This window comes from Halorubrum miltondacostae, from assembly GCF_041379815.1.
In the GTDB taxonomy this organism is placed as follows: domain Archaea; phylum Halobacteriota; class Halobacteria; order Halobacteriales; family Haloferacaceae; genus Halorubrum; species Halorubrum miltondacostae.
The window spans coordinates 673,137-727,192 of the sequence record NZ_JBEDNY010000002.1; the positions used below are offsets into that span (position 1 = coordinate 673,137).

Genomic DNA, 54,056 nt, shown 5'->3' on the forward strand with positions numbered 1-54,056 from the left:
TCGCCGGCAGCGTCGACGCCGAGCCCGGGCGCGCCGACGGCGGCGCGTCCCCGACCCCGATCGGGTACGTGACGTTCGCGGCCCCCGACCCCGACGCCTCGCTGCTCGACGCGATGGCCGGCTTCACGGTCGCGAAGCGCCGGACGAACGTGTTCCCGCTCGTGTATGACACCGCAGCGGAGCGGCTCCACCGACACGAGGTGCCGCGGCTGAAGGGACGCGGCATCTACCGCCGGCAGGCCGAGGACGCCGAGCGCCTCTTCGACGTGTAAGTATCCGACCGCGGATCGGGCGCGAACGACCACAAAACCCCAGCTGTCCCTTCGAATCCCATTCGGTCGCGACCGTACAGCACCTCATACCTCCCCAGCCTCGTCGCTCACTGCTCGCGGTTTCACCGCTCGCGATCGAGGTGCCCGCTTCGCTCGCACCTTGCACCGTTCGCGACTCCAGCGAGAATCGAAGATTCTCTGGCAGTCGGGCGTAGCCCGACGACCTCGCGCGTGCTCCTCGCGAGGCTCGGGGCCGCTCGCTGGCACGCGCCATCGATTATACTCGGCCTCGCGTGACGCGCCGCTGTGGGGATTCCGAAAAAACCGAGAACGTGACTCGCTCGCCGCTCAGACCAGTCGCGCCGCGATCCGCGCCGCGCCGTCCGCGGCCGCGACCGCGGGCTCCTCGGGCGAGACAATCTCGACCTCGCGGTCGAGCTCCTCGCAGAGGCGCTCCTCGAACTCCTCGACGAGCCCGGGGATACACGCCATGCCGCCGGTGGCGGCGATGGGGCGCCCGAGCGCCAGCTGGTAGGGCTTCATGTGGTCGTTCGCGAGCTCGGGGAGGAACTCGTTGGCGACGACGTCGACCGCCTCGTCGATGTACCGGTCGATCGGCTCCTGGACGCCGCGGTCGACGGTGAACTCGTGGCTACCGCCGCCCGGCTGCTGGACCACGTCGGTGAACGGCTCGAAGTCGTACACGTCGCCGTGCTGCTCTTTGTACTCCCGGGCCGTCGTCCGGTCAATGTGGACCCGGCCCTGGGTCTCCTCCTCGACGGCGGCGACGATCCGGCGGTCGACCTCGTTGCCCGTCACTGAGCCGGTCGAGAACGGCGAGAGCTGCTCGCCGCGCCGGTAGGCGCACGCCTCCATCGTCGTCGAGCCGAGGTTCACCGAGACGAACACCTCGTCGATCGCGTCGAGCCCGTCGCCGTAGGCGGGGATCGCCCCGCACAGCGACTCGGGGTAGCTCCGCGTCTCGACCTCGCCGATCGACGAGCCCTCGATCACCGACTTGAGGTTCTCGACGCCCGCCTCGTTGTCGATGGTCGGGACGGCGTAGACGACCGCGCTGTCCTCGGGCACGTCGTGCGCGTCGACGACTGCCTCGAAGAAGCGCTCCGCGTCCGCGACGCTGTCGTCGTCCTCGGGGAGTCCCGAGCGCAGCATGAAGCGCACGCGGTCGGGGTACTCGACCGCAAGCCTCCTCGCCGAACAGCACCTTCTCATCGCCCGTGATGGCGTCCTCGTAGGTTGCCAGGCAGGTCAGCACCGAGTGGCGCTCGCGACCCCCCCGTCCGTCGGGGATGTCGAGCACCGTTCGAGTGCTGCCCAGTTTCACGCCGACCGCTGCCGATTCGTCCGATTCGTTGATGTCCGTGGATTCGTCGTCGCTCATTGGTCACTCGCACACGAAGCGATCCGGACGATGGAGACGAGGCTGATCCGGTGGTCCGCGGGAGTGTACGGCCGGTCGCGCGTCGGGGTGTCGAACCCCTTGAGGCGGCGCGTCAGCGCCGCGATTGCGTCGTCGCCGACCCAGTCGACCTCGCCGTAGTAGGACAGCGCGTCCCGGCTCCGCACGTGGCCGCCGACGTCGACGAGGTAGCCGAGCCACTCGCCGATCTCGCGTTCCGCCGCGGGCGAGGCGGGGATCGCCGTCAGATACGGCCGATCCGTGGGGTCCTCGCCGTTGTGCCGCGCACCACGCTGACGCTGGAGCAGTTCCGTGAACGCGGCCGAGCGCGCCGCCTGCTCGGCCCGGTTCCGGTTCGGCTGCCGGAGCGCCCGCTCCCGAGGCGCTCCGTCCGCACCGTCTCGCGTGGCGTCCGCGATCCGGCGCAGCTCTCGTACGTCGTATCGTCGTGGATTCAGACTCATGGTTCCGTCCGTCGTTCGCGTCCGTGTCCTGACACTCGCGGCGGGGTCATATCATAGTTCGCCCTCAGTTATCACCGGTGAGAAACTACCGGGGCGCTCGCTCCGAGCCGCCGAGACCGTTCAGCCGACGATCCGGTCCGCGACCGCGACGCTGCCCGCGGCCAGCAGGCCGCCGGCGACGACGTCTGTCACCCAGTGGATCCCGAGGAACACGGTCGCGACGACGATGCTCGCCGCGAGGAACGCGGCCACGGGCGTCCACCGCGGGAACTCCTTGTGGGTAAAGACAGCCGCGAGCAGCACCGTCACCGACAGCGCGGTGTGAAGCGAGGGGAAGACGTTCGTCTCGACGTTCACTCGCGCTGTCAGCCGCGTCACGCCGCGGAACCAGTCGAGAAGGAGCGGCTCGACGTTCGCGGCGCTCTGGTCGGCACCGGGCACGTCGTGGTAGCTGCGCGGACCGTACGCAACGACCCCGGCGTAGCAGGCGATCGCGAACGCGTAGTTGACCGCGTACGCCGCGACCAGTCGCTTCAGCGGTCGCAGATTCCGGGCAAATGCGTACGCCACGAGCGGGAACGAGAGCAACACGACGTAGCCGACGACGTATATTGGTCCGAAGTAGTACACCGCGGCCCGCGGGATCGCGTCCTGTATCGCGGCCACGAGGTCGCCCTCCACAGCGTAGATGGCTATCGTCGCGCGGTAGCCGTACTCGAACGAGAACGCTTCCAGCCGTCGAAGCAGGCCCTTGTTGACGGCGAGCACGAGCGCGAGTCCGCCGACGTACGGCGCGATTCTTTGTGCGCGCTCGCGGAGCAGTTCGCGGTCCGCGAGGACGCTCCGGACTCGATCGTGGCCGACACACACCGGTAGCAGCGTGGCGAACGCGGCAACCACGGCGGTGAGGACAACGCCGAGGAGTCGGAGGAACTCAACCGGAAGTTGCTCAATCATCGACTACATTTCACCAGTCATCCGTCAATATAAAGCTAGGACTGGACCGGTATTAGTCCCTCGGTAGCGGTGGGTTGTTCTGCGTCCCCGAAGACCGCCGCGCTCCGCACCGCCCCGTCGACTCAGTCCGACTTGGCCCACGGGAGCGGCTCGGTACACCAGTGGCAGAAGTCGAGGTCGGCGTCGGTCTCCCGGCCACAGCTGGGACAGGTCACATCCGGGCTCTCGCCCGCCTCGCCCACCGCGGCCGCCGGGGCCGGGCCGGTCCCCGGTCCGTCATCGCCGTCTGCGCTCGCGGTCCGCCGCCGCATCGCCTCCGCGGCGGCGTCAACCCGCTCGCGCTCCGCGGCGTCCGCCCGCCCGACGAGGTACGCGTCGACCGCCGACAGCACGGTCAACAGCACGATCGGCAGCGCCACGTCGTTCGGGACCGCGGCCGACACCGCCGCGGGGTCGGCGAGGGGGTCGACCGGCTCGACGTCGTACAGCGCGAACAGCGCGACGCCCCCGCCGACGACGGTGAGGTGCCACAGCAGCGCCCGGCCCCACCGCCGCAGCGTGAGGTGCCCGAGCCCCGGGAAGACCAACGCGAGCACGGCGGCGAGGACGGGGCGCAACTGGTTTCGCATACGGCCCGAGTTCGCCCGGCCGGTACTTATGCCTGCGGTGTCGGCGTCGCCGCGCCGACCGCGGCCGCTCCGGCCCGGATAACAACCGTTAATCGCGGGCCGCTCGTCGGCGGCCACATGAGCAGCCAGCGGGCGACCGCGTTCGTCCCGGGCCACGTCACCGCCCTCTTCAGCGCGCACCCCGACGACGACCCGGCGGTCGCCGGGTCGCGCGGCGCGGGCGTGACGCTCACCGACGGCGTGACCGTCCGGGTGTCGGCGGCGACCGACGGGGAGTCGCTGACGGGCGACGCCGGGACGACCGACGCGGCGACGGGCGCCGGCGCCGGGGAGACGACCATCGACGGCGAGCCCGGGTCGATCGGCGCCGTCGACGACGCGCTCGCCGAACTTGGCGTCGCTGCCGACGTCGCGGTCGAGACCGACCTCCCAATTGGCGCCGGTTTCGGCGTCTCCGGGGCGGCGGCCCTCGGGACCGCGCTCGCCGCGAACGACGCGTTCGACCGCGGGCGCTCCGAGAACGAGCTCGTCCGGATCGCCCACGCCGCGGAGGTCGGTCGCGGGACCGGCCTCGGCGACGTTGTCGCGCAGGCGCGGGGCGGGGTCCCGATCCGGCTCGAACCCGGGGCGCCGGGCGTCGGCGAGCTCGACGGCGTGCCGGCGGCCGCGCGCGTCGAGTACGTGACCTTCGGCGAGCTGTCGACGGAGCGCGTCCTCGGCGGCGACACGGAGACCCTCTCTGCTGCCGGCGAGGACGCCCTCGACCGCCTCCGTGTGGACCCGCGGCTCCCGACGCTGATGGACGTGGCCCGGACGTTCGCCCGCGAGGCGGACCTCCTCGTCCCCGAGGTCGCCGAGGCGGTCTCCGCGGTCGAGTCCGCCGGCGGCGAGGCCGCGATGGCGATGCTGGGCCGCACGGTCTTCGCGCTCGACACCGGCCTCTCCGACGCGGGCTACGACCCGGAGGTCTGCCGGGTGGACGCCGCGGGCGCCCGGCTCGTCGACGACTGAGAGCGACCGCGATCCGGAGTGCCGGGTCTACCTGTCGGCGTCCGACAGAAGCCCCCGTATGTCCGGATGGTCGCGACGGTCGACGGACATGCTGCGACCCTGAGTCGGAGAACCACCGGCAGCGGCTCGGTCTCGAACCGCTTGCCACTCCTCGTGCCGGCAGAGGACGTTCACCGGAATTCGGTCGAGCCCCAGCACCGACGCGATCGCCGCCCGGTGGAACCCCTCGCAGAGCTGGACCTCGCCGTCGCACCCGATCGCGACGACCGGTTCGAGGTTATGGACGTACGCCGTCTCGAACTCGTTCTTGGCCGACGCCGGCTCGTGTTGTGCCTCGGCGTTTGGCCGGTATCCCTCCTCCTCGATCGACCGGATCAGGTCGTCGAGGTACGCGCAGCGGACCCGACGGTACTCGTCGAGGCTCTCGTATCCGCGGACCCGCTCACCTGCCTCGAACCGCTCCTCCGCGCGGCGGTACAGGGGCGTCTCCTCCCACGCGTCGCTGTCCACGTACCGCTGTCGGATCGACCGATACACCGCTGTTTCGCGGAGTGGCTCCCGTCCCTCGACGTCCCAGTCACCGCCCTCGACCCGGCCGATCCCGCGGTCGAGTCGAAGGGTCTGATTGTGGTATGCCAACTCGGTCGGGTCGATCAATATCGATTCCCACGGGTCAGCCGGTGCCCGGTACCGACGGTCGTTCGCAAAGCCGTGCCAGCGCGTGTAGTATCGGAGGCGATCGAGGTCCATCGCTCGCTGCGACGATCCTCGCGGGCTGTGCGTGTAAATCGACCGCCCGTGACTTCGGAGACCGTCCGTCCGAGCCGCGCCCGCCGACGAACAAAGCTTTACCGCGTCGCCCGCCTAGCTCCGGCAAATGGTACTCGACGACCTCGGCACGTCCCTGCGGAGCAGTCTCGACAAGCTCCAGGGGAAGTCCCGACTCTCCGAGAGCGACGTCGAGGAGATCGTCAAGGAGATCCAGCGCTCCCTGCTGTCCGCCGACGTCGACGTCTCCCTCGTGATGGAGCTGTCGGACTCGATCAAGTCCCGCGCCCTCGAAGAGGAGCCGCCGGGCGGCACCACGGCGAAGGACCACGTCCTCAAGATCGTCTACGAGGAGATGGTCGAGCTGGTCGGCGACTCGACCCAGCTCCCCCTCGAGAACCAGACGATCCTCCTCGCCGGCCTCCAGGGGTCGGGGAAGACGACCTCCGCGGCGAAGATGGCGTGGTGGTTCTCGAAGAAGGGGCTCCGCCCCGCGGTCGTCCAGACCGACACCTTCCGCCCCGGCGCGTACGACCAGGCGAAGCAGATGTGCGAGCGCGCCGAGGTCGACTTCTACGGCAACCCCGACAACGACGACCCCGTCGACATCGCGCGCACCGGTCTCGAAGAGACGGCCGACGCCGACGTCCACATCGTGGACACGGCCGGCCGACACGCGCTCGAAGACGACCTCATCGCGGAGATCGAAGAGATCGAAAGCGTCGTCGACCCCGACCGCTCGCTGCTCGTCTTGGACGCGGCGATCGGCCAGGGCGCGAAGGACCAGGCCCGCCAGTTCGAGGAGTCGATCGGCATCGAGGGCGTCGTCATCACCAAGCTCGACGGGACCGCGAAGGGCGGGGGCGCGCTGACCGCGGTCAACGAGACCGACTCCTCTATCGCCTTCCTCGGGACCGGCGAGACGGTCCAGGACATCGAGCGGTTCGAGCCGTCCGGGTTCATCTCCCGGCTGCTCGGGATGGGCGACCTGAAGCAGCTCTCCGAGCGCGTCGAGCGCGCGATGCAGGAGACCCAGGAGGAGGACGAGGACTGGGACCCCGAGGACATGCTCCAGGGCGAGTTCACCCTGAAGGACATGAAACGGCAGATGGACGCGATGAACAAGATGGGGCCGCTCGACCAGGTGATGGATATGATCCCCGGGCTCGGCGGCGGGATGATGGACGAGCTCCCGGACGACGCGATGGACGTCACCCAAGACCGGATGCGCCGCTTCGAGCGCATCATGGACTCGATGACCGAGGAGGAGCTCGAGAACCCGCGCGTCGTCGGCCAGTCGCGCACGCGGCGGATCGCCCGCGGCTCCGGCACCGACGAGGAGACGGTCCAGCAGCTGCTCGAACAGCATTCGATGATGGAGCAGACGATCAGCCAGTTCCAGGGGATGGGCGACGGCGACATGCAGCGCATGATGAAGAAGATGGGCGGTGAGGGCGGCGGCCTCGGCGACATGATGGGCGGCGGTAAGGGCCCGTTCTGAGCGACGCTGCGAAAGGGCTCGGCGAGAGCCCACCTCGCCCGGTCGAGCGACGAGAAAACACTTCTGCCGCGGCCGAGACGACCCCGGGGTGAACGTGTCCGACGCGGTGACCGAGAACCTCGGATACGCCCTCCTCGGCGGCCCGGCGGTCGGCGCTTCAGGCCTTTTATATCGCCGACCGAGCAAGGACGCCCGATGCCTTCCCGTCGAATCGGCGAGTACGACGCCCTGCTCCTCGTCTCGCTCGTCTGGTTCCTCGGGAAGTTCGTGCGGTACCTCTTTCCCCCGCTATTCGAGTCGATCCAGGGCGCGTACGGCGTGAGCAACGCCACCGTCGGGACCGCGTTCACCGGCTTCATGATGGTGTACGCGCTGTTACAGTTCCCGAGCGGCGCGGTCGCCGACCGCGTCGGCCCGGTCCGCGTGATCGTCGCCGGCGCGCTCGTCGCCGGCGCCGGTTCGCTCGCGGTCGTCTTCGACGCCCCCTTCGCCGCGCTGGTCGCCGTCATGGTCGTCATCGGCGCGGGCACCGGGGTCCACAAGACGGTCTCGGTGCGGCTGATCGCCCGCGTCTACCCCGCCCGCACCGGCCGGATGCTCGGCGCGCACGACACGCTCGGGGCGATGGGCGGGGTCGCCGCGCCCGCGGTCGTCGCCGCGGTCCTCTCGGCCCCGCCCGCGCTCGCGACGGTCCTCGCGCTGCTCCCCGGCGCGGACTGGCGGGCGCCGTTCCTGCTCACCGGGGCCCTCGCCGTCGCGCTCGCAGTCGCCACCGCAGCGCGGCTCTCCGGGTCGGCCGCGGCGACCGGCGCGACCGACGAGGACGGGGGACCCGGCGCGGCGGCGTACCTCCGGCTGTTCCGACGGCCGCGGTTCGCGGCGTTCGTGCTGGTGACGGTGGCCTTCTCGTTCGCGTACAACGGGACGGTCGCGTTCCTCCCCCTGTACCTCTCGGAGGCGGCCGCGCTCCCCGCGACGACCGCGAGCCTGCTGTACTCCGCGCTGTTCGCGGTCACGTTCGTCCAACTCGTCTCCGGCGACCTCTCCGACCGGCTCGGCCGCTTCCCGGTGATGGTCGCCGCGCTGGGCCTCGCGACGGCGGCCCTCGCGGGTCTCGTCGCGCTCGCCGGGGCCGGCGCGATTCCCCTCGGCGCCCTCGTCGTCGCGCTGGGCCTCGGTTCGCACGGGTTCCGCCCGGTCCGCGGCGCGTACCTCGTCGAGGCCCTCCCCGACAGGCTCGCCGGCGGCGGGCTCGGCGTCGTCCGGACCCTCCTCATGGGCGGCGGCGCGCTCGCGCCCGCCGCCGTCGGCGTCATCGCCGACGCGGTCGGGTTTCGGCCGGCGTTCGCCCTGCTCGCCGGCTCGATGGGGGTCGCGGCGGTCGGGGCCGCCGGGCTCTGGCTGACCGAGTGAGAGCGCGTCCGTTCGCGCCCCCGCCCGCGGCGCTCAGTCCAGGGGCTCGGGCTCGAACGCCGCCGGGTCGAACTCGTGGTCGCGGAGACGGTCGGCGTCGACGGACCGCAGCACCGACTCGTTCGTGGCCTCGAGGACGACCGGCGGAGCGACGCCCGCCTCCGCGGCCTCCAGCCACCGACCGACGCAGAGGCACCAGCGGTCGCCCGGCGTCAGCCCGGGGAAGTCGAACCGCGGGCGCGGCGTGATCAGGTCGTTGCCGCGGTCGCGGCTGTACCGAAGGAACTCGGCCGTGACGACCGCACAGAGCGTGTGATCGCCGGCGTCCCCGTCGACGTCGCGGCAGCGGCCGTCGCGGAGGTAGCCGGTGGTCGGCTCGTGGCCGCAGGCGGCCAACTCGCCGCCGAGGACGTTTCGCTCGTCGCGGTCGCCGTTCGCGTCGTCCGTCGACATGGCCCTCGGTACGGTCCCCGAGGGAATAAACGGCCGGCAGCCCGCCGCGGTCCTCCGGAGGCGTTCGCCCCGCGGTATAAGTGGGACGCCGCCGAACTGTCCCCGATGAGCCGGAACGACGAGGTCGCGACGCGGTTAGAGGAGTTCGCCGACCTCCTCGAGGCGACGGGCGTCGAGTACAAGCCGACCGCCTACCGACGGGCGGCCGAGAACGTCCGCGACCACCCCGCGCCGATCGAGGGGCTCGCGGCCGAGGGCGAGGACGCGGTCGCCGAAATCGACCGTGTGGGCGACGCCATCGCCGCGAAGATCGTCGAGTACGTCGAGACCGGCGCGATGGGGGAGCTGTCCGAGCTCCGCGAGGAGCTCCCGGTCGACATGGCCGGGCTGACCGCGGTCGAGGGGGTCGGCCCGAAGACGGTCGGCTCGCTGTACGACGCGCTCGGGGTCACCGACTTAGACGAGCTGGAGGCCGCCGCGGAGGCGGGCGAGATCCAGACGGTGTCCGGGTTCGGGGCCAAGACGCAGGAGAACATCTTGGACAACATCCCGTTCGCGCGCGAGTCCCGCGAGCGGACCCGCCTCGGCGACGCCCGCCCGCTCGCGGACGACGCGCTCGCGTACCTCGCCGACCGCGACGCGGTCGAGTCAGTCGAGGTGTGCGGGTCGATCCGCCGGTGGAAGGCGACGATCGGCGACGTCGACCTACTCGTTGCCAGCGAGGCGCGCGAGCCGATCGTCGAGGCGTTCACCGACTGGCCCGCCGCGGACGCGACCATCGAGGCGGGGACCGGGAAGGCGAGCGTGCGCGCCGACGGCACGCGCGTCGACCTCCGGATCGTCGACCCCGACGAGTTCGGCGCCGCGCTCCAGTACTTCACCGGGTCGCGGGCGCACAACGTCGCTGTCCGTAACCGGGCGATCGACCGCGGGCTCAAGCTGAACGAGTACGGGCTCTTCGACGTGAGCGACCTCGACGAGGAGTCCGCCGACGCCGCCGCGGACGGAGAAGCGGCGGACGCCACCCGCGTCGGCGAGCGCGTCGCGGGCGAGAGCGAGGACGCGGTCTACCGCGCGCTCGACATGGCCCCGGTCCCGCCCGAACTGCGCGAGGACCGCGGCGAGGTCGCGGCCGCCGCCGAGGGGGAACTCCCGCCGCTCGTCGACTCGGGCGATCTCCGCGGCGACCTCCACACCCACACCGACTGGTCCGACGGCGGCTTCTCGATCGCCGAGATGGCCGCCGCGGCCGCGGAGCGCGGCTACGACTACCACGTCGTCACCGACCACGCGACCGGACCGGGGATGGTCGGCGGGGTCGGCCTCGACGAGGCGGCCATCGAGGAGCAGGCCGCGGCGATCGCCGAGGCGGCCGACGAAGCGGACATCCCGATCCTCCACGGGATCGAGGCCAACATCGACGCCGACGGCGACCTCTCGACGGACGACGAGACGCTCGCCGCCCTCGATCTGGTCGTCGCGTCCCCGCACGCGGCGCTCGGACAGGACGGCGAGGCGGCGACCGAGCGGCTGGTCCGAGCGGTCGAGCATCCGCACGTCGACGTCCTCGGCCACCCGACCGGTCGCCTCATCAACGAGCGACCGGGGCTCGACCCGGATGTCGAGGCGGTCGCCGAGGCGGCCGCCGCGGCCGGCACGGCGATCGAGGTGAACGCGAACCCAGCGCGGCTCGACGCCGACGGGGAGTTCGTCCGGGCCGCGATCGAGGCGGGCGCGACGATCGCCGTCGACACCGACGCGCACGCGCCCCGCGAGCTCGACAACGCCCGGTACGGGATCCACACCGCGCGCCGCGGCTGGGCGCGGGCCGCCGACGTGCTCAACGCGCGCTCGCTCAATGGGCTCCGCTCGTTCCTCCTGTGACCGGGGACGACGAACGCGACGCCGCGGAGTCGTCGGCCGGCGATCGCCCGCCGGTCCTACTCGACGTGATGTGCGGCAAACTCGCGACCTACCTCCGGATCTGCGGTTACGACGCCGCCTACGCGCTCGACCGCGGTATCGAGGCCGACGACCGGCTCCGCGAGGTCGCGGCCGCCGAGGACCGCGTCCTCCTCACCCGCGACCGCGACCTCGCCGACAGCGCGCCCCGCGGCGACCCCGCGATAGACGCCGTCCTCCTCACCGAGCGCGACGTGGTCGACCAGCTCCGCGAGTTCGCCGCCGCCGGGTATCCAGTCGAACTCGCCGACGAGCCGACGCGCTGCGGCTCGTGTAACGGCCCCGTCGAGCGCAGCGCTTCCCCCGAAGTCGACGCCTCGCCCGCCGACCGGCCGGAGTACGTCCCCGACGACGTCGGGACGGGGCGCCAGGGGTGGCGCTGTACGGAGTGCGGCCAGTGGTTCTGGAAGGGGGGCCACTGGGACGACGTGGCGGCGCGGCTCGACGGGATCTGATCCCCGCGGCGACCCGACCGAGCGTAACCGGTTTGCCCGCCCGCCGCGTACTCGTCGCCAATGGAACGCGAACGGGCCGTCGACCGCCTGGAGTCGCTCGTCGATCGCGTCGCGAGCGAGCCGATGCCGGTGCCCGTCCGCGAGGTGTGGGCGTTCGGCGACGTCGCGCTCGGGCTGGACCCGGTCGACCGGCTCGACGTCTACCTCACGAAGGACGTGATCATGGGCGGCGACGCCGACGCGGCAGCCGACTTCGCGGCCGAGTACGGGATCCAGGGCGTAGGTACGACGGTCGACGCCGAGTGGGCGACAGCGCACCCGGACCGCGTGCGGACGAGCGACAACGGGTACGCGGCCCCGGAGAAGTGCCTCGCCGCCGAACTCGTCGCCGACGACGAGCCGATCCACTTGGAGGTGTGTAACTCGGGCTTCGAGGACAACGTTCGCCAGCGCCTGAAGGGGGCTCTCGCCCGGGAGGCCTACGAGGAAGTGCTCGACCCCCGCGGGGTCTGCCTGTGGGTGGACGGCACCCGCGACGAGGAGGCGTTCGAGCGGCTCCGGGCGGCCGACCTCGCGATGCCGACGCTGCCCGCCGCGCTCGGGATGCTGGGAGCAGACGAGAGCGCTGCGAACGAGGCCGCGGACGTGCTGAAGCGGCGGCGCGCCGAGCAGGAAGGCGCGTCCGTCCGCGGCGACATGGTCTGACGCCGCCCCGTCGCGATCTCGTCGACGTGTCGCTCGGTCGCCTTCGCTTCGATCAGTCGCTCTCTTCTCTGATCAGGAACTCCCCGTCCCGGTAGACCGTCTCCCCGTCGAACGCGATCCGCGCGTCGGCGCTCGCATCGCGGATCAGGTCGGCGTGGACCGCGCTCTCGTTCCCGGTCCGGTCGTCGGGGACGCACTCCGAGAGGGCGTCGCCGAGCGCGACGTGGACCGTGCCCGCCGCCTTCTCGTCGAACAGGACGTTCCCGGTGACGCGGTCGACCCCCTCGTTGGTGCCGATCCCGAGCTCGCCGACGCGGCTGGCTCCCTCGTCCGTCTCGAGCAGGGAGTCGAGCACGTCCGCGCCGCGCTCGGCCGCCCAGTCGACGACCCGGCCCTCCGCGAACGAGAGGCGGATCCCCGCGGCCTCTCGCCCGCCGCGCCGCAGCGGGTGATCGAACCGGACCTCTCCCTCGACGCCGTCGACCGCCGGCACGGTCGCGACCTCGCCGCCCGGCATGTTCTCCCGGCCGGCGTCGTTGTACGCGTCCATCCCCGCCACGTCGAACCGGAGGTCGGTGTCGTCGCCGGCGACGAGCCGGACCTCGTCGGCGGCCGCAAGCCGGTCGGCGACCCGCGCCTGTCGCTCCCGCATCGCGGCCCAGTCGCGGTCGACGGCGTCGTACACGAGCGAGCGCCACGCGGCCGTGCTCAGGTCGGCGCGCTGCGCGTCCGCCGGCGTCGGGTGCTGCGTGATCACCCACCGGGTGTCGAGCCGTTCCCGGAGCAGCGGCTCCTTCGCGCGGCTCGCCGCCCGCCTCGCGTCGGCGTTCACGTCGCTCGTCTCGGCGGCGTTACGCGCGCCCTTTATTAGAATCACGACGTCCGTCTCGACGAGCGCGGCGACGCGGTGCTCTTTCGGGCGGTAGTCGTCTGGGTACATCTCGCGGGCGTACGCCCGGGTCGCGCGCGGATTGCGCCACACGGTCGTCGCGCGCGCACCGCGGCGGCCGAGCGCCTCATACAACGCCACGACGAGGTCCTCGGCGGCGGTCGGCGCGCGGATCTCCACGTCGTCCTCGGGGGCGACGTCGGTACAGTGGTCGACGAGCACGCGGGCGTGGCGGAGGGTCCTGTCGTCCATACCGTCCGATGGGTCACTCGGAAGAAAATCGTGAGCCACGCGCCCGGGACGGAAGTGAAACTGGAACGCCGCCGCGTCAGTCGCCGCGCGCCACCCGTCCCACGGTCACGTCGAAGGGGACGTACTCTACGCGCTCGTACTCGCCCGCGCCGATGGCGTCGACGACGTCCCGACCCATCTCGCGCCAGCGCCCGCGGAGGTCGTCGTACGCGTCCTCTGAGGTCGCGGCCACCAGCTCGTCGCGGTGGTCGGCCAGCCCCGCCCCGGAGGCCTTCCGCGCCGCCGACCGCAGCGCGGCCTCGGCGTACGGCGGCTCGGTGCGCTTCTCGTGGATGTACCGCCGGGTGCGCACGTCGACAAGCCCCGCCGCGTCGAACGCCTCGCGGACCCGGCCGCCGAGCGCCACGTCCGTCTCCACCCCGTCGACGTACGCCTCGCGGGCCTCGCGCTCCAGCCGCTCCTCGGCGGCGACGGTCGAGGCCACCCGCACGTCGGCATTGTCCGGCTCGATCGCGGCGACCAGGTCGTCGGAGACGCGGGCGAGCTCCCGGACCGCGGCGGTCGGCTCGGGGAGGTTGATCAGCAGCGCCTGACAGACGGCGAGGTCGACCGCGTCGGCCGCCACCGGCAGTCGGGTCGCGTCGCCGGCCGCGTAACCGATTCCCGCGTCGCTCTCCTCGCGGGCGACAGTCAGAAGTTCGCGGTCCGCGTCGACGCCGATCACCGACGCGTCCGTCTCCGTCGTTCCGCCGGCACTCCCCGTCGTCCCTGTCTCCGCGGCCAACACGCGGGTCAGCTCCCCGGTGCCGCAGCCGACGTCGAGGACGCGCTCGCGGTTCGGCAGGTTCAGGTCGGCGAGCGCGTCGCGGTCGTCTTCCCACATCCCACGGCGGGTGTGTTCGAGGTACTCGGCGGAGAAGCGTCGCACGCCCTCGATTCGGCGTGGGCGAAAATAAACGTCCGGAGATCGACCGCGGCCCGCCTCTCACTCCTCGTCGGGGCTCCCTTCGTCACCCTCCATCTTGGTTCCGCCACCGCCGAATCCCAGCACGTCGACGGCGAGAACGGCGGTCACGCCGGCGCAGTAGCCGACGAACGCGCTGGTCACGCCGATCGCGGCGAAGCTCATCGCCACGTCGCCGAGCCCCGGGTCGCTGCCGTTGACGCCGGGGACGCCGACGAGCGTCCCGACGAGGACGAATCCACCGAAGACGACCGCCGGCACGGCGCCGACGGTCAGGCAGGCCGGTCCCCCGCAGCGGGCGTACGCCCCGGCGGCGGCCAGCGGCCCGGGCGCGTAGAACACCAGCAGCGGGAGGAGCCGGTCGGTCAGCGCGGTCGCCGCCGTGGCGCCGACCGACTCGGCGACGAACGCGGCGACGAGCGCGAGCGCCACGACGGCGGCGAACGCGACCACCAAGCCGACCGCGCGACCGCGGTGGCGGCCGACGAGCAGCGCTCTCGTGGTGGACATGTCCGCGGATCGCCCGCGGGATTACTTAAAACCGCGTCGGACGGACGTCGCCGGTCCGGACGACGCCTCAGTCGCGGCGGAGCTCGCGCACGCGCTCGATGTTCCACGCGAAGCTCTTCCCGTCCTCGGTCGGCGTCTCCAGCGCCAGCGGGACGTCCGCGAGGTCGGGGTGATTGAGGAACCGCTCCATCCCCGCCTCGCCGATGTGGCCCTCGCCGATGTGGGCGTGCTCGTCCTTGTTGGTGCCGCACTCGTGTTTCGAGTCGTTGAGGTGGACGTACTCCAGGTGTTCGAGGCCGACCACGTCGTCGAACTCGCCGACCGTCTGGTCGACCGCCTCGGGCGTCGAGAGGTCGTACCCCGCCGCGAACGCGTGCGCGGTGTCGACGCAGACGTCGATGTCGGTGTTGGTGCGGTCGATGATCCCCGCGAGGTGCTCGAACTCGCCGCCGAGCTTCGTCCCCGCGCCCGCGTCGCTCTCGATTAGGATCGTGACGCCGTCGGGGACGTCGACGTCGTCGATCACCGACGCGGCGTTGTCGAGGCCGCCCTCGACCCCCGCCCCCGTGTGCGCGCCGAGGTGGACGTTCACGTACGGGATCCCCAGCTTGTCGGCCGCGTCGACCTCCTTTTGCATCGAGTCGAGCGACTTCTCACGGAGCCCCTCCTTCGGTGTACAGAGGTTCACGAGGTAGGAGGTGTGGATCACCCACGGCCCCTCCAAGTCGCGCTCGGTGCCCTCCCGGAACCGCTCGGCCTCCTCGTCGCCGATGCCCGGGTCCTGCCACACCTGCGGCGAGTGGGTGAAGATCTGTCCGCAGTTGCCGCCGACCTCGACTTGGTTCGCCACGGCGTTGTCCACGCCGCCGGCGATGGAGACGTGCGCGCCGACCTTGAGACTCATACCGGTTACACGGGGGCGGTCGGAAAAGCCTCTTCGGAACCGGGTGAACCGCCGACGCCGTCCTCGTCCCTACGCGCCGCCGCTCCCGGGCCGGGTCCGGATCCACTCCTCGTTCCGGTACTTCTCCGCGACGAGCTCCTCGGCCCGCTCCAGCTCCGCGTCGGTCCACGAGCCGTCCGCGTCGACGGTCGCTCCGGGCGTCGCGCCCGCCCAGTCGGCGAGCGCCGCCTCGACGGTCGCCACCGCGTCCGCGCGGTCGACGCCGACGAGGTCGTCCATCCCGACGACGCGCTCGCGGAACTCCTCGGCCGTCACCGGCGTGTCGGCGAAGACCCCGAGATGTCGCGCCGCGTCGACAGAGAACGTCAGCGAGCCGTGCTGGATCACCGCATCGCGCTTGCGGTACTGCGCGTTGCCGGCGATCTTCCGCGGGCCGGTCCGGTCGCCCGGTCCCGGTGCGACCACGTCGTGTGCGGGGTGGAGCTCGCGGAGGTAGCAGGCAGGCCGGTGGAGCTCCGGCATCGGCTCGTCGACGTAGTCCGCGTCGATCCCGAGCCGGTCGAACGCGTCGAGGATTGGCTCGCACAGCAGGTGGTAACAGTCGAGCAGTTCGCCCGGGACCGTCTCCGCAGGGACCGCGATCGAGTAGGCGACATCCCCCTCCCGGTCGTGGTAGATGCCGCCGCCGCCGGTCTGTCGGCGCGACACCTCGACCTCCTCGCGCTCGCAGAACGCCCAGTCGACGCTCGCCGGCTCTTGATGACGGCCGAGCGTGAGACAGCTCGGGTCCCAACGGTAGGTCCGGAGCGTAGCCGGACCCCCGGCCGCGGCGGTCTCGGCGGCGACCTCGTCTAACGCCATCTGCTCCGGTCCGGGGCGGGCCTCCTCGCGGATCAGCCGCCAGTCGACGGCGGGCGCGCTCATGTCCGCCCCATCGCCCGCCGCTCCGAAAGCGGTTGCGTTCGGTCCCCGCGGTCGGCCAAATCGAGATTTGCTATCGCGGCATACGCTATATCGGCGCCGACGCCGAACGCGCGCCCCTTTTAGGAATCGCCGGAGTAGGGGCGTGTATGGTGCGAAACGTCGCCGGCGACATGGCGGAGCTCGACCCCGAGGACTTCTACCTCCTCTCGGGCGTCGAGCAGGGGATGCGCTTCTCGGAGTGGGTCCGCCGCGACAAGCTCCCGGACTACGCCGACCTGACGCGCGAGGAGGTCGACTACCGGATCGACCGCTGCCTCGACCGCGAGCTGATCGAGCGGAAGACGATCCAGTACGAGGGGTACCAGCTCACCTTCGGGGGGTACGACGCCTTGGCGCTCCGGACGTTCTCGGAACGCGAGACGATCGACGGCGTGGGGTCGCCGCTCGGGCTCGGCAAGGAGGGCGACGTGTACGAGGCCCAGTCGTTCCGACCGCTCGCGCTGAAGTACCACCGCGAGGGGTACACCAACTTCCGCGAGGTGAAGCGCGAGCGCGAGTACACCGCCGACCGAGATCACGTCTCGTGGCTGTACACGGCGCGCAAGGCGGCCGAGCGGGAGTACGAGGCGATGGAGGCGATGTACCCGGACGTCTCCGTCCCGCGGCCGGTCGATCACAACCGCCACGCCATCGTGATGGAGAAGTTCGCGGGCGTCGAGCTCTCGCGCGCGAAGCTTGACCCCGAGCAGGCGGTCGGCGTCCTCGACCTGATCCTCCGCGAACTCGCGACCGCCCACGGGCTCGGCTGGATCCACGCCGACGCCTCCGAGCACAACGTCGCGGTCGCCGAGAGCGGCGTCACCATCTTCGACTGGCCGCAGGCGGTGCCCGTTGACCACGAAAACGCCCGAGAGTTCCTTGAGCGCGACGTCGAGAACCTCGTCCGCTACTTCGGCCGCAAGTACCCGCACGAAGTGCCCCGAGACGCCGATATCGAAGGGATCGCCGCCGCTATCGCCAACGACTCGTTCGAGAGCGTTCGGGCGTTCGGCGCCGAATAAATCGCATAGCGCAATACGAAATTCTGATCGCGGGTCGGTTAACCGCCACTCACGTTCTCACCGACCCGCGTGATCTCGTCTCTTCAGGCGTAACCCGGCGTGAGTCGGGTGGCACCGGCGTTGAAGACGTTCCGAGCGCACGCGCCGCGACCGCGAGAAAAGATTAGGTGGGCCTAAGATTCGAAACCGACTTAATCCTTTAGGGTGGCCTAAACCGTATGGACTCAGACGCGGACCGACTCGCCGGCACGCGGCGCGAGACCGTCAAGTACTGCGGGGCCGTCGCCGGCGCGGGACTGCTCGCCGGGTGTAGCGGGCGGGAAGCCTCACCGAGCGAATCCGGCTCGGGAGGGGGAGACGTCGGCGACTCGCCGCCGGAGCGCTCCGGCACCGACTCGTCGACCGACAGCTCGTACACGGCCGCGATGGCTCCGGCGGGCGAGGTCGAGTTCGACACGGTGCCCGAGGACGTCATGGTGTACAGCCTGCTGTACGCCGACCTCGCGGTGGCGCTCGGTCACGGCGACGCGGTCAATTCGCTCGGCTTCGACGCGGAGGCGGGCGGGAACACGCTCGACGCCTACTACGCGGACCTCGACGGCGTCTCCTTCGACCGCGAGGGGCTCACGCAGCTCAACGCCGGCACGGGCGGCGGCATCTCCGTCGACCGCGAGCTCCTCTACGAGCTCGACTCCGACCTCCACCTCGCGGACCCCTCCCTGTTCGCGTCCTTCGACGGCTGGAGCGAGGCCGACGTCGACGAGGTCCGCGACGGGATTGCGCCCTGGTTCGGGAACATCTACAGCCGCCGGCACTCGCAACCGCCCGAGGCGTACCGCGACCGGTACGAGTACTACACCCTCCCGGAGATCGGCGAGCGCGTCGCGGCCGCGTTCCGGGAGCGGGAGCGCTTCGCGGCCCTCGACGCGGTCCGCGAGGACCTGGTCGAGACGATCCGGAGCGACCTCCCGCCGGCCGAGGAGCGACCGACCGTCGCGGCGCTCATCTACATGGACGGAACCTACTACCCCTCGCGGACCGACGTGCCGGGGTTCGCGAACGCGCACGTGCGCCCGTTCGGCGTCCCGGACGCGTTCGCCGCGGAGGCGGTCACCTACGAGACCGCCTACGACCACGAACAGCTGCTGGAGGTCGACCCCGACGTGATCCTCCACCAGTACGGGATCGCCTCCTACTACGACGTCGGCGCGGTCCGAGAGGAGCTGGCGGCGCATCCGGTCGCCGGCGAGCTCTCCGCGATAGCGAACGACCGCCTCTACCCCTCCGGCGACCCGGTCCAGGGGCCGATCATGAACCTGTTCCAGCTGGAGATGACCGCGAAGCAGCTGTTCCCCGAGCGCTTCGGCGAGTGGCCGGGCTACGACCACGGCGACGACTACCCGGATATCCCCGCCGACGAGTGCCTGTTCGACCGCGGCGAGGTCGCCTCGATCGTCGCCGGAGGGGCGGAGTGAGCGACGCCCCCGACCGCGACGTCGCCGTGGTCGGCTGCGGGCCGGCCGGCTGCGCCGCCGCGGTGTTCGCCGCGCGCGACGGGCTCGACGTCGCCGTCTTCGACCGCGGCCGCTCGTCGCTCGCCCGCTGCGCGCACCTGGAGAACTACCCCGGCTTCCCGGCCGGCATCGACGTCGGCACGCTCTCGGACCTCATGCGTGCCCAGGCCGAACGCGCGGGCTGTGCCGTCGTCGACGACCTCGTCGAGTCAGTCGAGCGCGCTGGCGGCGACGACGGCGGACCAGACGGGCGCCCCGAGACCGACGAACCGCTGTTCGTCGTCACCCCGCAGGAGGGCGAGCCGGCCACCGCCCGTCGGGTCGTCGCGGCGACGCGCTACGACGGGGAGTACCTCCGCGGGCTCGACGACGATGAGGCGATGTTCGCGATCCACGATCACGGCGACGAGACGCACGAGCACTTCGACAGGGGGTACGCCGACCGCGACGGGACGACCCCCGTCGATGGCCTGTACGTCGCCTCCCCCTCGGAGGCGGACCGACAGGCGATCACCGCGGCGGGCCGCGGCGCCCGGGTCGGCAAGCGGGTCGTCGCCGACGCCCGGATCGACGACGGGTGGTGGCCCGAAGCCGCGGAGCGCGTCGACTGGGTCCGTCGCGAGGCCGAACTCGACGACGAGTGGGCCGACCGCGACCGATGGGTCGAGTGGTTCGACGCGGCGCACGCGGACGGCCCGGTCGACCCGGACTCGGACCGGTTCGCGCGCGTTCGCGAGGCCGCGGTCGACGACGCCCGCTCGTCGTACGTCGGTGCGGACGACGAGGCGGCTCGCGCCGAAGCCGGTCACCGCGCGCTCGCCGCGCGCCTGAACCCCGACGCGATCGTCGACGCCCACGACCCGGACGCGCTGCTCGACGCGATGGACGACGAGACGATCGCGGCGCACGCGGCCGGCGACGTTTCGACCGTGAACAACAGGTCGAACGCGAGCGGCAGCGACCCGCCGACCGACGGAGGGGATCGATGAGCCGCGGGGGGTCGCGGACCGACGGCGGGTCGGTGACGGGCGACGAGGGTCACGCCGCCGGCGCCGACTCGCCTCCCCGACGGCGATCGGCGAGCGGGCGGCTCGGGTGGCTGTTCGACCCGCGACTGCTGACGGTCGCCGCGGTGAGCCTCGCTGTGGTCGCCGTCGCGGGGCTCGTCCAGGTGAGCTTTGGGGCGTACTCGATGACGGTCGGCCAGGCGTGGCGGGCCGTGCTCGACCCCGCCGTCCTGCTGGACCCGCGGTGGGTCCTCAACTTCCTCCTCGGTGAGGAGCCGATGCGGGCGGTCACGGGGTTCCGGGGGGAGCTGCCGGCGCTCTCGCGCGAGACGCTCGTCGTCTGGAACATCCGTCTGCCGCGAGTGCTCGTCGCCGCCGTGGTCGGAATGAACCTTGCCGTCTCCGGCGCCATCTTCCAGGCGGTGACGCGAAACGAACTCGCGAGCCCGTTCATCCTCGGCGTCTCCTCGGGCGCCGGGCTGACGATCCTCCTCACGCTCGTCGTGTTCGGCGGACTCTCCGCGTTCCTCCCGGTGATCGCGGCGCTCGGCGGGTCCGTCGCGTTCCTGATCGTCTACGCCATCGCGTGGAAGAACGGGACGAGCCCCGTCCGGCTCGTGCTCGCGGGCGTCATCGTCGGGACTGTGTTCAACAGCCTCCAGACGGGGCTGTTCTTCTTCGCCGACGACATCGCCGTCGTCCAGTCGGCGATCCAGTGGACCACGGGGTCGCTGACCGGGACCGACTGGGAGCAGGTCCGGATGGCGCTCCCGTGGACCCTCGTGACAGTGGTCCTGTCGCTCGTCGGCTCGCGACAGCTGAACCTCCTCCTCCTCGGCGAGCAGACGGCGAAGTCGCTGGGGATGTCGATCGAGCGGGTCCGGTTCGCGCTCTCCGGGGTCGCCGTGCTGGCGGCCGCCGCCAGCATCGCGGTGGCGGGGATCGTGAGCTTCGTGGGGCTCATCGTCCCCCACGTGGTCCGGAACCTCGTCGGCAGCGACTACAACCGGGTGATCGTCGGCTGCCTGTTCGTCGGCCCGGCGCTGATGGTCGGCGCCGACGTTGGCGCGCGCCTCGGGATGAGCGTCCTCACCGGCGCTGACGCGCAGATCCCGGTGGGGATCGTCACCGGGCTCGTCGGCGGGCCGTACTTCCTGTACCTGATGCGGCGGCGGCAGAACGTGGGTGAGATTTGAATGGCGATCGAACGCGCGAACGCGACGGAGTCCGGTGAATCGAGCAGTGAGACCGAGACCCGCGGTGCGGCGGACGCGAGCGACCTCGACGCAGAGGACCTCGTATTGGGCTACCCGACGACCCCCGAGCCGGTGATCGACGGCGAGTCGATCGCGGCCGAGCCGGGGGCGGTGACGGCTCTGGTCGGCCCGAACGGCTCCGGGAAGAGCACCCTGCTGAAGGGGCTCGCGAACCAGATGGTGCCCGACGACGGCTCGGTGTTACTCGACGGCCGCGACGTCCACTCGATGGACGCGAAGGCGCTCGCGAAGCGGCTCGGCCTGCTGTCACAGGAGCGCACGTCGCCCGACAGCATCACCGTCGAGGACCTGGTGTACCACGGCCGCTACCCGCACCGCGGGTTCTTCGAGCGGACGACCGACGAGGACGCCCGCGCTGTCGAGCGCGCCATCGATCTGGCGGGCTGCGGCCACTTGCGCGACCGTGAGGTGGGGAGCCTGAGCGGCGGGCAGAAGCAGTTGGCGTGGATCGCGATGGCGCTGGCGCAGGACACCGACGTGCTACTCTTAGACGAGCCGACGACGTTCCTCGATCTCCACCACCAGATGGAGGTGATGGAGATAATCGAGACGCTCCGTTCGGAGAGCGACGTCACCGTCGTCGTCGTCCTCCACGACATCGAGCAGGCCGCCCGGCTCGCCGACCGCGTGGTCGCGCTCAAAGACGGCGAGGTCCGGGCGCGCGGGCCGCCGGAAGAGGTCGTCACCGAAGAGCTGCTCTCCGAGGTGTTCCGCGTCGACGCCGACGTGGTCGACACCGACCGCGGGCCGCGAGTCACGCCGATCCGCGCGCGCCACGAGGAGTGATCGGGACCGGCGCGGTGGAGCGCCACCAAAATATTTTAGGCGAGCCTAAAGATCGGAACGATTAAATTGTTTTAGGCTGGCCTAAAAGTATGCGAGACGAGACATCCCAAGGACGGACTCGGAGAGCGTTCGCGAAGTACGGCGGCACGGTCGCCCTCGGCGGGCTGCTCGCCGGCTGTGCCGGCGGCGGTGCGGAGACCGACTCGTCGGGGTCCAACGGTTCTGACGCCGGCGACGATGGCTCGGACGGCTCCTCGACCGCGGCGAGCGACGCCGACGGGGGCTACACCGCGTCCATCTCGCCGACCGGCGAGGTGACGTTCGAGTCGCCCCCCGAGACGGTGTTCACGCGGCTCACCCACCACGCGGGCATGGCGTTCGCCCTCGGACGGAGCGACGGGCTCACCGCGATGCACGCGCCGGACTACTACGACGGGCTCTGGAACCAGTTCGTCGAGCGGCTCCCCGGCGTCTCGCTCGACTGGTCGGGGCTCTACTCCTCGTGGCAGCCGGACAAGGAGAAGCTGTACGAGCTCGACAGCGACGTCCACCTCGCCGACCCGGCGTGGATCACCCGGCAGGACGCGTGGAGCCGCGAGGACGTCGACGAGATCGCCGAGCGCGTCGCCCCGTGGTTCGGCAACTCGCTCTCGGACCGCCATCAGGAGCCGACGGGCGAGTGGGCCGACGGCTACCAGTACTACGGCCTCTGGGAGCAGTTCGAGATCGTCGCCGAAGCGTTCCGGGAGCGCGAGCGCTACGAGGCGCTCGCCGCGGTCCGCGAGGACCTCCTCGCTACGATCGATGACGGGCTGCCGCCGGAGTCGGAGCGCCCGACCGCGATCATGGTCGCGGCCGCCGACATCGAGGAGATCTACGCGTACACGCTGAGTAACCCCGGGTTTCTCACGTCGCACACGCGTCCGCTCGGGCCGCGCGACGCCTTCGGGGGGAGCGTCGAGTCCGGGACGGTCGTCGACTTCGAGACGATACTCGAGGCCGACCCCGACGTGATCCTCTACCTCGGCGGCTTCGAGCCCGGCACCGACATGGCCGGGCGGCGGGCCGCCTTCGAGGACGATCCCGTCGGGTCGCAGGTCACGGCGGTCGAGAACGACCGCGTCCATCCGCAGGGCGCACGGTATCAGGGACCGATCCTGAACCTCTTCCAGCTGGAGATGACGGCGAAGCAGCTCTACCCCGAGGCGTTCGGCGAGTGGCCCCGCTACGAGGAAGGGCCGTACCCGGAGATCCCCGAAGAAGAACGGTTGTTCGACCGGCAGCGCGTCGCGGACGTCGTCAACGGGAACCTGTAGCTGCGCGCCCGCGAGTCGGCGGGCGCGACCCGCGACCGAAGCCGGTATCTCGCCTCGGCCACACCGACGAGTATGGACCCGAACCGTGACGTGGTCGTCGTCGGCGGCGGGGTCGCCGGGCTCTCGGCGGCCGTCTACACCGCCCGGCAGGGACTCGACACGCTCGTCGTCGACCCCGGCGGCTCGATCCTCCGGCGGAACGCCCGCCTCGAGAACTTCCCCGGCTTCCCGCTCGGCGTCGACGCGCGTCGACTGCTCGACCTGCTCGGCGAGCAGGCCGAGGCCGCCGGCGCGGACCGCCTCGACGCTCGCGTCACGCGGGTCTCGCTCGTCGACCCGGACGGGCGTGAAGGTGGGAATGACGGCTCGGACGACGACGCCCGCTTCGCCGTCGCGACCGACGGCGACGACCGGATCCGGGCGCGACACGTCGTCGCCGCGACGAAGAACGAGGTAGGCTACTTGGAGGCGCTCGACGGGGTCGAACTCGTCGACCGCGGGAAGACGTACGTCGACGCCGACGAGCGCGGGCGGACCGGCGTCGACGGGCTGTACGCCGCGGGGCGACTCGCTCGCAAACCGCATCAGGCCGCGGTGTGTGCCGGCCACGGCGCCGAGGTCGCCGTGACGCTCCTCGAAGACGCGGACGTCCCGTTCTACCACGACTGGGTCGCGCCCGAGGGCTATTTCACCGATCGCGACCGCGAGGTGCCGCCCGGCTGCGAGGAAATCGACGCCGCGGAGCGCCGCGAGCGCGAGGCGGCCGCGCTCGACGCGACCCGCGAGCGGTTCGCCGAGCCGCATCCGGACCCGCAGGAGACGCACCCGAGCCTGGAGGAGTGACGGCCGCCGCACTGGACGCCACCTCTCTCGGCCGTTTGGGATCCGGGCCTACTCCGCGTCGGGCTCAATCCGGACGAGGTCGGCCTCGACGTCCTCGACGAACGCGCCCTGTCCCCCGACGGTGACCTCGCCGTCGTCGGTCTCGACGACGAGCGAGTGCTCGACCGGGAACTCGTTGTTCCTCGGCTCCACCATCCCCTGTTTCGTCTCGACGACGCGCCCGACGATCTCCGCCGCCTCGTCGCGGTCGGTCCACCGCCCGCCGACTGTCACCCGCGGTGGGTCGCCCGCGCGCAGCCGCAGAGTCGCTTGGAGGACGGTGTGTCTGAAGTCGGTGTACTCGGCGGGGAGCGGCGCCGGGTCGGCGACGGCGAGCTCGGTCGCGGCGGGCCAGTAGTTCCCGAGGAAGGAGCCGACGATCACGGGCGCGAGCTGCTCTTGCGCGAACGCGATGGCCTGTCGGTCCGTCGTCGACCGGCGGAGGAGCTCCGGCGGGGAGACGACGCCGGCCGCGGAGTCGACGGTGAGCAGCGTCGGCATCGCCTCGCTCCAGGTCCGCACGACGTTCGCGACGCCCGCCAGCGCGGGGTCGTCCGCGCCGAGGTCCGCGGCCGCGTCGGAGACGACGAGCAGGACGAGCACGCCGCGGTCGACCGCGTCGGCGAGCGCCTCGCGCACCTCGGGGAGCTGTTTGGCGGTGATCGAGAGCGTCACCTCGCTTTCGGCGTCCGCCAGCAGCGACCGGACCCGTTTGATGACGGTGACCCGCGACTTGATCACCTCGAACTGCTCGGCCTGGCGTTCCACGCGGGAGTACCGCTCCGCAAGCCCGGGTCGCATCGCGTCCACGTCGGACCGGAGCCGGTCTATCACCTCCTCGGGCGGGTTCGCGCGGATCGTCGTCGGCACGACGTGGTCGTTCACCTCAACGAAGCCGCGCTCCGCCAGCGACTCGCTCACGCTGTAGACGTACCGCTTCGAGACGCCCGCCGCGTCGGCGACGGTGCTCGCCTTCGCCTCGCCGTGTTCGAGCAGACTGAGATAGGTGTCGACCTCCTTGTCGGAGAGTCCGAAGCGACGGAGGAGATCGGTCAGCGTCCGGTCGTCCATACGCACGCCTCTTCCGAGCGACACTTATAAGAGTCGGTACCGGGCGGCTCCGCGCCCCCGCGACCCACCGGCGACGGCCGACCGGTCACCGGAGCACGGCGACCGAGTCGACCGCGACTCGCCTCCCGCCCTCGCCGCCGCGTTCCACCGCGCTCCCGTCACCGAACAGGTCCGTCTCGACCCCGTCGGGGACGGCGACCGTCGCCGGCTCCGCCGCGAAGTTGACGACGACGAGCAGGGAGGCGGCCTCGCTCCCGTCTCCCTCCGCCGGCGCCCGCTCGTACGCGGTCACCCGGTCAGCGTCGCCCTCGACGACGCGCACGTCGGCCGCGCGCCCGTCGAACGTCACGTCGCCGTCGCGGAGGAGCGGTTCGGCCCCGCGCAGCGCGACCAGCCGCCGGTGGAAGTCGGTGAGGTCGTTGTCCCCGTCGTGCCACCGGATCGGCCCGCGGTACGTCTCGTTGCCGCGCTCCTGCCCGGCGTAGATCATCGGCGCGCCCGGCAGCGTGAACGTCACCGCGGCGGCCGCGCGGAGCGCGTCTCGACCGTACTCCGCGAGGTAGCGGTCCTCGTCGTGGTTCTCGACGTACCGCATCTGTGAGCGGCCGTCGTCGAAGCCGAGCCACTCGCCGCGCGCGAGGGCGGCTTCGACCGCGTCGGCCGACTCCTCGCCCGCGCCGACCGCGCGGAGCGTCTCGTACAGCGAGGTGTCGTAGTGGCGGTGGAACTCCCCCTCGCCATAGAACGGGTCGTGCGGCAGCGTCTCGTCGAGGAGGAGGGTGTCGTCCGGCACGCGGTCGGCCACCTCCTTCCAGAAGCCGTGGGGGACGCCCCACGCCACGTCGGCGCGGAAGCCGTCGACGACGCCCGCCCACTCGTCGACGACGTCGAGGAGCCACTCGCGGACCGCCGGGCTGTCGAAGTTGAGGTTCGGGATGCGGCCCCACTCGAAGTAATAGTCGGGCGCGTCGCCGTCGCCGATTTCGGCCCAGTCGATCCCGGTCACGTCGGCCGCCGCGTCGGTCCGGCGGTAGTGGTCCGCGTACGCGTCGACGCCAGCCGAGTGGAGCTGGAACGCCGGGTGGTCGCGGGAGGTGTGGTTGATCACCAGATCGAAGACGACCCGGATGCCGGCGTCGTGGCACGCCGCGACGAGCGACTCGAACGACTCAGGCGAGCCGAGGTCCGCGGCGGTGTCGTAGTAATCGGTGACGTGGTAGCCGTGAGCCGTCGGCGAGGCGAGGACGGGCGTGAGCCAGAGCGCGTCGACGCCGAGGTGCTCGAGGTACGGAACCCGGCGCTCAATCTCCGCGAACGTCGTCGGCAGCGTGTCGCCGGCGAACGACCGGACGAAGGCCTCGTAGATCGTCGGCGACTCGGCCCACTCGGGCGTCGGGTTCGGGTCGGCGAGCGCGACCGACGCGGCCGCCGCCTGCTCTTCGTCCCCGCCGTTCGCGGGGGCGTCCACCCGCACCGTTTCCGCGGCCCCGTACCGCTCTCCGTGCGGGACCGCGTGGATCCTGACCGAGTCCGGGAGCGCGTCGAGCGGGACCGAGAGCGTCTGGCCCGCCGCCCGGGACTCGATCGCCGCCACAGTCTCCGGGTCGGCGTCGCGGTCGTCGACGAGGAACGTCGCGTCGAGCGCGTCCGGGTCGCCCGCGCGCTCGACATCGTCGACGGCAGGCGCGGGCTCGACCGCGGCCGTCAACCGGAGCCGGTCCGCCTCCGCCTGGGCGTCGGTCTCGACGACTGTCGCGTCCAGCGAGACGCGCGGCCGCCCGGGACCGGGGACCTCGCAGTCGCCGTGGTGCGCCGCCGAGCGGTCGCCGTCGGGGACGAAGCCGAAGCCGTGACGCCCGGGGGGGACCCGCACCGTCGCGACCCACTCGTCGCCGTCGCGCTCGGCCCGATCGAGCGCGAGCCGGTTCTCGTTGTGAGGCCACAACAGGGAGACCCCGTCGGGGTCGCCGTCGCCGTCCGTCGCGACGTCGGCGGCCGGGACGCGGATCTCCGTCTCCCGCCGCTCGTCCGGGAAGGCCCGGACGCGCTGTCGGTGCGTCCCGTCGGGGGCGTCGAGCGCGAGGACGTAGGTCCCGGGGGCGTCGGGCGCGAGGTGGACGACCGGGTCGTCGTCGCGACCGGTCTCGCCGGCCCGTAGCACCGGGCCGTCGGCGGGGTCGAGCGCGGCGTCGCCGCCGGTCGCGGTCGCCGAGCTCGGTGGCCCGGTCGCGTGGGGGTCCGGGCTATCTCTGGCGGCGAGGTCGCTGTCGGCGGGTGCGTCGCGGACGCGCCAGCGGTACGTTCCGTCGGCGTCCGGGGACCGCGCCGCCAGCTCGACTGACTCGCCGACGCTGGTCGTCCGCGGGGGGCCGGGTTCGTACACGCCCCGGCTGTCGGCGCGCTGCGGTTTGAGGGTTTCCGTTCGCTAAACGAATGAACAATAATTACACCAAAGCTTCATACCGACCGGCGGCGTGTATTCTCGTAATGCAGCTTCGCGACGCGCTCGACGACTACAAGCGCCACGCCGGCGGCGGGACGCGCTTCCCCGGTGAGCGGCGCACCGTCTCCGGCCGCTTCTCCGGCGGCGACGGTCGGCTCGTCCACGTCGGCGACGACGGCGAACTCCGCGACTTCGGCTACCCGCTCACCGGCCGGACCGGCCTCGTCCGGTCGCGGATCGGGCTCGCCGTCGGCGACGAGGTCACGTGGCTCGACGAGGCCGACACGACGCAGCGGTACGTCGGCGACACCGCGCTGGTCGAGACGGTCCACGAGACGCCGCGCGCGACGGTCACCCGCCACGACGTGACGCTCGGCGACGCGCACCTCACGCGGGCCTCGGTAGAGTTCGCCGACGCGGACGACGGGGACACGGACGCGACCCCGGTCGACCCCGCGGACGCCTCGCTCGTCGTCTACGCGCGCTTCGCGCCCGACGGCCGCGACGACCGCGTGGGGCAGCTCCGGTTCGACGACGCCGTCGAGGTGTATCACGCCGACGAGCACGACTTCCTCGCGAGCGCGACCGGCTTCGCCGACCTCCGCGGCCAGCTCCCGACCACGTTCCCCGAGCTGCTCGCCGACGACCCCACGGACCTCCCGCGCGACCGCGACGGCGACCGGTACGAGGAGGAGCGCCTCTCCGGCGAAGTGATCGCCGACGTGCCGTTCGACGACGGGGTGGCGACGGTCGCCACGCTCCTGACGGACGGAGCGGAGACCGACCGCGAGGCCGCCCGCGAGCGCCTCGACGACCTGTTCACCGACCACGACAACGTCGACGCGCTCGCGGACGCGGCCGCCGACGCGCTCCCCGCCGTCCCCGAGTCGGCCCCCGCCCGCGAGTCGGTCGCCGCGGACCTCCGGGTCCTCTCGCTGCTCTCCGCCCCGTCCGGGCTCCGGATCGCGGGGCCCGACTTCGACCCGTACTACGAGCACTCCGGCGGCTACGGCTACACGTGGTTCCGCGACGACGCGGAGATATCCGGGTTCCTGCTCGGGGCCGCCAACGCGCTCGATCTCCACCTCGACGACTGGCACGCCCGGTCCGCCGAGATGTACGTCGCCACGCAGCGCCCCGACGGCTCGTGGCCCCACCGAGTGTGGCCCCGCGACGGCGCGCTCGCCCCCGGGTGGGCGAACGCCCGCATCGAGGACGGGCCGGACGTCGACTATCAGGCCGACCAGACGGGCAGCGTCGTCGCGTACCTCGCGCGGGCCCGGGCGGCGGGCGTCGACGTCGAGGGCCTCGACGCCACCCTCGTCGCCGCGCTCGCGGGCCTCGACCGCACGCTCGAACCGGACGGTCGCCCCGTCGTCTGCCAGAACGCGTGGGAGGACTCCGCCGGCCGGTTCGCCCACACCGCCGCGACGTTCCTCGAGGCGTACAGCGAGCTCGGCCGCCACGGTGAGGGGGTCACGGTCGACGCGCTCGCCGACCCCGATGCCGTCCCCGGCGCGGCGTCGCTCCCGGACGACCTCGCCGCGCACGCCCGCGACCGGGCCCGCGAGGTGTACGACGCGCTCGACGACCTGTGGGTCCCCGAGCGCGGCTGCTACGCTGTCCGCGAGACGCTCGACGGCGGGATCGACGACCGGCTCGACTCGGCCACGCTCGGGCTCGCGGCCGCCCACCGTTCCTTCGACGCGCTCGGCGCGGCCGACGGCGAGGGCGGCGCGGTCGACGACGAGCGCCTTGACCGACTGGTCTCCCACGTCGAGACGGTCGTCGACGGCCTTTCCCACGAGACCGACGACATCGCCGGCCTGATCCGGTACGAGGGCGACGGCTGGCGGCGGGCCGACCAGCTCTCGGAGAAGGTGTGGACCGTCTCGACGGCGTGGGGAGCGAACGCCTGCGCGGAGCTCGCCGCGCTGCTCGCCGCGCACGACGACCCGCGCGCCGCCGAGATGGCGGCCCGGGCCCGCGACCTGCTCGCGCACGTCTCGCCCGGCGGAACGCTGTGCGAGCCGACGACGTACCTCCCCGAGCAGTACTTCGACGACGGGACGGCCGACAGCGCGACGCCGCTCGGCTGGCCGCACGCGATCCGGCTGGCGACGGTCGCGCTGCTCGACGACGAACTGCCGCAGTTCACCGACGCCCCGACCGCGGACGACTGACCGGCTCTCGACAATCGTTTACTACTGAAATCGGTGCCGCGGCGCGCGCCTCCGAGCGGCCGCCACCGGCGGCCGCGAGGTGCGCGTGCGAGGGAGTCAGTCGCCGGAGCGAAGCGGAGGCGACTGACGAGGCTGGGGAGGCGTGAGGTGCGGTTGCGGTGCTGTGCGGGGTGGGACTCAAAGGGGCAGTCGCGGGGCGGGCGCAGGCGACCTAAGTACCGCAGGGAGCGAACGGAGTGAGCGACCGAGGAACGCAGCGAGCGTGCGCCCGCCCCGCGGCTGGGGCTTTGGAGGTATTCTCGATCGCTCCGCTAGCAACCATCGACAAATAAACGCCGAAGCCACGGCCGAACCGATCCTATCGCCACTCGTCGCGGGGAACGCAGTCGGACTCGCGGACCGTGATCCACCGGGTGGTCCGCTCGTCCGGGTCGATGTCCCGCTCGAAGAACGTCACCTCGCCGCCGCCGCCGTCGCCGTCGGTCCGTTTACAGACGAGCTCCGGCGACTCGTCGCGAACACGCGCGGATGACGTGGACATGGACATACGTCACGATTGATTCCCGGTCGGATAATAACTGTTGGTTTCAGTCGGTGAACAATAGAAACTACAAAAGTAGTTAGCGTCGCACCGGGACGCGCTCAGCGTCGCACCGGGACGTCGCGCTCGTCGAGGTACGCCTTCGTCTCCTCGATCGAGTAGTCGCCGAAGTGGAAGATGGAGGCCGCGAGGCCGGCGTCGGCGTCCGCCTCGGTGAACACGTCGTACATGTCCTCGGGGCTGCCGCAGCCGGAGGAGGCGATCAGCGGGGTCGAGACGGCCTCGCCGACCGCCTTCATCAGGGGGACGTCGTAGCCGTCCTTCGTGCCGTCCTTGTCGATGGAGTTGACGAACAGCTCGCCCGCGCCGCGCTCCTCGGCCTCCTTCGCCCACGAGACGGCGTCGATCCCGGTGCCCTCGCGGCCGCCCTTCTTCGTACACTCGAACCACACCGTCTCGCCGTCCTCGTCCTCGTAGAAGTGGTCGCCCGCGTCGTCGTACCGCCGCCGCGCGTCGACGGAGATGACGATACACTGGCTGCCGAACGCGGCCGCGCCCTCGTCGATGAGCTCCGGGCGCTCCAAGGCGCCGGTCGTGATCGAGACCTTGTCCGCGCCCGCCCGGAGGGTCTCCTTGATGTCTCCCTTCGTGCGGATGCCGCCGCCGACCGTCAGCGGGATGAAACACTCGTCGGCGACCCGGTTCACCACGTCGAGCATCGTTTCGCGACCGTCGGCGCTGGCGGTGATGTCGAGGAAGACGAACTCGTCGGCCCCCGCGGCGTTGTACTTCTTCGCCAGTTCGACGGGGTCGCCGGTGTACTCTAGATTCTCGAAGTTGACGCCGGTGTACACGGCGGCGTCGCCCTCGTCGTCGAGGTCGACGTCGATACAGGGGATGATACGCTTCGTGAGTCCCATTCGTTGTCGGGGCGTTGACCGCGCCGGCTGTTAAAATGCGCGGGGCTCACTCGACGTCGGTGGCGGCCTCGCTCCGCCCGTCGCGCTCCCGCTCCGCGCGCCGGTCGTACTTCGCGACGGCGCGGTCGGCGCGCGTCGAGATGCCGTTCGGGTTCCGGACGGGGCTCCGGTCCCGGCGGCGCGCGACCAGCCCGTCGGAGGTTCCGCCGGTGAGGCCGAGGAGTACGTCGCGGCCGGTCGCGGCCCACCGCGTGGGGGTCGACTCGCCGCGGACCACGTCCTTCGCCGCGTCGACCGCGTCGGCGAGCGCGTGCGACCCGGTCCGGAGGAGGACCGTGGGGCGGACACCGTAGTTCTTCAGCAGCCGGTAGGCGAGCCCGCGGTACTTCCAGCCCCACTCGCTCGCGCTGCGCCCGCCGTCCGCCGCCGTCGGGGTCGGGAGCTCCTTCCGCGCGGCCAGCCCGGACCGCCACGCGACGTCGCGGTCCATCCGGGCGAGCCGATGCGCGGCGTCGCGCGCGCCGCCGACCCGGAGGTACTCGTCGAAGCCGTCGAGGTCGCGGAGGGCGTCCCGTCGGAACGCGACGTTCCCGCTCTCGAAGTAGGTGACGTCCCGCCTGGCGATCCGGTTGCGCTCCGGCTCGCTCGGGTCGACCGCGTCCGCGTCGTCCGGCGCCGCCGAACCGGTCCCGGCGGCGTCGGCCTCAACGTCCGACCTCGCGGTGTCGGCCTCGACGCCTGGCTCCGCGGCCTCCGCTCCGACGCCCGCCTCCCCGGCGCTCGCCCCGTCCGGCGGTATCGGCGTCACCGGGCCGGAGGCCACGGGCGCGGCGTCGAGTCCGTCGGCGACCGCGTCGCGCCACCCCGGCTCGACGCGGTTGTCGTAGTCGACCAACGCGACCGCGTCGCCCGTCGCCACCTCGATGCCGGCGTTGCGGGCGACGTTCACCGTGCGGTCGGAGATCTCGACCAACACGTCGACGTCGCCGCGGTCGCGAACCATGCCGGTCGTGCCGTCGGCCGAGGGTCCGTTGACGACGATCACCTCGGCGTCGGGGGCGTCGGCCGCCAGCGCGTCGAGGCAGGCGGCCAACCGGTCCCGACCGTTGAGCGTCGGGACGACGACCGAGAGATCCATACGTGCGCTTATCGGGGCGAGGAGGTAAAAAGGACTGCGTGTGTGTTCGGCCGACCCGAGTCGGTTTCGAACCGACTACGAGCCGTGAAAAGCGGTGTGCGCCGCGCTCAGACGGTCAGGTAGTACACCTGTTTGCGCGCGTCCTTGAAGCTGTACCGCGAGTCGACGAGGCCCTCCTCTTCGAGGCGGTTGAGCGCGTAGCGGACGGTGCGGTCGGGCAGGAGCGACTCGTCGGCGAGGCCGCCCTGCGAGAGGGGGGCGTCCCCTTCCAGTACCTTCGCGACGAGCTTCGCGCTGGGGGGAAGCTCGCGCAGGCGGTCGCGGTACTCGGACTCCGACAGGCGGTCTTGGTCAGCGGTCTCCGCGGGACTGGTACTCATGTCTCACACGAATTCCACGAGTAGTGGTAAAGGTTGGCTACATATAGGGGAATCTGCCTGTGATAATATAATGTGTTAATATCACTTCTCATCTGGCTATCATAGACGATCGATCAGGCGTATTTTCCGGGGGCGGCCCGTATTCCGCTGCGTGATTCCCGAGTCCCACGTCGACATCTTCGAGGCCGAGTCGTACGCGCACTTCGCGACCGTTGGACCGGACGGACTCCCCCACGTCACGCCGGTGTGGGTCGACCACGAGGACCGCGAGTACGTCCTCGTGAACACCGCCCGCGGGCGGCGCAAGGAGCGGAACGTCCGCGAGAACCCGAAGGTCGGCGTCAGCGTGCTCGACCCCGACGACCCGTACCGGTACGTCTCCGTCCGCGGGGAGGCCGAACTGACCGAAGAGGGGGCGCGCGAACACATCGACGAGCTCGCCCGCCGGTACTTCGGCGTCGACGAGTACCCCCACCACGACGAGGAGGAGGGCGCGCGCGTCATCGTCCGGATCCCCGCCGAGAACGTCGCCACGAGCGGCTAATCAACCGGACCTCCGGAGCGTTCGGGCCGCTCGTCGTGGCCGTATCCGCGTCGAAGCCGACCGACCGCAGCGGGGTGCGCGCCGGACCGCATCCAGTACGGTTTTGTCGGTCCGGCGTTCATCACGGACAACGTGAAGGGACAGGACTGGTACCAGGCCGACGAGGTCGCCGAGGAGTACGACGACCTCCGGTTCTCCGGAGGGGGACAGCTCATCGATCGCCGCGAGAAAGCGGCCGTTCTCGCCGCGCTGGGCCCCATCGACTCGGGCCACCGCGTGCTGGAGGTCGCCTGCGGCACCGGTCGGTTCACCACGATGCTCGCCGACCAGGGGGCGGACGTCGTCGGGCTCGACGTCTCGCGCGAGATGCTCGAACAGGCCCGCGAGAAGGTGGCGGCCGCCGGCCACGCCGACGCCGTCGAGTTCCTCCGCGGCGACGCCTCGCGGCTCCCGTTCCCCGACGACCACTTCGACACGGTGGTCGCGATGCGCTTCTTTCACCTGATGGACGACCCCACCCCGTTCGCGAAGGAGCTCCGCCGGGTGAGCCGCGATCAGGTGTTCTTCGACACGTTCAACAGCCGCAGCCTCCGGACGCTGTACACCTGGCTCCTCCCCATGGGCTCGCGACTCTACTCCGAGCGACAGGTCGCCGCCATGCTCGGCGAGGCGGGGCTCACGCTCGCGAACGAGGAGCACGACTTCGTGTTGCCGTACGGCTTCTACCGCGAGCTCCCGGGCCCGGTGGCGAAGCCGTTCCGGGCGATAGACGAGCTCGCGGGGGAGACGATCCCGGGCGACTACGTCGCCTCGGTGTCGTACTGGGACGCTCGGGTCGCAGACGAGGAGTGAGCCCGGCGCGACGCGCCGGATCCGGCCTGTCCCGCCGACGCGGATCGATTTCCCGGCTCTTTCTCTTCGTGTCGGTCGACGCCGACGCTCCGACGGCCTCGCCGCCGGTCAGCCGGCCTCTTCGACGACTTCGCCGACGGCGAAGTTGGACTTCACTTCGGTCACTTCGATCTTCACGCGCTCGCCGACCTCGGTGTCGGGGACGATGATCACGTACCCCCGCTCGACGCGGGCGATCCCGTCGCCCTGCTTGCCGAGGTCTTCGATCTCGACGTAGCGCATCTCGCCCGGCTCGACCGGGGGCTGCGGCCCGTCGTCGTTCCGCGTCGAGGTGGCGTCGGCGTCGTCCGCCGAGGCGGTGCCCCCGTCGTGAGCGACGAGGGCGACGCGGTACGTCTCGCCCGGTTCGAGCGAGCCGGTGTCGATCTCGCGGCTGGGCACGTCGACGACGTACTCGCCGCCGTCGGTCTCGCGAACTTCCGCGCTGAACAGACAGAGGAGCTTCTCGGAGATTTCCATAGTAGACTCCATCGAAGGCTCGTTGCGGGCCAGTATAGTTGTACCGCCGACACTGTCAGGCGTCCCGGGGATCCGCGCGGCGACCGGCCCCCGAACGTCCGTCGTCGGCCGTCGCGTTCAGGTATCTCGTCGACCGACTGGCGCGCGCCGCCTCGTCCTCATGACGCCTACCCGCTTCGCCCGAGGAACGCGTCGACCAGCGCCGCCTCGGCCTTGCGGAGGTGCGCGCCCGCGGTCGACGGCGAGCAGTCGATCGCCGCCGCGACGTCGTCCACCGACCCGGTCCGCGGGACCTCGTAGTAGCCGACGTGGTTCGCGGCCCGCAGCGCCTCGCGTTGGCGTTCCGTGAGCCCCACCCCGGCCAGCCGCCGACCGCCTCCGTACGATCCGATGCGATCGATCTCGACGGTTATCGGGTCGGGGATCGCCGCGAGCGCGTCGCGAAGCTGGTCCGGCGGACCGATCAGTCCGAACGAGAGCCGGCCCGCCGGCCGGAACACGACGGGCGGGACCGAGAGGAACTCGGTGTCGACGAACGCGTCGATGAACGTCTCCGTCGGCCCGCCCAACCGCTCGTACGCCTTGAGGAAGAACGAGTCCGCTCCCGGGGCCGTCTCGAACCGCTCGATCGCGTCGATAGCCCGTAGCCGCTCGAGGTACGCCTCCCGCGGGGCCGTGACCCGAAACAGCGCGGCGAGCGTCTCGTCCGGCAGTCGCCGCCACGTCACCAACTCGCTTCGGCGGTCGTCACCGCCGTCGAGAAAGTCGTGCATCGGGTGCCTGACTCCCGGGGGAAACTCGAACTCGACGTGGACGTAGCGCATCGGTCTCTCATGCGATGCCGCGCACTTTCTATTAAAACGCACGTACAGATGCGTGCCAAGGCTCAGTCCGCCGCGGGGCCGACCGATCAATATGTGCGAGCCACAGACTCGAGCCGCCGACGATCCCGACCGGCCGCCGAAACGGACTCCACCCGACCCCGATCCCTCGGGGCCGCCGAATCCCGGCGGACTCCCCCTGCTCGGGAATGTTCACGAGCTGGCGAGCGACGCGCTCGACTTCTACGAGCGCCGCGCCGCGACACACGGGGGCGTCGTCCGGTACGACGTGTTCGACACGGAGAGCTACCTCGTCTCCGATCCCGCGGCCATTCGCCGAGTTCTCGTCGACGATCACGACCGGTACGAGAAGGGCGAGATGCCCCGGTCTCGACTCGGCGGGCTCCTCGGCGGCGGGCTGTTCCTCGCCGAGGGGGACGACTGGCGCGAGCAGCGGACGGCGATGCGCTCCGCGTTCTTCCGGGAACGGGTAGCCGAGTACGGCGGCCCGATGGTCGACCACGCGCGCCGCACCGCGGCGTCGTGGGACGACGGCGACGTCGTCGACGCCTGCGACGCGGCGACCGACTACGCGTTCGCCGTCCTCGCCGAGAGCCTGCTCGGGAGCGACGTCGAACGGGAGCGCGAGACCGTCCGGGCGGCGGCCGAGAGCGTCACCGAGCGGTTCGACACCCGGCGGGTGACCTCCTTCCTTCCGGAGTGGGTGCCGACCCCGGCGAACCGGCGGTACCGGCGGCGGGTGGCCGCCCTCAGGTCGACGATCCGAACCCTCGTCGCCGAGCGCCGCGCGGCCGGTCCACCGGCCAATCCCGCCGCCGCGAGCGACCTCTTAGGAACCCTCGTTGCGGCCGCCGAGGTGGGGGCGATGGACGACGACCGCCTCGTCGACAACGCGGTGACGTTCCTGTTCGCCGGCCACGAGACGAGTGCGCTCGGGCTCACGTACACCCTCTACTGTCTCGCTCACAGCCCGGCGTTTCAGGAGCGGGTCCGGAACGAAGTCGCGGCGCTGGGCGCCGACCCCGAGCCCACCGACCTCCGGGAGTGTCCGGCGCTCACCGCGGCAGTCGACGAAGCGCTCCGGCTGTACCCGCCGGTCCACTCCTTCTTCCGAGAGCCAACCGAGCCGGTGACGCTCGGCGGTTACCGCGTCCCCGCCGGCGTCGTCGTGACGCTCTCTCCGTGGACGGTCCACCGCGACGAGCGGTGGTGGGACGACCCGACGGCGTACCGCCCCGAGCGCTGGCTCAGCGACGGGGCGACGGGACCCGTCCACGGCGACGAGACTCCCGGACCGGCGGTCGGCGAGCGTCCCGAGTACGCGTACTTCCCGTTCGGGGGCGGGCCGCGCCACTGTATCGGGATGCGCTTCGCGCGACAGGAGCTCCGGCTCGCGACCGCGACGCTGCTCCGGCGGCTGCGGCTGGAGCCGGTGACGACCGACCTGTCGGTGCGGGCGAGCGCGAACACGCGGCCGGCCGGGCCGGTCCGCGTACGCGTCCACACGCTGGACGAATCGCCCGGCGCGACCGAGTCGCCTGACACCAGTTGACAAACAAACATATGAACCCCGACAGAGACAACTCGCGTATGGTCCTCTCAGACGGCAGCACGCGTCGCCGGATCGCCCTCCTGCTCGCAGTGGTGGCGCTCCTCTCCCCGCTCGCGACGGGGGTCGCGGCGGCACAGTCGGTACAGAGCCCCTCCGGATCCGTCGTCATCGCCCAGGGCGAGACGGTCGACAGCGTCGAGACCGTGGCCGCGACGATCGTCGTGCGCGGCACCGTCGAGGGCGACGTCTCCGGCGCGGCCGGGTCGATCCGAATCGCCGAGACGGGCCGCGTCGGCGGGAACCTCCAGGCCGCCGCCGGGACCGTCGCCATCGACGGGACGGTCGCCGGCGACGCCGAGGTCGGTGCCGGTTCCTTCGAACTGACGGAGACCGGCCGGGTCGACGGCGCGCTCGACGTCGGCGCGGGGTCGATACGGGTCGACGGCGGGGTCGGCGGGGACGTCCGCGCGGCCGCCGACTCGGTCGTCATCGGCCCGAACGCGGCCGTCGACGGCGAGTTCCGGTACGACGCAGAGACGTTCACGCAGAGCCCCGACGCGTCGGTCGTCGGCGACGTCGTGGAGGACCCGAGCCTCGGCGACGGTGGGTCGGGGACCGGCGTCGGCGGCGGGGGAGACCTCCTACCCTCGTGGGCCGGCACCGCGTACGGCGTCGCCGCCAACCTCGCGCTGGGCGCGGTCCTCCTGTTCGCGTTCCCCCGGTTCTCTCGGACGGTCGGAGACCGCGTCGGCACCGACCCGCTCGTCAGCGGCGGAACCGGCATCCTCGGACTGGTCGTCGCCCCGCTCGCTCTCCTCCTCCTCGCGATCACGGTCGTCGGCCTCCCGCTGGCGGTCGTCGGGTTCGCGGGCTACGGCGTCGCGATCTGGGTCGGGGCCGTCTACGGGCAGTACGCACTCGGCGCGGTGGTCCTCGACCGTCTCGGCAGCCCGAACCGGTGGCTCGCGCTCCTCCTCGGCGTCGTCGGGGTCGCCCTGATCGGGCTCCTCCCGTGGGTCGGCGGGGTCGTGGAACTGCTCGTCCTGCTGCTCGGCCTCGGCTCGCTCGCGCTCGGCCTCTCCGACGCGTACCGCGGTCGCGACCGCGGAACCGCCGGCGGAGCGGAGACTGCCACCGCCGATTGACGACGCGGCTTCGGGGCCGCGCTCGCGAACGGCGGCCCCTCGGGGCACCAACGCCTTTGTCGCCGCTGCGCGAAGGATCGCCCATGCCGATCCTCGACCTCCCGGACGTCGCCGTCTCGCCCCCGATCGTCACGCCCTTCGACGCCGACGGCGACGTCGACGCCGACGCGCTCGCGAGCCACGTCGACGCGCTCGTCGAGGCCGGCCTCGACGGGATGGTCCCCTGCGGAACGACCGGTGAGTTCGCTAGCCTCGCCGACGACGAGCGACGGACCGCGGTCGAGACCGTCGTCGACGCGACCGACGGCCGGGTCCCGGTGATTGCCGGCGCGGCCGACGCCGCGGTCTCGCGGGTCCGCGACCACCTGTCGGCCGCCGCGGCGGCCGGGGCCGACGCGGGGCTCGTCACCCTCCCGTACTATCACGCGTCGACCGACCCGGCGGGGCAGCGGACGTTCCTCGACGCCGTCGTCGACGACCCGCCGCTCCCGGTGCTCCTGTACGACATCCCGGCGACGGTCGGCGAGTCGATCGACGTCGACGTTCTCGCCGACGCGGCGGATCAGGCGTCGGTCGTCGGGATGAAGGACACGACCGGCGACCTCACGGACCTCGAGGCGAAGATCGGCGCGACGCCGGACTCCTTCGCCGTCTTCCAGGGCGTCGACGCGCAGCTCTACCCGAGCGCGAGCCTCGGCGTCGACGGCGGGATCCACGCCCTCTCGCAGGCGATCCCGGAGGTGTTCGTCGCCCTCGCCGACGCGATCCGCGACGGCGACGACGACCGCGCGCTGGCGCTCCACCGCCGCGCGGTCGCGCCGCTGTTCGCCCGCTGCGCCGACCACGGCTTCGCGCCCGCGACGAAGGTCGCGGCCGCACATCGCGGGTTCGTCCCCGACCCGCGCGTCCGCCCGCCGCTCACGCTCCCGGACGAGGCCGAGCGCGAGCAGATTCGCGCGGACGTGGACGCGGCGCTGGACGTCGTCTGAACGGCCGCCCGCGGGACGCTCGCCGCCGGTCTTTCCCTACTCGCCGCCGATCGGCGTTCCGTCGGCCGCCTTCGGGCCCTCTGAGTCGAAGACGACGACGTCACTGTCGGTCCGCTCGCCGGCGGTCGGGTCGTAGCCGTCGCGGACGCCGATCGCCTCCTCCAGTTCGCGCACCGCGCGCTCCTTCAGCGCGGCGGCCAGCTCCTCGGCGTCCTCCTGAGAGATGTCGCGGCCGAGCCCCTCGCACTCGTGGGCGCGGACGACGCCCGCCTCGTCGACCGCCTCGCCCATCGGCTGGCTCGTCCCGTCGAGGGCGACGCTGAACGGGTAGGTCCGACAGATCAGCGGTCGGGCGTCGTGGACCGTACACGCTCCCTCCCCGTCCGACTCCTCGTAGAAGGTACAGTCGCCGCAGCTGTCGGTCGCGAGCGCCCACTCGAACGTCTCGCCGCTCGGCTCCCCGTCGGCGTCCGACTCCAGCCCGAACGGCATCGGCCGGGCCACGTCGCGCCAGTCGTACGCCTCGTCGAACTCGGCTTCGGCGGCGTCGGCGACCCGGCGGACCTCGTCCGGAAAGACGGTCGCGGTGTGGGGTTCGCGCTCGGCGTCGCCGCCGTCGTGGCAGCCGGAATCGGTCTCACCGTGGTCGCGATTCGACTCGGTCTCGTCGACTCCCGCTCCTGCGGGCGCGCCGGCGGGTTCGTCGGGGGCGTAGCCGGTACAGCAGCCGCCACAGCGCGTACACTCGAACCCGATCGACTCGATGGCGTCCGCGAGGTCGGCGACGTCGAGGTCGCGGGCCGCGGCGAGTTCGGCTTCGAGCGACTCCATGCCCGCTTGTTACGTCGCGCCGGGGTTAACGTCGTCCCTTCCGATCACGGGAGCAGGTCGGCGGCGGCCGCGCTCCGGGCGAAGGAGCGAAGTGCGGTCGCCGCCTACCGGGCGGGCGTGAAGGAGTTCGAGCGGAAACAGCTCTTAGAACGGGTCAACCGAGAGTCCTCAACGGTCGGCGTGGACATCCCGGAGTCGATCGAGATCCAGGGCGAGGAGATCGACCTGCGGTCGTTCGTCTTCGAGATCAAGCGCCGCGACTCGGTCCCGCCCGGCGAGCGCGACCGCGTCGACCGCGCGAAGCGGAATCTGCGGCGCGAGCGGCTCGACCGGCTCGAACCGATCGAGGAGAACGAGGTGAGCTACGAGGAGGGCGAGGAGTTAGCGTCGTCGATCATCGGGATCGACCGCGCGCTGGAGGCGCTGGAGGGGCTCGACGCGCCCGACCCCGAGACGGAGGCGAAGCGGCAGGAGGCCGCCGACCGGAAGCGCTGGATGAGCTTCCTGAAGAAGGCGCTCGGCCGCGACGACGGCGGCGGGGGCGGCGGTCGGACGCGCTTCTGACCGGGCCGCAGCGTCGACGGGCCTCGCCGGCCGGGGGGCTCAGTTCCCCGTGAAGTCGATCCGCGAGCCGCTGCCGTCGCCCTTCCCGGCGGAGGGGCCGAGCCGGACGAACTCGTAGGCGTCGTCGTCGAGGTACACGGCCCCGTCCGCCACCGCGACGCCGACCGACTCGAGGACGGCCCCCTCGCAGGGCCCGAAGTTACAGTAGCCGCCGTCGGCCTCGAAGGTAGCCCCGTGCTTCTGGCAGAACACCTCGCCGTTGCGCACGAACGCCCCGTCGTCCTTGTCGAGGCGCACGTCCGTCCAGTGCTGGCAGTAGTTCCGGAACGCGCGCACCTCGCCCGCGGCCCGGGTGACGACCGCCTCGACCTCCGGCGACCCGTCCTCGCCCTCACCGAGGTCGCCTTCGCCCTCGTCGACCGTCTCGGCGTCGACCGGGCGCAGCGTCGCGAGCAGCGTGCTCTCCTCCGGGACCTCCTCGACGCCGGCGATCCGGTGGCTCTCGTCCATGTCCATGGGAGGCCGGCGACCGGCTTGAACGTTGCGCGTTCCCCGGCCGCCGTCCGTCACAGCCGCTCGCCGTCGTAGTACCGCTCCTCAACGCGCCGGTCGAACAGCCGCGAGAGGAGCGTCGTGAGCGGCCCGGCGACCCCCTCGCCGTCGCCGTCGACCGCGATGCCGTCGACGGTCGCCACGGGGCGGACCTCCCACGTGGAATTCGTGAGGAACACCTCGTCGGCCTCGCGGACCGCGTCCGGCGCGTACGTCCCCTCCTCGACCGGGATCCCTTCCGACTCCGCGACGTCGATCACGGTCGCGCGGGTGACGCCGGGCAGGATCGGGCCGTCGAGCGACGGGGTCCGGAGCGCGGCCCCGTCGGCGAAAAAGAGGTTCGCGGTCGCGCCTTCGGCGACGTTGCCGTCCGGGTCGAGCATGAGCGCCTCGTCCGCGCCGGTGACCCGGAGTTCGAGCCGCGCCAAGATTCCGTTGAGGTAGTTGTGCGTCTTCGCCGCGGCCGGCAGCGCGCGGCTCGTAGGCTTGCGGGTCTTGGTCGTCTGGAGCGTGGCGGGCCCGTCGTGGACCGGGTCGCTCCCGACGCCGCCGCGGGGGAGCGGCTTCGCGATCACGACGACGGTCGGGTCGACCTCGGGCCGCGGGTCGAGCGTGCCGGGTTGGACCCCCCGGGTGACGGAGAGTTTCACGTACGCGTCCGCGAACTCGTTCGCGGCGAGCGTCTCGTCGACCCGCCGCTTCAGCTCCGCGTCGGGGATCCCGTGATCCAGGCCGAGCGTCTCGCAGGTGTCCGCGAGCCGGTCCGCGTGCGCCCCCCAGCGAAAGATCTCGCCGCCGTACGCGCGCATCGTCTCGAAGGCGGCGTCGCCGTAGGCGAACCCGCGGTCCTCCACCGAGACGGTCGCCTCCGCGGCGGGGACCAGCTCCCCGTCGACGTGGTACACCCGCTCGTCGCCGCCAGTCATCGCGGCCCCGTCGTCCGCGCCGCTCATCGCTCGCACACCTCCACAAAGTTCCGAACCATGCGCTTCCCGCGCGGCGTGAGGATGCTCTCCGGATGGAACTGGACGCCGACGTGCGGCTTCTCCCGGTGGCGCACGCCCATCACGACCTCGCGCTCGTCCTCGGTGCGGGCGGTCTCGACCAGCTCGTCGGGGAGGTCCTCGCGCTCGACGCACAGCGAGTGGTACCGCCCGACCCGGAGCCGGTCGGGGAGGCCGGCGAAGACGCCCTCGCCGTCGTGGGTGATCGTCGAGGGCTTCCCGTGGACCACGTCGGGCGCGTGGCCGACCCGGCTGCCGCGGCTCGCGCAGAGCGCCTGGTGCCCGAGACAGACGCCGAACACGGGGCGGTCCAGCCCGAAGAGCGCGGTCGAGATCCCGGCCTCGGTGGGGGTCCCCGGCCCCGGGGAGACGACGACGCCGTCCGGGTCGAGCGCACGCACGGCGGCGAGGTCGACCGCGTCGTTCCGCCGGACCGTCACCGCGCCGGCGACCTCGCCGACGTACTGGACGAGGTTGTACGCGAACGAGTCGTAGTTGTCGACGACGAGGACCCGCGCGTCGGCGTCGCCCGCGCCCGGCCGCCAGCCCCCGTCGGCCGGTCCGGCGGTGGGCGCCGAGTCGGCCCCGTCGGCCGTCATCGCTCGACCGCCCCCTCGACCGGCTCGTCGACCGCCATGCCGCCGGCGGCGAGCGCCTCGTCGACCGCGCTCACCAACGCCCGCGCCTTCGCGAGCGTCTCCTCGTACTCCGCGTCCGGGTCGGAGTCGTGGACGATCCCGGCCCCGACCCGGAGGTGGTACTCCGCGGCGTGGCGAACGAGCGTCCGGATGACGATGTTCAGCGTCGCGCGGCCGTCGAACCCGGCCGCGAACATCGACCCGGTGTACGGCCCCCGGCGCGTGGGCTCTAGCTCGTCGATGATCTCCATCGTACGGGGCTTCGGCGCGCCCGTGATCGTCCCGCCGGGGAAGCAGGCCGCGACGGCGTCGGCGAGCCCCACGTCCGACCGCGCCTCCCCCTCGACCAGGCTCACGAGGTGCATCACCTCGCTGTACCGGTCGACGCGGCGGTACTCGCTCACGTCGACCGTCCCGAACCGTGACACCTTGCCGAGGTCGTTGCGCTCCAAGTCGACCAGCATCGCGTGTTCCGCGCGCTCCTTCTCGTTCCCGGTCAGTTCGGTCTCCAAGTCCGCGTCCGCCGCCTCCGTCTCCCCGCGGGGGCGCGTCCCCGCGATGGGCTCCGTGACGAGGCGCGCGCCGCGCTCGGGGTCGGCGGTCGGCTCGCGCTCCAAGAGGAGCTCCGGGCTCGCGCTCACGAGATCGACGCCGGTCGGGCGGTCGCCGAGCTCGATCAGCCCGGAGTACGGGGCCGGGTTCACCGCCCGGAGGGCGTCGTACGCCTCGACCGGGTGGACCGCGGCCGGCGCCGTCAGCCGCTGGGAGACGTTCGCCTGGAACGTGTCGCCCTCGCGGACGTACTCTTTGACCCGCCGGACGGCGTCGGCGTACCCCTCGCGGCCCACGTCGCTCTCGAAGGTCGCGTGTTCCGCGGTCGGATCGGGGGCCGTCGTCGACCCCGGTTCGCCGGCTTCGATCCGGTCGATCAGGTCCGCCGCCCGGTCCCGCCCCTCGTCGAACAGCGCGTCGAGCGCCTCCCGGTCGCCCGCCGGGTCGTCGAGCCCGGCCGGCACCCGGGGACAGGCGGTGATGCGGAGCGTGACGGACGCAGATCCTCCGTCGGCGTCGACGGGGCACTCCCAGGCCGCGATCCGGTCGAACAGCGCGGCCTGAAGACGCGGCAGTCCGCGGTCATCGACCGCACCGGGGCCGTCGGGGGTGGCGGGCGGGAACTCCTCCAACTCGCGGGCGGCGTCGTAGGAGAGCCAGCCGAACGCGCCGCACGGGTACGGCACCTCGCAGTCGCCGCGGGCCAGCGCCTCGCCGTCGAGGACGCCCTCCAGCGCCGACAGCGACGGCGACGGGCGTCGGTAGTCGCCCCCGGGCTCCGCGCCGTTCTCCGCCTCCGATCTCCCGCCCTCACCGCCCCCGTCGGCGACGACCGCCTCGCCGGAGACCGTCACCCGCTCGATCGGGTCGACGCCGAAGTACCCCCAGCCCGACTGGCCGCCAGTCGTCTCGTAGAAGATTCCGCCCGGGCCGTCCCGCGCGCGGCGGTAGGCAGCGAAGGGGTCGTCGACGGCGACTCGAAGTTCGACCGGGACGCGCGCCCCGTCCGCCGCCGCGGCCGCGACCGCGCGGAACCGGTCCCGATCGGTGTGTACCGCTCGCCTCATGTAACGTGCTTCGCCGGAGGCGAGGAAACAGTTGCGGTCGCCCGAACGCGGCCCGCCTCAGAACTCGTTCGCGCGGTCGATCCACGTCGCGGCGCGCTTCTCGCCGACGCTCGCCCCCTCGGCCACCGCGGCGGCGTCCGCGCCGGCGAGGTCGCCGACGGTTTCGATGTCGATCCCGGCGAGGCGCTCGGCGTACGCCGGGCCGATCCCCTTGATCTCCTCGACGCTCGGCCCGCGGTCGCCGTTGTCGACCGCGACGTCGTCGCCGCCCGCCGCGGCCTCCGCCGGCTCGGCCGCGTCGTCCGCCGCCTCGTCGTCGCCCTCGTCGGGTTCGGCCGCTCCCGCCTCGGCCTCGTCGATCACCGCCGCCGGATCCGCCGCCTCGTCGTCCGGCGTCGAGCTCTCCGCCGACTCGCCGGTCGCGGACGGGCTCTCCGCCGCCTCGTCGTCGCTCGCGGCCGGCTCGGCCGCCGGTTCCGACTCGCGCTCGACGGTCACTTCGGTCTCGCCGGACTCGCGCCCGCTCGAACCGCTCCCGAATCCGAGCTTCTCTTTGAGCTTCTGGAGTAGGGCCATTACTGACAGCTACACGTGGGAGATATTTAAAAACCGTCTCCGGGGGGCTCCGCCGTCACCACGTCTCGCTGGTTTATTTGTGTTCCCGGGGCCTCTCCCGGGTATGGACGTTATCAACCCTGTCATGTGGTCGGTCCACGTCGGCTTCGCCGTCCTCTGGGTCGGCAGCGTGCTGTTCGTCACTCTCGCGGTCCTCCCGCCCGCGCTCCGCGGCGACATCGGGACCGCGGCGCTCGGCTCGGTCGTCGGCCGCCTGCGCTGGATCACGCGGATCGGCGCGCTCGCGTTCGTCCTCTCCGGCGGGCACATGGCGGGCACGCTGTACACGTTCGAGGCGCTGACGGGCACGCCCCGCGGCCACCTCGTGTTGACGATGCTCGGGCTGTGGTTCGTCGGCACCGGGCTCGTCGAGGTCGCCGGCTCGAAGCTGGCCGACGGGCTCGACGCCGACAAGCTCCGCGAGCCCGCCCGCGACGCCAAGCCGTTCCTCTACGGGGCGTCGGCCGTCTCCGTCGGGCTCATCCTCACCGCCGGACTGCTCGCCAGCCCGGGGCTGGTGTAGTTCCCCGACGCTCCGCCGCGTTACTCCAGCTCCGCGCGCAGCGCCGCGTTCATCGCGTCGACCGGCGCGGTCTCGCCGGTCCAGATCTCGAACGCCTCGACCCCCTGGAACAGCAGCATCCACGCGCCGTCGACGGTCGTCGCGCCGGCGGCGGCGGCCTCGCGAAGCAGGCGCGTCTCGATCGGCGCGTACACCGCGTCCAGGACCGCGAGGTCGCCGTGGAGGTGGTCCGCGGGGACCGGCGTCTCCTCGGGCGCCTCCATCCCCACGCTCGTCGCGTTGACGAGCAGGTCGGCGGCCGCGACGCGCTCGCCGAGGTCGTTGAGGCCGCCGCCGCTCGCGCCCGGCACCGCCTCGGCTAGGTCGACCGCCCGCTCCGCGGTTCGGTTCGCGACGTGGACCACCGCGCCGGCGTCGGCCAGCGCGAACGCGGCCGCCCGCCCCGCGCCGCCCGCGCCCACAACGAGCGCGTCGCGGCCGTCGATCGCCACGTCGTGGTGCGCGAGCGCTCGCGTCACCCCGGCAGCGTCGGTGTTGTGGCCGCGCGGTCGGTCGGCCTCGCCGGCCCGGACGGGACCGTAGTCGACCGTGTTGACCGCGCCGATCCGCTCGGCGAGCGGGGCGGCGTCGACCGCATCGAGCGCGTCCCGCTTGAACGGCACCGTGACGTTGAGCCCCGCGACGCCGAGGTCCGCGGCCCCGGCCACCGCCGCGGCCGCCGCGTCCGCGTCCGGCTCGAAGGTCACGTACCGCGCGTCGAGGCCGAGCGCCTCGTAGCCCGCCTCGTGCATCGGCGGCGACAGCGAGTGGCCGACCGGGTTCCCGATCAGTCCGTAGACGTCCATGCCCGCTCCCCGGCCGCGATCGACAAAAGGGGGTCGGTCGGGGCGCGCTTGCGGTTGAACGGGGCCGCCCGCTCGGCCACCTACTCACGCTGGCCCTCGGCGTCCCGCTCCGCGTCGATGACGTCCTCGAGGGTCTCGGTGCCGACGTCGCTGGCGACCTTGACGCCGACGAGCGACACGACGATGCCGCCGACGATGAACGCCGCGAGCTGTTGAACGGGGGTTATGGTCATCCCGTACGCCGACAGCGGCTCGTGGATCGCCTCCTGCGCGAGGAAGTAGCCCGCGAAGCCGCGGACGACCAGCGCGACCGCGGCGATGACGAAGGGGAGGTTCAGGTACGGGGTCCGGATCCCCTCGTCGCGGATCAGCTCGTCTAGCAGTCGGCCGACCGCCGCCGTCACGCCCCCGACCGCGAACCACGGCACCGCCGAGTAGGTGAACTCCACGACTTCGACGAGCCGGGGGGAGCCGGGGCCCAGTTCCGAGGCCGCGAGGAAGCCGAAGAACCCGCCGACGAGGGCGAGCCCGCCGGCGACGACGTACGTCACGACCGACACCTGGCCGGCGTACAGCGCCTCGCGGACGCGCTCGGGGACGCCGGCCACGAGCCGGTCGATCGCGAGCCCCTTGTACAGCAGCGCGGCCCCAAGGAGGCCGGCGACGCCGGCGACCGCCTCGCCGGCGGAGAACCGGTAGAACAGCACGGGCAAGAGCAGCAGCGCGACGCCGATGGGGACCAGCACCGTCGACCGCAGCTGTTCGTCGGCGAGGAACTGCTTGAGCAGGTAGTAGGTGGACTCGATGTCGCGGGCCTGCCGGACGACGACGCGGTCGACGGAGTCGACGGGGATCCGCGACTCGACGACCGGGAGGACGCGCTCGTCCTCGGCGGAGTCGACGACGACGATCGCGGCCCGCGGGTCGTACCGCTCCACGAGGTCGTCGAGCTGGGCCGCAATCGACCGGTCCGCGCCGACGGCGGTGTCGCTCTCGGCGGAGACGACCGCCACCACCGACTCCTCGCGCTCATCCCGGAGGTCGCGCGCGACGCGCAGCGACTCCAGCAGGCAGTTTACGCTGGCGTCCTCGGGGTCGTCCAGCCCGGCGTCGGTGACCAGCGACCGGACGGCCTCCCAGCCGGCGACCGGCATCGGGACGTTGGTGGCGCGACCGATCGCCCCCGAGCGGTCGACGCAGATGACCAGCGTCGTCACGTGTCGAATCACACCGCCGCCGAACAAAAATCCTCCCCGTCGGCGGTCGGCGATCGGCTCGCCCGCCTCGGCCCCGCGCCGTCCGCTATCGCAGTTCCACGTCGATGTCGCCGCCGTCGTCGGCGAACACGCCCGCGACGCCGCTCCCCGCGGCGAACGCGACGCGCTCGGCGCCGATGCCGAGCCGCTCGGCCAGCCCGCGCTCGGGGGTGAACTCTCGGACCTCGGGCTCCGTACCGATGAGCTCCGCGAGCCGGTCCTCGACGTCGGTCTCGGTCCCCAACTCGTCGACGAGCCCCATCTCGGCGGCGTCGTCGCCGAGGTACACCCGCGCCTCGGTCTCGCGGACCGCGTCGGGGTCCATGTCGCGGCCCTCGCTCACGGTCTCGACGAACTGCTCGTAGTAGCCGTCGATGATCCCCTGGAGGTACTCCCGCTCGTCCTCCTCGATCTCCTTCAGCGGGACGCCGGCGTCCTTGTACTCGCCCGCGGTGAACTGCTCGTAGGAGATCCCCAGCTTGTCGGCGAGCCCCTTCGCGTTCGGGCGGGACCCCACGACGCCGATGGAGCCGACGAGGCTCGCTTCGCGGGCCCACAGCTCGTCGCAGCCGCTCGCGATCCAGTAGCCGCCGGAGGCGCAGGTGTCGGTCGCGTACGCCACCGTCGGGCCGTCGAAGTCGGCGGCGGCCCGCCGGATGTCGTCGCTCGGGACGACCTCGCCGCCCGGCGTGTTGAGCTCGACGAGCAGCGCCTCGACGCCCTCGTCCTCGTCGGCCGCCTCGATCTGCTCGACCACGTCGTCGGCGGTCGCCCCGCCCGGGCCCGACAGCGGCGAGGGTCGCCCCTGACTCCGTCGGATCGGCCCCGACACGGTCACCTTCCCGACGTTGTACTCGTCGGCGTCACCGAACCGGCCGCCGGTGAGCCGCGAGAGCACCGCGCGGCCCGCGATCGTCGTCGCCGCGCCCACCGCGGCCGCCGCGAGCAGTCCCTTCCGTCCGTTCGCCGGCGCGTCGTCCATACCATCGGTTGGGCGCGGGCCCGTTTATATATACTGTCGCGGGGCGACGCGCGTGCCGAGGCGACCGCGTCACGGCACTCGTCGTCGAGCGATCGGCCCTGTGGTCCTCCCGTCACTCGGTCGGAGCGTCGGTCCGGAACCGGTCCGGAACCCCGGGCCGCGGTCGCCGCCCCGCGACCGTCGAAGGTCGGACTTTAGTGCCCCTGCGTCGATGAACGCACAGGAATGGGCGGGAACGAGGACGAAGACGGGTTCGTTCAGTACGGTATCGACGACAGACCGCCGCTCGGGAGGTCGCTCCTGCTCGGCGCGCAACACTACCTCACCATGGTGGGGGCGAACATCGCCGTCCCTCTCATCCTCGCCGGCGCGATGGGCATGCCGGAGTCAGTCATTCCGCGCTTCGTCGGCACGTTCTTCGTCGTGTCGGGGATCGCGACGCTCGCGCAGACGACGTTCGGCAACCGCTACCCGATCGTCCAGGGCGCGCCGTTCTCGATGCTCGCGCCGGCGCTCGCGGTCGTCGGCGTCGTGACGGCGAACCCGCCGGCCGGCATCGAGGCGTGGCGGGCGGCGCTGCTCCAGCTCCAGGGCGCGATCATCGTCGCCGCGCTCGCTGAGGTCGCGATCGGCTACCTCGGCCTCATCGGCCGCCTGCGGAAGGCGCTCTCGCCGGTCGTCATCGTGCCGGTCATCGTCCTCATTGGGCTCTCGCTGTTCAACGCCCCCGAGATCACCGCGACCAGTCAGAACTGGTGGCTGGTGGGGCTGACGCTGGTCGCCATCGTCCTGTTCTCGCAGTACCTCGGGACGCGGTCCAAGCTCTTCCAGCTGTTCCCCGTCCTCCTCGGCATCGTCGTCGCGTGGGTGCTCGCCGCGTCGCTCTCTGTCCTCGGGATCTTCGAAGCGGGCACGCCGGGGTACGTCGACCTGGCGAGCGTCGCCGCGACCGACCCCGTCCACCTCATCTACCCGCTCCAGTGGGGCGTGCCGAGCATCACGCCCGCGTTCGTCATCGGCATGCTCGCCGGCGTCGCCGCCTCGATCGTCGAGTCCATCGGCGACTACCACGCCGTTGCCCGGCTCTCCGGCATGGGCGCCCCCAGCAGCGAGCGGATGACGCACGGGATCGGCATGGAGGGGCTGATGAACGTCTTCTCCGGGGTGATGGGGACCGGCGGGTCGACCTCCTACTCCGAGAACGTCGGCGCCATCGGCCTCACCGGGGTGGCCTCGCGCTACGTCGTCCAGATCGGCGCCGCGCTCATGATACTCGTCGGGTTCGTCGGCTACTTCGGCCAGCTCGTCGCCACCATCCCGAGCCCGATCATCGGCGGGCTCTACATCGCCATGTTCGCCCAGATCGTCGGCGTCGGGCTCTCGAATCTCAAGTACGTCGACCTCGACTCCTCGCGCAACATCTTCGTCGTCGGCATCGCGCTGTTCACCGGCCTGGCCGTCCCGGAGTACATGCGGAGCGTCGGGGGCGCGGACGCCCTCCAGCAGGGGCTTTCCGAGGCGTTCCTGCTCGGCCCGTTCCTCGGGGCCGACGTCGTCGCCAACACCATCTTCGTCATCGGCTCGACGGGGATGGCGGTCGGCGGGCTCGTGGGGTTCCTCCTCGACAACTCGATCCCGGGCACGGCCGCGGAGCGCGGCCTCACCGCGTGGGAAGACGCGACCGAGGCGGACGCGGAGTTCAGCTCCGCGTACGACCGCTTCGTCGCCGAAGACGAACCGACCAGTACCGACTGACCGGCCGCGAGCCGGGCCGCTCACCCGAGGTCATCCGTTCGCGGTCGAACCCCGGCGATCAGGGCGCGACGGGAAACGGAGCCGTCGCTCGGCGCGTCGGAAAAGAACCGCAGAAACGTCGCTTCGACCGGTTTACAGGAGGCCGGTCTTCTGGAGCTTCATCAGGTCCTCGGTGTCGAGCGTCTCGCCCTCCTTGAACTTCTGATAGATCTCCTCGGCCTCTTCCTTCTCCTCCTCGCGCTTCTCGGCGCGCTCGTCCTTGCGCTCTTCCTCCTCCTTCTTGTCGAGCTCGCGCAGGCGCTTCTGGACGCGGACGAAGTCCTCGTGGTGGCGGTCGGCCGCCTCCTGGGCCTCGACGAACAGCTCGTGCATCTCGTCGGCCTCGTCGCGGATGTCGTCGGCCTCGCGGTAGGCCTCGATCATCTGGTTGTGGTGTTCCTGGGCCTTGTCCGCGAGCTCCGTCACCTTCTGGTGGTGCTGAGACGCCTCGGACCGGACCTCCTCGGCCTCCTCGACGAGGTCGTCGAGCTCGCTCGTGTCGTCGACCTTCTCCTTCTTCTCCGCGAGCTTCTCGCGCTTGTCGTCGATCTTCTCGATGAGCTCGCGCTCGTCCTCCGCGTCGAGCACTTCGGTCTGCTGGCGGAACTCGAGGTCCTCGATCTCCTCTTCGAGCTCCTCGATGGACTTCCCGGAGCCGAGCTCCATGTCCTGTTTGAGCTCCTCGACCTCGTCGAACAGCTCGTTGGCCTCGGCGTTGAGTTCGTTGCGCTTGTCCTTGTGTTCCTGGACCTGCTCGTTGAGCTCGTCGCGCTGCTCGCGGTGTTCCTGGGCCTCGTCGACCTTCTCGCGCGTCTTCGCGTTGAGGTCGTCGCGCTTGGAGGCGCGCTCGGACGCCATCTGGTTCAGCTCGTTGCGTCGGTCTCGCAGCTGTCCGGCGCGTTTGATGAGCTGGCCCTTGGACCCGTTGTCCAAGTCGTCCTCAGAAAGGTCCACGTTGTCCGCCTCGTCCATCGGTTCCACGTCGTACTGCTCGATGACTTCTTTTTTCGTTACCATTTGTTATCTCTCCATCACCGCTCCGGCGATAGCAGACGCTCGCTGTGGTGCGTCGGGCCGTCGGCAAGAACTCCCGTTCATTTCAGCGTGCGATTCCACCAGCGCCAGAGGCGTTCTGGTACCCGCAACTACCTGCGGACAGCATATAAATACTTCGGTGATTTTCGTGCGTACCGGTCTCACGGCGCGTGTACCGCGGGATTTCGTGGTTACCGTTCACACGCCTTGTCGCTTCACGACGGACCGAGGACCTCCGATCCGAGCGGCGCCTGCGCACCGATACGAGCGTATCCGGCCCGTGACCTCCGTCCGCAGGTCGGTCACCCCGCGGACGACCCGACCGTCTCTGGCAGTTCGTCTCGGACCGTCTCCAGCGTCTCGATGGCCCGATCTAACGACTCCAGCGCACGCTCCTCGTCGTAGAAGTGCGCCAGCGAGTACGCGCGGTTCGCGATCGCCTCGCAGCAGGCGTCGATTTCGCCGTACCAATCGTGGCCGTTCTGTTTCATGAGGTAGTGGATCAGCGCCCAGTCGCCGATCGGCTTCGGGTTCGCGTCGGTCGGCTCGCCGACGGCGGGGAGGTCAGTTTTAAACTCCCGCAGTAGGTCGGCTGTCGTCCGCGAAATTATCGGCCGGAGCCGGAAAGCGAGGTCGCCGCCCCGCTCGCCGAAGCCGTCGACCATCTTCTCGCGGGCGCTGTCGTACGGGCCCTCATCCGCCCACGGCAGCACGTCGATCGCCTCGACCAACCCCCGCTCTCGACACTCCTCCCAGTGCGGGCGCTCGGCGTCGATCGCGGCCGCCGCGTCCGGGTCGCCGGTCACCACGAGGTGGGCGCCGCCGTCGTCGACCACGGTCCCGCCCGCGAGTTCGACCGGCGGCTCGTGCGTGGCGGTGTCGCCGAACCGCCAGAAGTACGCCGACACCACGTCGTCGCGGGCGTCGAGCCGATCCAGCGCGTCCGGCATGTACGCCCGCAGGAACCGTCGCTCCGCGTCCAGTGGCATCCGAAATGTGACCTGTGTGGTCCGCATATCCACCCGTTGCCCCCGCCGCAAGATAAGTCATTTTAGAAACATATTTCGTAAAACGAACTGACACGTCCGGGCGAATGGGCGTCAGCGATCGGCGGCGAGGTGGACGTGGACGAGCCGGTCGCAGTCCTCCTCGCCGCAGACGGGACAGGACGACGGCTCCGCGGCCGTCTGCGACTCGTCGACCGATACGCCGGACGCGCCGGCGACGACGAGCCCCTCGCCGCGGTAGGTCAGCGCGTACCCACCGTCGCGCTCAGCGACGAAGTGGTCGCGCAGCTCGCGCAGGTGGTAGTTGAACCGCCCGGGGTCCGCGACGTCGACGCGGGACTTCAGTTCGGTGAACGACAGCGCGTCGTCGGCGTCCGCCAGCGCCCGGAGGATCTGTACGCGGGTCTCGTGCGTGAGCGCGGAGAGCGCCCCGGTGAACTCTTCGCTTACCATGGCCGGTGGCGAGGGGGCGAGCGTGGTATAGTTTGTGGGGCCGGTCGGACCGGCTCTCCTCACGCCCCGTCGCCGCCGACCTCGTACGAGAGGACGACTCCGTCGTCGAACCGCTCCGTCTCGGTGAGCGTGAGCTCGGGGAACTCCTCGGTGAAACCCGGCCCGTCCGCCAGCGTGGGCGCGTCGCGGCCGCCGATCACGAACGAGCCGACGTAGACGTGGAGCTCGTCGACCAGCCCGGCCTCGAAACACGAGAAGATCACCTCCCCGCCCCCCTCGACCATCAGGCGCTCGACGCCGCGGTCCGCGAGCTTCTCGACCCCCTCGGCGACGTCGACGCGCTCCTCGCCGGCGACGATCACTTCCGCGCCGGCGTCGGCGAGTTCGGTCCGCCGGTCCCGGTCGGTCGCGGCCGAGACGAGGAGGTACGTCGTCGCCGCGTCGTCTAAGATTCGGGCGTCGGTCGGCGTCCGCCCGGTCGAATCGACCACGACCCGCGCGGGGTCGCCCGACCGCCCGCTCTGGAGCCGCCCGACGCGGCGGTCCTCCTCGTCGAGCGTGAGGTGCGGGTCGTCCGCGAGGACGGTGCCGACGCCCACGAGCACCGCGTCCGCGGCCGCCCTGACCCGGTCGACCCGGTCGAAGTCTTCCGGACCGGAGATCCGGAGCTGTTCCCGGCGGCGGGTGGCGAGCTTCCCGTCGACGCTCTGGGCCGCGTTGACGACCACGTGCATACCGGAGGGTCGGCCGGACGGGAAATGATCGTTTCGGTCCCGGAGAGGCGGTCCGTCCGAAGATATACCGGCCGCGACGTCGAAACAACGCTGATGCGGACTTCGACGCTCCTGATCTTGGTCGGCGCGCTCCTGTTCGTGCTCCCGCTCCCGGGGACGTTCGTCCTCGGCGCGCTGGTCGTCCTCGCC

55 protein-coding genes and 1 pseudogene (2 of these 56 cut by a window edge) are annotated in these 54,056 nt (G+C 71.6%); 24 read left to right on the forward strand and 32 right to left on the reverse strand.

Features of this window, described 5'->3' with window-relative positions; genetic code table 11:
* Window positions 1–272 carry the 3' portion of a hypothetical protein gene (locus ABNG04_RS08735; protein WP_371161815.1) on the forward strand. 217 nt of this gene lie to the left of the window's left edge, so 272 of the gene's 489 nt are visible here — the last part of the coding sequence; its start codon lies beyond the left edge, outside the window; the stop codon is at window positions 270–272.
* A 348-nt stretch (window positions 273–620) separates the two neighbouring features.
* Here ABNG04_RS08735 and ABNG04_RS08740 read toward each other — a convergent pair.
* From ABNG04_RS08740 to ABNG04_RS08755, 4 genes and pseudogenes are all read right to left on the reverse strand, one after another.
* A pseudogene (locus tag ABNG04_RS08740) lies at window positions 621–1,674 on the reverse strand (actin-like salactin).
* A complete protein-coding gene (locus tag ABNG04_RS08745; protein ID WP_371161817.1) occupies window positions 1,671–2,156 on the reverse strand; it encodes a FlaD/FlaE family flagellar protein in 486 nt (161 codons plus the stop codon). Before ABNG04_RS08745 ends, ABNG04_RS08740 begins: the two are co-directional and overlap by 4 nt.
* 120 nt (window positions 2,157–2,276) lie before the next feature.
* Complete coding sequence (locus tag ABNG04_RS08750) at window positions 2,277–3,113, reverse strand: phosphatase PAP2 family protein (protein ID WP_371161819.1); 837 nt, start codon at window positions 3,111–3,113, stop codon at window positions 2,277–2,279.
* 122 nt (window positions 3,114–3,235) lie between these two features.
* Window positions 3,236–3,742 (reverse strand): DUF7575 domain-containing protein, encoded by a 507-nt coding sequence (locus ABNG04_RS08755; RefSeq protein ID WP_371161820.1) that lies wholly within the window; start codon window positions 3,740–3,742, stop codon window positions 3,236–3,238.
* Between the two features lie 117 nt (window positions 3,743–3,859).
* Here ABNG04_RS08755 and ABNG04_RS08760 point away from each other — a divergent pair, with 117 nt between their 5' ends.
* The gene (locus ABNG04_RS08760; RefSeq protein ID WP_371161822.1) at window positions 3,860–4,753 is read left to right on the forward strand and encodes a pantoate kinase; all 894 of its coding nucleotides are present in this window, start codon (window positions 3,860–3,862) and stop codon (window positions 4,751–4,753) included.
* A 27-nt stretch (window positions 4,754–4,780) separates the two neighbouring features.
* On the opposite strand, the gene ABNG04_RS08765 is transcribed toward ABNG04_RS08760, so the two are convergent.
* Window positions 4,781–5,503 (reverse strand): hypothetical protein, encoded by a 723-nt coding sequence (locus tag ABNG04_RS08765; RefSeq protein ID WP_371161824.1) that lies wholly within the window; start codon window positions 5,501–5,503, stop codon window positions 4,781–4,783.
* A 127-nt stretch (window positions 5,504–5,630) separates the two neighbouring features.
* Between ABNG04_RS08765 and ABNG04_RS08770 the strand changes: the two genes are divergently transcribed.
* On the forward strand, window positions 5,631–7,022 hold the full coding sequence (locus ABNG04_RS08770; protein ID WP_371161826.1) for a signal recognition particle protein Srp54: 1,392 nt from the start codon (window positions 5,631–5,633) through the stop codon (window positions 7,020–7,022).
* Window positions 7,023–7,217: 195 nt separating this feature from the next.
* A complete protein-coding gene (locus ABNG04_RS08775) occupies window positions 7,218–8,435 on the forward strand; it encodes an MFS transporter (protein WP_371161828.1) in 1,218 nt (405 codons plus the stop codon).
* A gap of 33 nt (window positions 8,436–8,468) precedes the next feature.
* On the opposite strand, the gene ABNG04_RS08780 is transcribed toward ABNG04_RS08775, so the two are convergent.
* Window positions 8,469–8,888: a DUF2237 family protein gene (locus tag ABNG04_RS08780; RefSeq protein ID WP_371161829.1), complete on the reverse strand. Its 420-nt coding sequence runs from the start codon at window positions 8,886–8,888 to the stop codon at window positions 8,469–8,471.
* A gap of 105 nt (window positions 8,889–8,993) precedes the next feature.
* Here ABNG04_RS08780 and polX point away from each other — a divergent pair, with 105 nt between their 5' ends.
* Genes polX through ABNG04_RS08795 form a run of 3 tightly spaced genes read left to right on the forward strand, consistent with a single transcriptional unit; the run spans window position 8,994 to window position 12,010 of the window.
* Window positions 8,994–10,772, forward strand: a complete 1,779-nt coding sequence (gene polX / locus ABNG04_RS08785; RefSeq protein WP_371161831.1) for a DNA polymerase/3'-5' exonuclease PolX — start codon at window positions 8,994–8,996, stop codon at window positions 10,770–10,772.
* Entirely contained in the window at window positions 10,769–11,305 is a 537-nt protein-coding gene (locus ABNG04_RS08790) for a Mut7-C RNAse domain-containing protein (RefSeq protein WP_371161832.1), read from the forward strand. The genes polX and ABNG04_RS08790 overlap by 4 nt, the downstream gene beginning before the upstream one ends.
* A gap of 60 nt (window positions 11,306–11,365) precedes the next feature.
* A complete protein-coding gene (locus ABNG04_RS08795) occupies window positions 11,366–12,010 on the forward strand; it encodes a DUF7095 family protein (protein WP_371161834.1) in 645 nt (214 codons plus the stop codon).
* A 52-nt stretch (window positions 12,011–12,062) separates the two neighbouring features.
* Here the strand turns inward: ABNG04_RS08795 and ABNG04_RS08800 are convergent, their stop codons facing one another.
* The 5 genes from ABNG04_RS08800 to ABNG04_RS08820 form a co-directional block, all read right to left on the reverse strand.
* On the reverse strand, window positions 12,063–13,151 hold the full coding sequence (locus ABNG04_RS08800) for an aminopeptidase (RefSeq protein ID WP_371161836.1): 1,089 nt from the start codon (window positions 13,149–13,151) through the stop codon (window positions 12,063–12,065).
* A 76-nt stretch (window positions 13,152–13,227) separates the two neighbouring features.
* A complete protein-coding gene (locus ABNG04_RS08805; protein WP_371161838.1) occupies window positions 13,228–14,079 on the reverse strand; it encodes a class I SAM-dependent methyltransferase in 852 nt (283 codons plus the stop codon).
* A 57-nt stretch (window positions 14,080–14,136) separates the two neighbouring features.
* Window positions 14,137–14,625 (reverse strand): hypothetical protein, encoded by a 489-nt coding sequence (locus ABNG04_RS08810; protein WP_371161840.1) that lies wholly within the window; start codon window positions 14,623–14,625, stop codon window positions 14,137–14,139.
* 67 nt (window positions 14,626–14,692) lie between these two features.
* Window positions 14,693–15,529, reverse strand: coding sequence for a deoxyribonuclease IV (locus tag ABNG04_RS08815; protein ID WP_371161842.1), 837 nt, complete (start codon window positions 15,527–15,529; stop codon window positions 14,693–14,695).
* 69 nt (window positions 15,530–15,598) lie between these two features.
* Window positions 15,599–16,453, reverse strand: coding sequence for a lipoate--protein ligase family protein (locus ABNG04_RS08820; RefSeq protein ID WP_371161844.1), 855 nt, complete (start codon window positions 16,451–16,453; stop codon window positions 15,599–15,601).
* 146 nt (window positions 16,454–16,599) lie between these two features.
* On the opposite strand from ABNG04_RS08820, the gene ABNG04_RS08825 reads away from it, so the two are divergent.
* The 7 genes from ABNG04_RS08825 to ABNG04_RS08855 all read left to right on the forward strand — a co-directional run bounded on the left by ABNG04_RS08825 (window position 16,600) and on the right by ABNG04_RS08855 (window position 24,257).
* Window positions 16,600–17,514 (forward strand): RIO1 family regulatory kinase/ATPase domain-containing protein, encoded by a 915-nt coding sequence (locus tag ABNG04_RS08825; RefSeq protein ID WP_371161846.1) that lies wholly within the window; start codon window positions 16,600–16,602, stop codon window positions 17,512–17,514.
* Window positions 17,515–17,732: 218 nt separating this feature from the next.
* Window positions 17,733–18,989 carry an ABC transporter substrate-binding protein gene (locus ABNG04_RS08830; protein ID WP_371161848.1) on the forward strand — a complete coding sequence of 419 codons (1,257 nt, stop codon included), beginning with the start codon at window positions 17,733–17,735 and terminating at the stop codon, window positions 18,987–18,989.
* Window positions 18,986–20,017 (forward strand): FAD-dependent oxidoreductase, encoded by a 1,032-nt coding sequence (locus ABNG04_RS08835; protein ID WP_371161850.1) that lies wholly within the window; start codon window positions 18,986–18,988, stop codon window positions 20,015–20,017. Before ABNG04_RS08830 ends, ABNG04_RS08835 begins: the two co-directional genes overlap by 4 nt.
* Window positions 20,014–21,231, forward strand: a complete 1,218-nt coding sequence (locus tag ABNG04_RS08840; RefSeq protein ID WP_371161852.1) for a FecCD family ABC transporter permease — start codon at window positions 20,014–20,016, stop codon at window positions 21,229–21,231. Before ABNG04_RS08835 ends, ABNG04_RS08840 begins: the two co-directional genes overlap by 4 nt.
* Window positions 21,232–22,098, forward strand: coding sequence for an ABC transporter ATP-binding protein (locus ABNG04_RS08845; RefSeq protein WP_371161854.1), 867 nt, complete (start codon window positions 21,232–21,234; stop codon window positions 22,096–22,098).
* A gap of 89 nt (window positions 22,099–22,187) precedes the next feature.
* A complete protein-coding gene (locus tag ABNG04_RS08850; RefSeq protein WP_371161856.1) occupies window positions 22,188–23,414 on the forward strand; it encodes an ABC transporter substrate-binding protein in 1,227 nt (408 codons plus the stop codon).
* Between the two features lie 72 nt (window positions 23,415–23,486).
* Window positions 23,487–24,257, forward strand: coding sequence for an NAD(P)/FAD-dependent oxidoreductase (locus ABNG04_RS08855; protein ID WP_371161858.1), 771 nt, complete (start codon window positions 23,487–23,489; stop codon window positions 24,255–24,257).
* Window positions 24,258–24,305: 48 nt separating this feature from the next.
* Here the strand turns inward: ABNG04_RS08855 and ABNG04_RS08860 are convergent, their stop codons facing one another.
* Together ABNG04_RS08860 and ABNG04_RS08865 are read right to left on the reverse strand one after the other, a co-directional pair.
* Complete coding sequence (locus ABNG04_RS08860) at window positions 24,306–25,367, reverse strand: TrmB family transcriptional regulator (RefSeq protein ID WP_371161860.1); 1,062 nt, start codon at window positions 25,365–25,367, stop codon at window positions 24,306–24,308.
* Between the two features lie 85 nt (window positions 25,368–25,452).
* Entirely contained in the window at window positions 25,453–27,750 is a 2,298-nt protein-coding gene (locus ABNG04_RS08865) for an alpha-amylase family glycosyl hydrolase (RefSeq protein WP_371161862.1), read from the reverse strand.
* A 104-nt stretch (window positions 27,751–27,854) separates the two neighbouring features.
* On the opposite strand from ABNG04_RS08865, the gene ABNG04_RS08870 reads away from it, so the two are divergent.
* Window positions 27,855–29,993: a DUF7997 domain-containing protein gene (locus tag ABNG04_RS08870; RefSeq protein WP_371161864.1), complete on the forward strand. Its 2,139-nt coding sequence runs from the start codon at window positions 27,855–27,857 to the stop codon at window positions 29,991–29,993.
* 358 nt (window positions 29,994–30,351) lie between these two features.
* Here the strand turns inward: ABNG04_RS08870 and ABNG04_RS08875 are convergent, their stop codons facing one another.
* From ABNG04_RS08875 to ABNG04_RS08890, 4 genes are all read right to left on the reverse strand, one after another.
* The gene (locus ABNG04_RS08875) at window positions 30,352–30,540 is read right to left on the reverse strand and encodes a DUF7511 domain-containing protein (RefSeq protein WP_371161866.1); all 189 of its coding nucleotides are present in this window, start codon (window positions 30,538–30,540) and stop codon (window positions 30,352–30,354) included.
* A gap of 95 nt (window positions 30,541–30,635) precedes the next feature.
* Window positions 30,636–31,454, reverse strand: a complete 819-nt coding sequence (hisF, locus tag ABNG04_RS08880; protein ID WP_371161868.1) for an imidazole glycerol phosphate synthase subunit HisF — start codon at window positions 31,452–31,454, stop codon at window positions 30,636–30,638.
* Between the two features lie 46 nt (window positions 31,455–31,500).
* Window positions 31,501–32,592: a glycosyltransferase family 2 protein gene (locus tag ABNG04_RS08885; protein ID WP_371161870.1), complete on the reverse strand. Its 1,092-nt coding sequence runs from the start codon at window positions 32,590–32,592 to the stop codon at window positions 31,501–31,503.
* A 107-nt stretch (window positions 32,593–32,699) separates the two neighbouring features.
* Window positions 32,700–32,972, reverse strand: coding sequence for a MarR family transcriptional regulator (locus ABNG04_RS08890; RefSeq protein WP_008004753.1), 273 nt, complete (start codon window positions 32,970–32,972; stop codon window positions 32,700–32,702).
* Between the two features lie 151 nt (window positions 32,973–33,123).
* Here ABNG04_RS08890 and ABNG04_RS08895 point away from each other — a divergent pair, with 151 nt between their 5' ends.
* Both ABNG04_RS08895 and ABNG04_RS08900 read left to right on the forward strand, forming a co-directional pair.
* Window positions 33,124–33,516, forward strand: coding sequence for a PPOX class F420-dependent oxidoreductase (locus ABNG04_RS08895; RefSeq protein ID WP_371161873.1), 393 nt, complete (start codon window positions 33,124–33,126; stop codon window positions 33,514–33,516).
* A gap of 132 nt (window positions 33,517–33,648) precedes the next feature.
* Window positions 33,649–34,368, forward strand: coding sequence for a class I SAM-dependent methyltransferase (locus ABNG04_RS08900; protein WP_297888673.1), 720 nt, complete (start codon window positions 33,649–33,651; stop codon window positions 34,366–34,368).
* Window positions 34,369–34,476: 108 nt separating this feature from the next.
* Here the strand turns inward: ABNG04_RS08900 and ABNG04_RS08905 are convergent, their stop codons facing one another.
* Both ABNG04_RS08905 and ABNG04_RS08910 read right to left on the reverse strand, forming a co-directional pair.
* Window positions 34,477–34,887, reverse strand: a complete 411-nt coding sequence (locus ABNG04_RS08905; RefSeq protein WP_371161875.1) for a TRAM domain-containing protein — start codon at window positions 34,885–34,887, stop codon at window positions 34,477–34,479.
* Between the two features lie 167 nt (window positions 34,888–35,054).
* Window positions 35,055–35,660 carry a helix-turn-helix domain-containing protein gene (locus tag ABNG04_RS08910; RefSeq protein ID WP_371161876.1) on the reverse strand — a complete coding sequence of 202 codons (606 nt, stop codon included), beginning with the start codon at window positions 35,658–35,660 and terminating at the stop codon, window positions 35,055–35,057.
* Between the two features lie 142 nt (window positions 35,661–35,802).
* Between ABNG04_RS08910 and ABNG04_RS08915 the strand changes: the two genes are divergently transcribed.
* The 3 genes from ABNG04_RS08915 to ABNG04_RS08925 all read left to right on the forward strand — a co-directional run bounded on the left by ABNG04_RS08915 (window position 35,803) and on the right by ABNG04_RS08925 (window position 39,415).
* Window positions 35,803–37,281 (forward strand): cytochrome P450, encoded by a 1,479-nt coding sequence (locus ABNG04_RS08915; RefSeq protein WP_371161878.1) that lies wholly within the window; start codon window positions 35,803–35,805, stop codon window positions 37,279–37,281.
* A gap of 38 nt (window positions 37,282–37,319) precedes the next feature.
* Entirely contained in the window at window positions 37,320–38,426 is a 1,107-nt protein-coding gene (locus tag ABNG04_RS08920; RefSeq protein WP_371161879.1) for a bactofilin family protein, read from the forward strand.
* Window positions 38,427–38,509: 83 nt separating this feature from the next.
* Window positions 38,510–39,415, forward strand: a complete 906-nt coding sequence (locus ABNG04_RS08925) for a dihydrodipicolinate synthase family protein (protein WP_371161881.1) — start codon at window positions 38,510–38,512, stop codon at window positions 39,413–39,415.
* 36 nt (window positions 39,416–39,451) lie between these two features.
* Here ABNG04_RS08925 and ABNG04_RS08930 read toward each other — a convergent pair whose 3' ends face one another.
* Complete coding sequence (locus tag ABNG04_RS08930; RefSeq protein WP_371161883.1) at window positions 39,452–40,246, reverse strand: YkgJ family cysteine cluster protein; 795 nt, start codon at window positions 40,244–40,246, stop codon at window positions 39,452–39,454.
* A 117-nt stretch (window positions 40,247–40,363) separates the two neighbouring features.
* Here ABNG04_RS08930 and ABNG04_RS08935 point away from each other — a divergent pair, with 117 nt between their 5' ends.
* Window positions 40,364–40,810 (forward strand): DUF5788 family protein, encoded by a 447-nt coding sequence (locus ABNG04_RS08935; RefSeq protein ID WP_371161967.1) that lies wholly within the window; start codon window positions 40,364–40,366, stop codon window positions 40,808–40,810.
* Window positions 40,811–40,849: 39 nt separating this feature from the next.
* Here the strand turns inward: ABNG04_RS08935 and ABNG04_RS08940 are convergent, their stop codons facing one another.
* Genes ABNG04_RS08940 through ABNG04_RS08960 form a run of 5 tightly spaced genes read right to left on the reverse strand, consistent with a single transcriptional unit; the run spans window position 40,850 to window position 45,199 of the window.
* Entirely contained in the window at window positions 40,850–41,320 is a 471-nt protein-coding gene (locus ABNG04_RS08940) for a Rieske (2Fe-2S) protein (RefSeq protein ID WP_371161884.1), read from the reverse strand.
* Between the two features lie 56 nt (window positions 41,321–41,376).
* The gene (locus ABNG04_RS08945) at window positions 41,377–42,315 is read right to left on the reverse strand and encodes an aminotransferase class IV (RefSeq protein ID WP_371161886.1); all 939 of its coding nucleotides are present in this window, start codon (window positions 42,313–42,315) and stop codon (window positions 41,377–41,379) included.
* Window positions 42,312–42,965 (reverse strand): anthranilate synthase component II, encoded by a 654-nt coding sequence (locus ABNG04_RS08950; protein WP_371161888.1) that lies wholly within the window; start codon window positions 42,963–42,965, stop codon window positions 42,312–42,314. Before ABNG04_RS08950 ends, ABNG04_RS08945 begins: the two co-directional genes overlap by 4 nt.
* Window positions 42,962–44,623, reverse strand: a complete 1,662-nt coding sequence (locus tag ABNG04_RS08955) for an anthranilate synthase component I family protein (RefSeq protein ID WP_371161889.1) — start codon at window positions 44,621–44,623, stop codon at window positions 42,962–42,964. The genes ABNG04_RS08950 and ABNG04_RS08955 overlap by 4 nt, the downstream gene beginning before the upstream one ends.
* 57 nt (window positions 44,624–44,680) lie before the next feature.
* On the reverse strand, window positions 44,681–45,199 hold the full coding sequence (locus ABNG04_RS08960; RefSeq protein ID WP_371161892.1) for a helix-hairpin-helix domain-containing protein: 519 nt from the start codon (window positions 45,197–45,199) through the stop codon (window positions 44,681–44,683).
* Window positions 45,200–45,302: 103 nt separating this feature from the next.
* Between ABNG04_RS08960 and ABNG04_RS08965 the strand changes: the two genes are divergently transcribed.
* Window positions 45,303–45,761: a transporter gene (locus ABNG04_RS08965; RefSeq protein ID WP_371161893.1), complete on the forward strand. Its 459-nt coding sequence runs from the start codon at window positions 45,303–45,305 to the stop codon at window positions 45,759–45,761.
* Window positions 45,762–45,781: 20 nt separating this feature from the next.
* Here the strand turns inward: ABNG04_RS08965 and ABNG04_RS08970 are convergent, their stop codons facing one another.
* The 3 genes from ABNG04_RS08970 to sppA all read right to left on the reverse strand — a co-directional run bounded on the left by ABNG04_RS08970 (window position 45,782) and on the right by sppA (window position 48,844).
* Entirely contained in the window at window positions 45,782–46,606 is an 825-nt protein-coding gene (locus tag ABNG04_RS08970) for a shikimate dehydrogenase (protein ID WP_371161895.1), read from the reverse strand.
* 80 nt (window positions 46,607–46,686) lie between these two features.
* Window positions 46,687–47,823 (reverse strand): DUF373 family protein, encoded by a 1,137-nt coding sequence (locus tag ABNG04_RS08975; protein ID WP_371161897.1) that lies wholly within the window; start codon window positions 47,821–47,823, stop codon window positions 46,687–46,689.
* 85 nt (window positions 47,824–47,908) lie between these two features.
* Window positions 47,909–48,844, reverse strand: a complete 936-nt coding sequence (gene sppA, locus ABNG04_RS08980; RefSeq protein ID WP_371161898.1) for a signal peptide peptidase SppA — start codon at window positions 48,842–48,844, stop codon at window positions 47,909–47,911.
* Between the two features lie 225 nt (window positions 48,845–49,069).
* On the opposite strand from sppA, the gene ABNG04_RS08985 reads away from it, so the two are divergent.
* Entirely contained in the window at window positions 49,070–50,599 is a 1,530-nt protein-coding gene (locus ABNG04_RS08985) for a uracil-xanthine permease family protein (protein ID WP_371161899.1), read from the forward strand.
* 132 nt (window positions 50,600–50,731) lie between these two features.
* Here the strand turns inward: ABNG04_RS08985 and ABNG04_RS08990 are convergent, their stop codons facing one another.
* The 4 genes from ABNG04_RS08990 to ABNG04_RS09005 form a co-directional block, all read right to left on the reverse strand.
* Window positions 50,732–51,655 (reverse strand): coiled-coil protein, encoded by a 924-nt coding sequence (locus ABNG04_RS08990; RefSeq protein ID WP_371161900.1) that lies wholly within the window; start codon window positions 51,653–51,655, stop codon window positions 50,732–50,734.
* Between the two features lie 320 nt (window positions 51,656–51,975).
* Window positions 51,976–52,689, reverse strand: coding sequence for a hypothetical protein (locus tag ABNG04_RS08995; RefSeq protein WP_371161901.1), 714 nt, complete (start codon window positions 52,687–52,689; stop codon window positions 51,976–51,978).
* An 84-nt stretch (window positions 52,690–52,773) separates the two neighbouring features.
* Window positions 52,774–53,133 (reverse strand): winged helix-turn-helix domain-containing protein, encoded by a 360-nt coding sequence (locus tag ABNG04_RS09000; protein WP_371161902.1) that lies wholly within the window; start codon window positions 53,131–53,133, stop codon window positions 52,774–52,776.
* 59 nt (window positions 53,134–53,192) lie between these two features.
* A complete protein-coding gene (locus tag ABNG04_RS09005) occupies window positions 53,193–53,867 on the reverse strand; it encodes a 2,5-diamino-6-(ribosylamino)-4(3H)-pyrimidinone 5'-phosphate reductase (protein WP_371161903.1) in 675 nt (224 codons plus the stop codon).
* A gap of 93 nt (window positions 53,868–53,960) precedes the next feature.
* On the opposite strand from ABNG04_RS09005, the gene ABNG04_RS09010 reads away from it, so the two are divergent.
* Window positions 53,961–54,056, forward strand: partial view of a hypothetical protein gene (locus ABNG04_RS09010; RefSeq protein ID WP_371161904.1) — the 5' portion only. 30 nt of this gene lie beyond the right edge of the window; 96 of the gene's 126 nt are visible here — the first part of the coding sequence; its start codon is at window positions 53,961–53,963; its stop codon lies beyond the right edge, outside the window.

Bases quoted from the DNA above. Each gene is read 5' to 3' on its own strand.
- ABNG04_RS08745 (WP_371161817.1), bottom strand. From the start codon at position 2,156: ATGAGTCTGAATCCACGACGATACGACGTACGAGAGCTGCGCCGGATC.
- ABNG04_RS08750 (WP_371161819.1), bottom strand. From the start codon at position 3,113: ATGATTGAGCAACTTCCGGTTGAGTTCCTCCGACTCCTCGGCGTTGTC.
- ABNG04_RS08755 (WP_371161820.1), bottom strand. From the start codon at position 3,742: ATGCGAAACCAGTTGCGCCCCGTCCTCGCCGCCGTGCTCGCGTTGGTC.
- ABNG04_RS08760 (WP_371161822.1), top strand. From the start codon at position 3,860: ATGAGCAGCCAGCGGGCGACCGCGTTCGTCCCGGGCCACGTCACCGCC.
- ABNG04_RS08765 (WP_371161824.1), bottom strand. From the start codon at position 5,503: ATGGACCTCGATCGCCTCCGATACTACACGCGCTGGCACGGCTTTGCG.
- ABNG04_RS08770 (WP_371161826.1), top strand. From the start codon at position 5,631: ATGGTACTCGACGACCTCGGCACGTCCCTGCGGAGCAGTCTCGACAAG.
- ABNG04_RS08775 (WP_371161828.1), top strand. From the start codon at position 7,218: ATGCCTTCCCGTCGAATCGGCGAGTACGACGCCCTGCTCCTCGTCTCG.
- ABNG04_RS08780 (WP_371161829.1), bottom strand. From the start codon at position 8,888: ATGTCGACGGACGACGCGAACGGCGACCGCGACGAGCGAAACGTCCTC.
- polX (WP_371161831.1), top strand. From the start codon at position 8,994: ATGAGCCGGAACGACGAGGTCGCGACGCGGTTAGAGGAGTTCGCCGAC.
- ABNG04_RS08795 (WP_371161834.1), top strand. From the start codon at position 11,366: ATGGAACGCGAACGGGCCGTCGACCGCCTGGAGTCGCTCGTCGATCGC.
- ABNG04_RS08800 (WP_371161836.1), bottom strand. From the start codon at position 13,151: ATGGACGACAGGACCCTCCGCCACGCCCGCGTGCTCGTCGACCACTGT.
- ABNG04_RS08810 (WP_371161840.1), bottom strand. From the start codon at position 14,625: ATGTCCACCACGAGAGCGCTGCTCGTCGGCCGCCACCGCGGTCGCGCG.
- ABNG04_RS08815 (WP_371161842.1), bottom strand. From the start codon at position 15,529: ATGAGTCTCAAGGTCGGCGCGCACGTCTCCATCGCCGGCGGCGTGGAC.
- ABNG04_RS08820 (WP_371161844.1), bottom strand. From the start codon at position 16,453: ATGAGCGCGCCCGCCGTCGACTGGCGGCTGATCCGCGAGGAGGCCCGC.
- ABNG04_RS08825 (WP_371161846.1), top strand. From the start codon at position 16,600: ATGGTGCGAAACGTCGCCGGCGACATGGCGGAGCTCGACCCCGAGGAC.
- ABNG04_RS08830 (WP_371161848.1), top strand. From the start codon at position 17,733: ATGGACTCAGACGCGGACCGACTCGCCGGCACGCGGCGCGAGACCGTC.
- ABNG04_RS08840 (WP_371161852.1), top strand. From the start codon at position 20,014: ATGAGCCGCGGGGGGTCGCGGACCGACGGCGGGTCGGTGACGGGCGAC.
- ABNG04_RS08845 (WP_371161854.1), top strand. From the start codon at position 21,232: ATGGCGATCGAACGCGCGAACGCGACGGAGTCCGGTGAATCGAGCAGT.
- ABNG04_RS08850 (WP_371161856.1), top strand. From the start codon at position 22,188: ATGCGAGACGAGACATCCCAAGGACGGACTCGGAGAGCGTTCGCGAAG.
- ABNG04_RS08855 (WP_371161858.1), top strand. From the start codon at position 23,487: ATGGACCCGAACCGTGACGTGGTCGTCGTCGGCGGCGGGGTCGCCGGG.
- ABNG04_RS08860 (WP_371161860.1), bottom strand. From the start codon at position 25,367: ATGGACGACCGGACGCTGACCGATCTCCTCCGTCGCTTCGGACTCTCC.
- ABNG04_RS08870 (WP_371161864.1), top strand. From the start codon at position 27,855: ATGCAGCTTCGCGACGCGCTCGACGACTACAAGCGCCACGCCGGCGGC.
- ABNG04_RS08875 (WP_371161866.1), bottom strand. From the start codon at position 30,540: ATGTCCATGTCCACGTCATCCGCGCGTGTTCGCGACGAGTCGCCGGAG.
- hisF (WP_371161868.1), bottom strand. From the start codon at position 31,454: ATGGGACTCACGAAGCGTATCATCCCCTGTATCGACGTCGACCTCGAC.
- ABNG04_RS08885 (WP_371161870.1), bottom strand. From the start codon at position 32,592: ATGGATCTCTCGGTCGTCGTCCCGACGCTCAACGGTCGGGACCGGTTG.
- ABNG04_RS08890 (WP_008004753.1), bottom strand. From the start codon at position 32,972: ATGAGTACCAGTCCCGCGGAGACCGCTGACCAAGACCGCCTGTCGGAG.
- ABNG04_RS08905 (WP_371161875.1), bottom strand. From the start codon at position 34,887: ATGGAAATCTCCGAGAAGCTCCTCTGTCTGTTCAGCGCGGAAGTTCGC.
- ABNG04_RS08910 (WP_371161876.1), bottom strand. From the start codon at position 35,660: ATGCACGACTTTCTCGACGGCGGTGACGACCGCCGAAGCGAGTTGGTG.
- ABNG04_RS08915 (WP_371161878.1), top strand. From the start codon at position 35,803: ATGTGCGAGCCACAGACTCGAGCCGCCGACGATCCCGACCGGCCGCCG.
- ABNG04_RS08920 (WP_371161879.1), top strand. From the start codon at position 37,320: ATGGTCCTCTCAGACGGCAGCACGCGTCGCCGGATCGCCCTCCTGCTC.
- ABNG04_RS08925 (WP_371161881.1), top strand. From the start codon at position 38,510: ATGCCGATCCTCGACCTCCCGGACGTCGCCGTCTCGCCCCCGATCGTC.
- ABNG04_RS08930 (WP_371161883.1), bottom strand. From the start codon at position 40,246: ATGGAGTCGCTCGAAGCCGAACTCGCCGCGGCCCGCGACCTCGACGTC.
- ABNG04_RS08940 (WP_371161884.1), bottom strand. From the start codon at position 41,320: ATGGACGAGAGCCACCGGATCGCCGGCGTCGAGGAGGTCCCGGAGGAG.
- ABNG04_RS08945 (WP_371161886.1), bottom strand. From the start codon at position 42,315: ATGAGCGGCGCGGACGACGGGGCCGCGATGACTGGCGGCGACGAGCGG.
- ABNG04_RS08950 (WP_371161888.1), bottom strand. From the start codon at position 42,965: ATGACGGCCGACGGGGCCGACTCGGCGCCCACCGCCGGACCGGCCGAC.
- ABNG04_RS08955 (WP_371161889.1), bottom strand. From the start codon at position 44,623: ATGAGGCGAGCGGTACACACCGATCGGGACCGGTTCCGCGCGGTCGCG.
- ABNG04_RS08960 (WP_371161892.1), bottom strand. From the start codon at position 45,199: ATGGCCCTACTCCAGAAGCTCAAAGAGAAGCTCGGATTCGGGAGCGGT.
- ABNG04_RS08965 (WP_371161893.1), top strand. From the start codon at position 45,303: ATGGACGTTATCAACCCTGTCATGTGGTCGGTCCACGTCGGCTTCGCC.
- ABNG04_RS08970 (WP_371161895.1), bottom strand. From the start codon at position 46,606: ATGGACGTCTACGGACTGATCGGGAACCCGGTCGGCCACTCGCTGTCG.
- sppA (WP_371161898.1), bottom strand. From the start codon at position 48,844: ATGGACGACGCGCCGGCGAACGGACGGAAGGGACTGCTCGCGGCGGCC.
- ABNG04_RS08985 (WP_371161899.1), top strand. From the start codon at position 49,070: ATGGGCGGGAACGAGGACGAAGACGGGTTCGTTCAGTACGGTATCGAC.
- ABNG04_RS08990 (WP_371161900.1), bottom strand. From the start codon at position 51,655: ATGGTAACGAAAAAAGAAGTCATCGAGCAGTACGACGTGGAACCGATG.
- ABNG04_RS08995 (WP_371161901.1), bottom strand. From the start codon at position 52,689: ATGCGGACCACACAGGTCACATTTCGGATGCCACTGGACGCGGAGCGA.
- ABNG04_RS09000 (WP_371161902.1), bottom strand. From the start codon at position 53,133: ATGGTAAGCGAAGAGTTCACCGGGGCGCTCTCCGCGCTCACGCACGAG.
- ABNG04_RS09005 (WP_371161903.1), bottom strand. From the start codon at position 53,867: ATGCACGTGGTCGTCAACGCGGCCCAGAGCGTCGACGGGAAGCTCGCC.